Source organism: Streptomyces sp. NPDC007095, assembly GCF_040634475.1.
GTDB lineage: Bacteria > Actinomycetota > Actinomycetes > Streptomycetales > Streptomycetaceae > Streptomyces.
This window is the reverse complement of record NZ_JBEYFS010000001.1, coordinates 1-55,475: the sequence shown is the minus strand read 5'-3', so window position 1 is coordinate 55,475 and position 55,475 is coordinate 1. Positions and strand designations below refer to the sequence as shown.

58 protein-coding genes and 3 pseudogenes are annotated in these 55,475 nt (G+C 67.2%); 47 read left to right on the top strand and 14 right to left on the bottom strand.

Annotated features, from left to right (window positions below):
• Nucleotides 1–20: 20 nt before the first annotated feature.
• From ABZ656_RS00305 to ABZ656_RS00285, 5 genes are all read left to right on the top strand, one after another.
• Complete coding sequence (locus ABZ656_RS00305) at nt 21–872, top strand: LppX_LprAFG lipoprotein (RefSeq protein WP_360263281.1); 852 nt, start codon at nt 21–23, stop codon at nt 870–872.
• A gap of 360 nt (nt 873–1,232) precedes the next feature.
• Entirely contained in the window at nt 1,233–1,763 is a 531-nt protein-coding gene (gene rplJ / locus ABZ656_RS00300; RefSeq protein WP_060901499.1) for a 50S ribosomal protein L10, read from the top strand.
• A 124-nt stretch (nt 1,764–1,887) separates the two neighbouring features.
• Nucleotides 1,888–2,271: a 50S ribosomal protein L7/L12 gene (rplL, locus tag ABZ656_RS00295; protein ID WP_067367157.1), complete on the top strand. Its 384-nt coding sequence runs from the start codon at nt 1,888–1,890 to the stop codon at nt 2,269–2,271.
• Between the two features lie 638 nt (nt 2,272–2,909).
• Complete coding sequence (gene rpoB / locus ABZ656_RS00290) at nt 2,910–6,395, top strand: DNA-directed RNA polymerase subunit beta (RefSeq protein WP_101400099.1); 3,486 nt, start codon at nt 2,910–2,912, stop codon at nt 6,393–6,395.
• A gap of 113 nt (nt 6,396–6,508) precedes the next feature.
• Nucleotides 6,509–10,408 (top strand): DNA-directed RNA polymerase subunit beta', encoded by a 3,900-nt coding sequence (locus ABZ656_RS00285; protein ID WP_060901496.1) that lies wholly within the window; start codon nt 6,509–6,511, stop codon nt 10,406–10,408.
• Nucleotides 10,409–10,482: 74 nt separating this feature from the next.
• Here ABZ656_RS00285 and ABZ656_RS00280 read toward each other — a convergent pair whose 3' ends face one another.
• From ABZ656_RS00280 to ABZ656_RS00255, 6 genes are all read right to left on the bottom strand, one after another.
• Nucleotides 10,483–11,508: a M48 family metalloprotease gene (locus tag ABZ656_RS00280; RefSeq protein ID WP_360262969.1), complete on the bottom strand. Its 1,026-nt coding sequence runs from the start codon at nt 11,506–11,508 to the stop codon at nt 10,483–10,485.
• A gap of 503 nt (nt 11,509–12,011) precedes the next feature.
• Nucleotides 12,012–12,515, bottom strand: coding sequence for a Pycsar system effector family protein (locus ABZ656_RS00275; RefSeq protein ID WP_060901509.1), 504 nt, complete (start codon nt 12,513–12,515; stop codon nt 12,012–12,014).
• Nucleotides 12,512–13,888: a PE-PGRS family protein gene (locus tag ABZ656_RS00270; protein WP_360262966.1), complete on the bottom strand. Its 1,377-nt coding sequence runs from the start codon at nt 13,886–13,888 to the stop codon at nt 12,512–12,514. Before ABZ656_RS00270 ends, ABZ656_RS00275 begins: the two co-directional genes overlap by 4 nt.
• Before the next feature lie 24 nt (nt 13,889–13,912).
• A complete protein-coding gene (locus ABZ656_RS00265) occupies nt 13,913–16,069 on the bottom strand; it encodes a hypothetical protein (protein WP_180362020.1) in 2,157 nt (718 codons plus the stop codon).
• The gene (locus ABZ656_RS00260) at nt 16,066–16,926 is read right to left on the bottom strand and encodes a hypothetical protein (protein WP_101400102.1); all 861 of its coding nucleotides are present in this window, start codon (nt 16,924–16,926) and stop codon (nt 16,066–16,068) included. The genes ABZ656_RS00265 and ABZ656_RS00260 overlap by 4 nt, the downstream gene beginning before the upstream one ends.
• A 645-nt stretch (nt 16,927–17,571) precedes the next feature.
• Nucleotides 17,572–18,228 carry a Crp/Fnr family transcriptional regulator gene (locus ABZ656_RS00255; RefSeq protein ID WP_249938426.1) on the bottom strand — a complete coding sequence of 219 codons (657 nt, stop codon included), beginning with the start codon at nt 18,226–18,228 and terminating at the stop codon, nt 17,572–17,574.
• Nucleotides 18,229–18,820: 592 nt separating this feature from the next.
• On the opposite strand from ABZ656_RS00255, the gene rpsL reads away from it, so the two are divergent.
• The 5 genes and pseudogenes from rpsL to ABZ656_RS00230 form a co-directional block, all read left to right on the top strand.
• Complete coding sequence (rpsL, locus tag ABZ656_RS00250) at nt 18,821–19,192, top strand: 30S ribosomal protein S12 (protein ID WP_003948652.1); 372 nt, start codon at nt 18,821–18,823, stop codon at nt 19,190–19,192.
• A gap of 2 nt (nt 19,193–19,194) precedes the next feature.
• Complete coding sequence (gene rpsG, locus ABZ656_RS00245) at nt 19,195–19,665, top strand: 30S ribosomal protein S7 (RefSeq protein ID WP_003992340.1); 471 nt, start codon at nt 19,195–19,197, stop codon at nt 19,663–19,665.
• 39 nt (nt 19,666–19,704) lie between these two features.
• On the top strand, nt 19,705–21,831 hold the full coding sequence (gene fusA, locus ABZ656_RS00240; protein WP_101400104.1) for an elongation factor G: 2,127 nt from the start codon (nt 19,705–19,707) through the stop codon (nt 21,829–21,831).
• 168 nt (nt 21,832–21,999) lie between these two features.
• Nucleotides 22,000–23,193 (top strand): elongation factor Tu, encoded by a 1,194-nt coding sequence (gene tuf / locus ABZ656_RS00235; RefSeq protein WP_101400105.1) that lies wholly within the window; start codon nt 22,000–22,002, stop codon nt 23,191–23,193.
• Nucleotides 23,194–23,362: 169 nt separating this feature from the next.
• Nucleotides 23,363–24,449: pseudogene (locus tag ABZ656_RS00230) on the top strand (glycosyl hydrolase 115 family protein); the annotation flags it as partial.
• Between the two features lie 6 nt (nt 24,450–24,455).
• On the opposite strand, the gene ABZ656_RS00225 reads toward ABZ656_RS00230, so the two are convergent.
• From ABZ656_RS00225 to ABZ656_RS00205, 5 genes and pseudogenes are all read right to left on the bottom strand, one after another.
• Entirely contained in the window at nt 24,456–25,700 is a 1,245-nt protein-coding gene (locus ABZ656_RS00225; RefSeq protein ID WP_360262959.1) for a cytochrome P450, read from the bottom strand.
• 87 nt (nt 25,701–25,787) lie between these two features.
• Nucleotides 25,788–26,048 (bottom strand): annotated as a pseudogene (locus ABZ656_RS00220) (Uma2 family endonuclease); the annotation flags it as partial.
• 2 nt (nt 26,049–26,050) lie between these two features.
• Nucleotides 26,051–26,923: a hypothetical protein gene (locus ABZ656_RS00215; protein WP_360262956.1), complete on the bottom strand. Its 873-nt coding sequence runs from the start codon at nt 26,921–26,923 to the stop codon at nt 26,051–26,053.
• Nucleotides 26,924–26,937: 14 nt separating this feature from the next.
• Complete coding sequence (locus ABZ656_RS00210; RefSeq protein ID WP_101400108.1) at nt 26,938–27,816, bottom strand: helix-turn-helix domain-containing protein; 879 nt, start codon at nt 27,814–27,816, stop codon at nt 26,938–26,940.
• A gap of 183 nt (nt 27,817–27,999) precedes the next feature.
• Nucleotides 28,000–28,533 carry an ATP-binding protein gene (locus tag ABZ656_RS00205; protein WP_101400109.1) on the bottom strand — a complete coding sequence of 178 codons (534 nt, stop codon included), beginning with the start codon at nt 28,531–28,533 and terminating at the stop codon, nt 28,000–28,002.
• Nucleotides 28,534–28,689: 156 nt separating this feature from the next.
• Here ABZ656_RS00205 and ABZ656_RS00200 point away from each other — a divergent pair, with 156 nt between their 5' ends.
• From ABZ656_RS00200 to mycP, 5 genes are all read left to right on the top strand, one after another.
• Entirely contained in the window at nt 28,690–29,568 is an 879-nt protein-coding gene (locus ABZ656_RS00200; RefSeq protein ID WP_360262951.1) for a helix-turn-helix transcriptional regulator, read from the top strand.
• Nucleotides 29,565–29,774, top strand: a complete 210-nt coding sequence (locus tag ABZ656_RS00195) for a DUF397 domain-containing protein (protein ID WP_360262948.1) — start codon at nt 29,565–29,567, stop codon at nt 29,772–29,774. Before ABZ656_RS00200 ends, ABZ656_RS00195 begins: the two co-directional genes overlap by 4 nt.
• 204 nt (nt 29,775–29,978) lie before the next feature.
• The gene (locus tag ABZ656_RS00190) at nt 29,979–30,548 is read left to right on the top strand and encodes a hypothetical protein (RefSeq protein WP_360262945.1); all 570 of its coding nucleotides are present in this window, start codon (nt 29,979–29,981) and stop codon (nt 30,546–30,548) included.
• 22 nt (nt 30,549–30,570) lie between these two features.
• Nucleotides 30,571–32,220, top strand: coding sequence for a translation initiation factor IF-2 (locus ABZ656_RS00185; protein ID WP_360262942.1), 1,650 nt, complete (start codon nt 30,571–30,573; stop codon nt 32,218–32,220).
• Nucleotides 32,221–32,398: 178 nt separating this feature from the next.
• Nucleotides 32,399–33,628, top strand: coding sequence for a type VII secretion-associated serine protease mycosin (gene mycP, locus ABZ656_RS00180; protein ID WP_360262939.1), 1,230 nt, complete (start codon nt 32,399–32,401; stop codon nt 33,626–33,628).
• Between the two features lie 502 nt (nt 33,629–34,130).
• On the opposite strand, the gene ABZ656_RS00175 is transcribed toward mycP, so the two are convergent.
• From ABZ656_RS00175 to ABZ656_RS00165, 3 genes are read right to left on the bottom strand one after another with little or no spacing between them, the layout of a single operon-like run.
• Nucleotides 34,131–34,787: a hypothetical protein gene (locus ABZ656_RS00175; RefSeq protein ID WP_360262936.1), complete on the bottom strand. Its 657-nt coding sequence runs from the start codon at nt 34,785–34,787 to the stop codon at nt 34,131–34,133.
• The gene (locus ABZ656_RS00170; protein ID WP_101400114.1) at nt 34,780–36,960 is read right to left on the bottom strand and encodes a hypothetical protein; all 2,181 of its coding nucleotides are present in this window, start codon (nt 36,958–36,960) and stop codon (nt 34,780–34,782) included. The genes ABZ656_RS00175 and ABZ656_RS00170 overlap by 8 nt, the downstream gene beginning before the upstream one ends.
• 5 nt (nt 36,961–36,965) lie before the next feature.
• On the bottom strand, nt 36,966–37,415 hold the full coding sequence (locus tag ABZ656_RS00165) for a hypothetical protein (RefSeq protein ID WP_101400115.1): 450 nt from the start codon (nt 37,413–37,415) through the stop codon (nt 36,966–36,968).
• 218 nt (nt 37,416–37,633) lie between these two features.
• Here ABZ656_RS00165 and ABZ656_RS00160 point away from each other — a divergent pair, with 218 nt between their 5' ends.
• From ABZ656_RS00160 to ABZ656_RS00005, 32 genes and pseudogenes are all read left to right on the top strand, one after another.
• On the top strand, nt 37,634–37,942 hold the full coding sequence (locus ABZ656_RS00160) for a hypothetical protein (RefSeq protein ID WP_360262931.1): 309 nt from the start codon (nt 37,634–37,636) through the stop codon (nt 37,940–37,942).
• A gap of 810 nt (nt 37,943–38,752) precedes the next feature.
• A complete protein-coding gene (locus tag ABZ656_RS00155; protein ID WP_101400117.1) occupies nt 38,753–39,169 on the top strand; it encodes a hypothetical protein in 417 nt (138 codons plus the stop codon).
• Between the two features lie 9 nt (nt 39,170–39,178).
• The gene (locus tag ABZ656_RS00150; RefSeq protein WP_360262928.1) at nt 39,179–39,691 is read left to right on the top strand and encodes a hypothetical protein; all 513 of its coding nucleotides are present in this window, start codon (nt 39,179–39,181) and stop codon (nt 39,689–39,691) included.
• A 597-nt stretch (nt 39,692–40,288) separates the two neighbouring features.
• A complete protein-coding gene (rpsJ, locus tag ABZ656_RS00145) occupies nt 40,289–40,597 on the top strand; it encodes a 30S ribosomal protein S10 (RefSeq protein ID WP_003948644.1) in 309 nt (102 codons plus the stop codon).
• A gap of 17 nt (nt 40,598–40,614) precedes the next feature.
• Nucleotides 40,615–41,259, top strand: a complete 645-nt coding sequence (gene rplC, locus ABZ656_RS00140) for a 50S ribosomal protein L3 (protein ID WP_101400119.1) — start codon at nt 40,615–40,617, stop codon at nt 41,257–41,259.
• A gap of 5 nt (nt 41,260–41,264) precedes the next feature.
• A complete protein-coding gene (gene rplD, locus ABZ656_RS00135; protein ID WP_037747970.1) occupies nt 41,265–41,921 on the top strand; it encodes a 50S ribosomal protein L4 in 657 nt (218 codons plus the stop codon).
• Nucleotides 41,921–42,337 (top strand): 50S ribosomal protein L23, encoded by a 417-nt coding sequence (rplW, locus tag ABZ656_RS00130; protein ID WP_101400120.1) that lies wholly within the window; start codon nt 41,921–41,923, stop codon nt 42,335–42,337. Before rplD ends, rplW begins: the two co-directional genes overlap by 1 nt.
• 38 nt (nt 42,338–42,375) lie before the next feature.
• Complete coding sequence (rplB, locus tag ABZ656_RS00125; RefSeq protein ID WP_075028519.1) at nt 42,376–43,212, top strand: 50S ribosomal protein L2; 837 nt, start codon at nt 42,376–42,378, stop codon at nt 43,210–43,212.
• Between the two features lie 12 nt (nt 43,213–43,224).
• Entirely contained in the window at nt 43,225–43,506 is a 282-nt protein-coding gene (rpsS, locus tag ABZ656_RS00120; protein ID WP_015035577.1) for a 30S ribosomal protein S19, read from the top strand.
• Between the two features lie 41 nt (nt 43,507–43,547).
• Entirely contained in the window at nt 43,548–43,895 is a 348-nt protein-coding gene (gene rplV, locus ABZ656_RS00115; RefSeq protein WP_003974262.1) for a 50S ribosomal protein L22, read from the top strand.
• A complete protein-coding gene (gene rpsC / locus ABZ656_RS00110) occupies nt 43,895–44,731 on the top strand; it encodes a 30S ribosomal protein S3 (protein WP_067367107.1) in 837 nt (278 codons plus the stop codon). Before rplV ends, rpsC begins: the two co-directional genes overlap by 1 nt.
• 5 nt (nt 44,732–44,736) lie before the next feature.
• The gene (gene rplP, locus ABZ656_RS00105) at nt 44,737–45,156 is read left to right on the top strand and encodes a 50S ribosomal protein L16 (RefSeq protein WP_010986348.1); all 420 of its coding nucleotides are present in this window, start codon (nt 44,737–44,739) and stop codon (nt 45,154–45,156) included.
• Complete coding sequence (rpmC, locus tag ABZ656_RS00100) at nt 45,156–45,380, top strand: 50S ribosomal protein L29 (protein WP_003998824.1); 225 nt, start codon at nt 45,156–45,158, stop codon at nt 45,378–45,380. Before rplP ends, rpmC begins: the two co-directional genes overlap by 1 nt.
• Nucleotides 45,380–45,667 (top strand): 30S ribosomal protein S17, encoded by a 288-nt coding sequence (rpsQ, locus tag ABZ656_RS00095; protein WP_099921127.1) that lies wholly within the window; start codon nt 45,380–45,382, stop codon nt 45,665–45,667. The genes rpmC and rpsQ overlap by 1 nt, the downstream gene beginning before the upstream one ends.
• Nucleotides 45,668–45,867: 200 nt before the next feature.
• On the top strand, nt 45,868–46,236 hold the full coding sequence (gene rplN, locus ABZ656_RS00090; protein ID WP_003998823.1) for a 50S ribosomal protein L14: 369 nt from the start codon (nt 45,868–45,870) through the stop codon (nt 46,234–46,236).
• Nucleotides 46,237–46,238: 2 nt separating this feature from the next.
• Entirely contained in the window at nt 46,239–46,562 is a 324-nt protein-coding gene (gene rplX / locus ABZ656_RS00085; protein ID WP_067367101.1) for a 50S ribosomal protein L24, read from the top strand.
• The gene (gene rplE, locus ABZ656_RS00080; RefSeq protein WP_075028517.1) at nt 46,562–47,119 is read left to right on the top strand and encodes a 50S ribosomal protein L5; all 558 of its coding nucleotides are present in this window, start codon (nt 46,562–46,564) and stop codon (nt 47,117–47,119) included. The genes rplX and rplE overlap by 1 nt, the downstream gene beginning before the upstream one ends.
• A 5-nt stretch (nt 47,120–47,124) precedes the next feature.
• Nucleotides 47,125–47,310 carry a type Z 30S ribosomal protein S14 gene (locus tag ABZ656_RS00075; protein ID WP_003948630.1) on the top strand — a complete coding sequence of 62 codons (186 nt, stop codon included), beginning with the start codon at nt 47,125–47,127 and terminating at the stop codon, nt 47,308–47,310.
• Between the two features lie 210 nt (nt 47,311–47,520).
• Entirely contained in the window at nt 47,521–47,919 is a 399-nt protein-coding gene (rpsH, locus tag ABZ656_RS00070) for a 30S ribosomal protein S8 (RefSeq protein WP_055614920.1), read from the top strand.
• A 24-nt stretch (nt 47,920–47,943) separates the two neighbouring features.
• Nucleotides 47,944–48,483, top strand: a complete 540-nt coding sequence (gene rplF, locus ABZ656_RS00065; RefSeq protein ID WP_101400121.1) for a 50S ribosomal protein L6 — start codon at nt 47,944–47,946, stop codon at nt 48,481–48,483.
• 3 nt (nt 48,484–48,486) lie between these two features.
• Nucleotides 48,487–48,870, top strand: coding sequence for a 50S ribosomal protein L18 (rplR, locus tag ABZ656_RS00060; RefSeq protein WP_067367094.1), 384 nt, complete (start codon nt 48,487–48,489; stop codon nt 48,868–48,870).
• Nucleotides 48,871–48,911: 41 nt separating this feature from the next.
• Nucleotides 48,912–49,514 carry a 30S ribosomal protein S5 gene (gene rpsE, locus ABZ656_RS00055; protein WP_055513610.1) on the top strand — a complete coding sequence of 201 codons (603 nt, stop codon included), beginning with the start codon at nt 48,912–48,914 and terminating at the stop codon, nt 49,512–49,514.
• Between the two features lie 2 nt (nt 49,515–49,516).
• Nucleotides 49,517–49,699 (top strand): 50S ribosomal protein L30, encoded by a 183-nt coding sequence (gene rpmD / locus ABZ656_RS00050; RefSeq protein WP_060901490.1) that lies wholly within the window; start codon nt 49,517–49,519, stop codon nt 49,697–49,699.
• 2 nt (nt 49,700–49,701) lie between these two features.
• A complete protein-coding gene (rplO, locus tag ABZ656_RS00045; protein ID WP_060901489.1) occupies nt 49,702–50,157 on the top strand; it encodes a 50S ribosomal protein L15 in 456 nt (151 codons plus the stop codon).
• 228 nt (nt 50,158–50,385) lie between these two features.
• Nucleotides 50,386–51,699, top strand: a complete 1,314-nt coding sequence (gene secY / locus ABZ656_RS00040; protein WP_101400122.1) for a preprotein translocase subunit SecY — start codon at nt 50,386–50,388, stop codon at nt 51,697–51,699.
• Nucleotides 51,699–52,361 (top strand): adenylate kinase, encoded by a 663-nt coding sequence (locus tag ABZ656_RS00035; protein WP_101400123.1) that lies wholly within the window; start codon nt 51,699–51,701, stop codon nt 52,359–52,361. The genes secY and ABZ656_RS00035 overlap by 1 nt, the downstream gene beginning before the upstream one ends.
• Before the next feature lie 138 nt (nt 52,362–52,499).
• Nucleotides 52,500–53,336, top strand: coding sequence for a type I methionyl aminopeptidase (map, locus tag ABZ656_RS00030; RefSeq protein WP_101400124.1), 837 nt, complete (start codon nt 52,500–52,502; stop codon nt 53,334–53,336).
• Between the two features lie 335 nt (nt 53,337–53,671).
• Nucleotides 53,672–53,893 (top strand): translation initiation factor IF-1, encoded by a 222-nt coding sequence (infA, locus tag ABZ656_RS00025; protein WP_003948620.1) that lies wholly within the window; start codon nt 53,672–53,674, stop codon nt 53,891–53,893.
• 70 nt (nt 53,894–53,963) lie between these two features.
• Nucleotides 53,964–54,077, top strand: a complete 114-nt coding sequence (rpmJ, locus tag ABZ656_RS00020; RefSeq protein ID WP_003998809.1) for a 50S ribosomal protein L36 — start codon at nt 53,964–53,966, stop codon at nt 54,075–54,077.
• 209 nt (nt 54,078–54,286) lie between these two features.
• A complete protein-coding gene (gene rpsM, locus ABZ656_RS00015; protein ID WP_060901485.1) occupies nt 54,287–54,667 on the top strand; it encodes a 30S ribosomal protein S13 in 381 nt (126 codons plus the stop codon).
• A gap of 64 nt (nt 54,668–54,731) precedes the next feature.
• Nucleotides 54,732–55,136: a 30S ribosomal protein S11 gene (gene rpsK, locus ABZ656_RS00010; RefSeq protein ID WP_003956432.1), complete on the top strand. Its 405-nt coding sequence runs from the start codon at nt 54,732–54,734 to the stop codon at nt 55,134–55,136.
• A gap of 115 nt (nt 55,137–55,251) precedes the next feature.
• Nucleotides 55,252–55,475: pseudogene (locus tag ABZ656_RS00005) on the top strand (DNA-directed RNA polymerase subunit alpha); the annotation flags it as partial.

The window sequence follows — 55,475 nt, the reverse complement described above, 5'->3', positions numbered from 1 at the left end:
GGGGGATCCTGATGTTTTCTGTGCGTGACTCCGTACGACACGGAGCGGCGGGGGCCGCACTCGCGGCCCTGGTCCTCGGAGGGGGCGCCGTCGCCTGCGCGAAGGGCGACGAGGCGCCGAAGATGACGCCCGCGGCGGCCGTGGCCAAGGCGGCGAAGAACAGTGAGGCCATCACCTCGCTCAGCTACCGGATGACCGGCAAGGTCCCGGAGACCGGCCGCGTCGAGGCCCAGGCGTCGATGAGCATGAAGCCGCTGGCCATGAGCATGAAGATGACCGCTCTCGACCAGGGCGCCGACGGCAAGATGGAGATCCGGGTCGTCGACGGGGCGATGTACCTGGGCGGGGGCGCGGCCGCCGCCAAGGAGATGGACGGCAAGAGCTGGATGAAGTTCGACATCTCCGGGATGGCCAAGGGCGCCGACGGCTCCGCGGGCATCGACGCGAGCAAGCTCTCCGACCAGGCCGGCCAGGACCCGTCCCAGGAGTCCACCTACCTGACCGGCTCCAAGGACGTGAAGAAGGTCGGCACCGAGAAGATCGACGGCGTGCAGACCACCCACTACAACGGCACGGTCACCCTCGACGAACTCCGCGCCGAGCTCAAGAAGAAGGACAAGGCGACGCGGGACAAGCGCGTGAAGAGCCTGAAGCAGTACGAGGAGCTGGGCGCCGACAAGCTCACGATGGACATGTGGGTCGGGCCGGACGACCACACCAAGCAGGTCCGGGTGCGCGCCGCCTCCGACAAGGGCCCGCTCGACATGACCATGGTCTTCCTCGACTACAACAAGCCGGTGACGGTGAAGGCCCCGCCCGCCAAGGACACCGTCGACCTCGCGCAGCTGATGAAGGACGCCCAGAAGGGCTGATCCGGCACTGAACCGCCGCTGAGCCGAGGCGCCGTGGGGCGCCGGGCCGAGGCGCCGTCGAGTGCCGGGACGAGGCGCTGTCGAGCGGATTTGCTTGACAGCGACCGCGTCACGTACTGTTCCCCAGAAGCCAAAGACCGCTGGTCGTTGCCTTGCGCTCGCAAGAGGGCAGGGCGGCCGAAGGATCCGCTGAAACTGCGGACGACCCGCGTAGGTGACCGTGGATGTGCTCCCGGAGTTCGCTTGCCCAGCTTGCGGACGTACCGGTCGAGCTACGCCCCGTGCGCCTGCGCCGGGGCGTTTCGTTTTGCCCAGCCCCTTCTGAGCGGTCCTCATCACCCGGAAGGAGGCCGACGCTCTATGGCAAGGCCCGACAAGGCTGCCGCGGTAGCCGAGCTCGCGGACCAGTTCCGCAGCTCGAACGCCGCTGTGCTGACCGAGTACCGGGGTCTCACCGTGGCGCAGCTCAAGACGCTGCGCCGTTCGCTCGGTGAAGACGCCCAGTACGCCGTGGTGAAGAACACGCTGACCAAGATTGCGGCCAACGAGGCCGGGATCTCCACGCTCGACGACCTGTTCAACGGTCCGACGGCGGTCGCGTTCATCACCGGTGACCCGGTGGTGTCCGCGAAGGGTCTTCGTGACTTCGCCAAGGACAACCCCAACCTCGTCATCAAGGGCGGTGTCCTTGACGGCAAGGCGCTGTCCGCCGACGAGATCAAGAAGCTTGCGGACCTCGAGTCCCGCGAGGTTCTGCTCGCCAAGCTGGCGGGTGCCTTCAAGGGCAAGCAGACTCAGGCTGCCCAGCTCTTCCAGGCGCTCCCCTCGAAGCTCGTCCGCACCGTGGACGCTCTTCGTGCCAAGCAGGCCGAGCAGGGCGGTGCCGAGTAATTCGGCTCGCGCATTGACCGCCGCCTGAACAGTTCCGTCTAGGCAGTGGTCGCAGCGGGCCGAAAGTACGCCCGCCTCACATGTACATCCGGCACCAGCCGAATAAGTGGAAGGATCGCCCATCATGGCGAAGCTCAGCCAGGAAGACCTGCTCGCGCAGTTCGAGGACATGACCCTCATCGAGCTCTCCGAGTTCGTGAAGGCGTTCGAGGAGAAGTTCGACGTCACCGCCGCCGCTGCGGTCGCCGTCGCCGGTCCGGCCGGCCCCGCCGCCGCTGCCGAGGCCGTCGAGGAGCAGGACGAGTTCGACGTCATCCTCACGGGTGCCGGCGAGAAGAAGATCCAGGTCATCAAGGTCGTGCGTGAGCTGACCTCCCTGGGTCTGAAGGAGGCCAAGGACCTCGTGGACGGCGCCCCGAAGCCCGTTCTCGAGAAGGTCGCCAAGGAGGCCGCCGAGAAGGCTGCCGAGTCCCTCAAGGGCGCCGGCGCCTCCGTCGAGGTCAAGTAGTCCCACGGGCCCGCTGAGGGCCCCTCGCGAGCTGATACAGGGCCACTAGTGGGCCTGTAACGCTGACGCACCGAAGAGCGATCACCCAACTGGGTGGTCGCTCTTCGGGGTTCCTGGGGGTCCGGTGGCGGCTGCCTTGCACTGTCGGTGGCGACGAGTATGGTGATCTTCGTTGTGCCTCCGGCCGAGCCCGTGACGGGCTGCTAGACGGGCTGCAAGACAGGTTGCACGTGACGATCGCGGCACTTGCTTAGGGCATGGGGGGCCTTGACGAACCGCACGCAGCGCGCAATTCTCAGGACGCGTCGTCACAACGATCCGGATCCGAGGCATGGATCGGTGGCGAAGAGGGCAGTATCGATGTGCATTGAGGGCGTGGCTTGCCGCAGGTGTTGAGAACAACGATGGTCTCTAAAAACCGGGACTGGACATCAGTGGGCCTAGTGGCTACACTGACCCTTTGCGCTGCCTGTTAGCTGCCTCCTGCCCGTCACCAGGGGCATGCCCTCGCGTGAGCACCGATGACTAGATCATCCCTGACCTGGCCTTTTGGCTGAATCGGGAACGGACTGTCTCTGTGCCCACAGTGGGGGGCCGGTACGCGCGTAGTGAGTCCGAGCCCTCGGAAGGACCCCCTCTTGGCCGCCTCGCGCACTGCCTCGACCGCGAATACGAACAACGGCGCCAGCACCGCCCCGCTGCGCATCTCCTTTGCAAAGATCAAGGAGCCCCTCGAGGTTCCGAACCTTCTTGCGCTGCAAACCGAGAGCTTCGACTGGCTGCTCGGCAACGACGCGTGGAAGGCTCGTGTCGAGGCGGCTCTGGACAACGGACAGGACGTCCCCACGAAGTCCGGTCTGGAGGAGATCTTCGAGGAGATCTCTCCGATCGAGGACTTCTCCGGGTCGATGTCCCTGACGTTCCGGGACCACCGCTTCGAGCCCCCGAAGAACTCCATCGACGAGTGCAAGGACCGCGACTTCACGTACGCGGCCCCGCTCTTCGTCACCGCCGAGTTCACCAACAACGAGACCGGCGAGATCAAGTCCCAGACGGTCTTCATGGGCGACTTCCCGCTCATGACCAACAAGGGCACCTTCGTCATCAACGGCACCGAGCGTGTCGTGGTGTCGCAGCTGGTCCGCTCGCCGGGCGTCTACTTCGACTCCTCGATCGACAAGACGTCCGACAAGGACATCTTCTCCGCGAAGGTCATCCCGTCCCGGGGTGCCTGGCTGGAGATGGAGATCGACAAGCGCGACATGGTCGGTGTCCGCATCGACCGCAAGCGCAAGCAGTCCGTCACCGTTCTCCTGAAGGCTCTCGGTTGGACGACCGAGCAGATCCTCGAGGAGTTCGGCGAGTACGAGTCCATGCGCGCCACCCTGGAGAAGGACCACACCCAGGGCCAGGACGACGCGCTGCTCGACATCTACCGCAAGCTGCGTCCGGGCGAGCCCCCGACCCGCGAGGCCGCGCAGACGCTTCTTGAGAACCTCTACTTCAACCCGAAGCGCTACGACCTCGCGAAGGTCGGCCGCTACAAGGTCAACAAGAAGCTGGGCGGCGAGGCCCCGCTGGACGCCGGGATCCTGACCGTCGAGGACATCATCTCGACGATCAAGTACCTGGTGAAGCTGCACGCCGGTGAGACCGAGACCGTCGGTGACAACGGCACGCAGATCGTCGTCGAGACGGACGACATCGACCACTTCGGCAACCGTCGTCTGCGCAACGTCGGCGAGCTCATCCAGAACCAGGTCCGCACGGGTCTGGCTCGTATGGAGCGCGTCGTCCGCGAGCGCATGACGACTCAGGACGTCGAGGCGATCACGCCGCAGACCCTGATCAACATCCGGCCGGTCGTCGCCTCCATCAAGGAGTTCTTCGGCACCAGCCAGCTGTCGCAGTTCATGGACCAGAACAACCCGCTGTCGGGTCTCACCCACAAGCGCCGTCTGTCGGCTCTTGGCCCGGGTGGTCTCTCCCGTGAGCGGGCCGGCTTCGAGGTCCGTGACGTGCACCCCTCGCACTACGGCCGCATGTGCCCGATCGAGACCCCTGAAGGCCCGAACATCGGTCTGATCGGCTCGCTCGCCTCCTACGGCCGCGTCAACGCGTTCGGTTTCGTCGAGACGCCGTACCGCAAGGTCACCGGCGGTGTCGTCACCGACGAGGTCGACTACCTCACGGCCGACGAAGAGGACCGATTCGTCATCGCGCAGGCCAACGCGCCGCTGACGGACGAGCTCCGCTTCGAGGAGTCCCGCGTCCTGGTCCGCCGTCGTGGTGGAGAGGTCGACTACGTCCCCGGTGAGGACGTCGACTACATGGACGTCTCGCCGCGCCAGATGGTGTCGGTCGCGACCGCCATGATCCCGTTCCTCGAGCACGACGACGCCAACCGTGCCCTCATGGGCGCGAACATGATGCGCCAGGCCGTGCCGCTCATCAAGTCCGAGGCGCCGCTGGTCGGCACCGGCATGGAGTACCGCTGTGCGGTCGACGCCGGTGACGTACTGAAGTCGGAGAAGGACGGTGTGGTCCAGGAGGTCTCCGCGGACTACGTCACCACCGCCAACGACGACGGCACGTACACCACGTACCGCCTGCACAAGTTCTCCCGCTCGAACCAGGGCACCTCCGTCAACCAGAAGGTTGTCGTGGACGAGGGCGCCCGGGTCATCGCCGGTCAGGTTCTGGCCGACGGCCCGGCGACCGAGAACGGCGAGATGGCGCTCGGCAAGAACCTGCTCGTGGCGTTCATGCCGTGGGAGGGTCACAACTACGAGGACGCGATCATCCTGTCGCAGCGCCTCGTGCAGGACGACGTCCTCTCCTCGATCCACATCGAGGAGCACGAGGTCGACGCCCGTGACACCAAGCTCGGCCCCGAGGAGATCACCCGGGACATCCCGAACGTCTCCGAGGAGGTCCTCGCCGACCTCGACGAGCGCGGCATCATCCGCATCGGTGCCGAGGTCGTCGCCGGCGACATCCTGGTCGGCAAGGTCACGCCCAAGGGTGAGACCGAGCTGACCCCGGAGGAGCGCCTGCTCCGCGCGATCTTCGGTGAGAAGGCGCGCGAGGTGCGCGACACCTCGCTGAAGGTGCCGCACGGCGAGATCGGCAAGGTCATCGGCGTCCGCGTCTTCGACCGTGAAGAGGGCGACGAGCTGCCGCCGGGCGTGAACCAGCTGGTTCGTGTCTACGTGGCGCAGAAGCGCAAGATCACGGATGGTGACAAGCTCGCCGGCCGTCACGGCAACAAGGGTGTCATCTCCAAGATCCTGCCGATCGAGGACATGCCGTTCCTGGAGGACGGCACCCCGGTCGACATCATCCTCAACCCGCTCGGTGTCCCGTCCCGAATGAACCCGGGACAGGTGCTGGAGATCCACCTCGGCTGGCTCGCCAGCCGCGGCTGGGACGTCTCCGGTCTCGCGGACGACTGGGCGCAGCGCCTGCAGGCCATCGAGGCCGACGTGGTCGCCCCCGGCACCAACGTCGCCACCCCCGTCTTCGACGGTGCGCGTGAGGACGAGCTGGCCGGTCTGCTGAACCACACGATCCCGAACCGTGACGGCGAGCGCATGGTGCTTCCGTCCGGCAAGGCGCCGCTGTTCGACGGCCGCTCCGGCGAGCCGTTCCCGGAGCCGATCTCGGTCGGCTACATGTACATCCTCAAGCTCCACCACCTGGTCGACGACAAGCTGCACGCCCGCTCGACCGGTCCGTACTCGATGATCACCCAGCAGCCGCTGGGTGGTAAGGCTCAGTTCGGTGGCCAGCGCTTCGGTGAGATGGAGGTGTGGGCGCTGGAGGCGTACGGCGCCGCTTACGCCCTCCAGGAGCTGCTGACCATCAAGTCCGACGACGTGACCGGCCGCGTGAAGGTCTACGAGGCCATCGTCAAGGGCGAGAACATCCCCGAGCCCGGCATCCCCGAGTCCTTCAAGGTGCTCATCAAGGAGATGCAGTCTCTCTGCCTCAACGTGGAGGTGCTGTCCAGCGACGGTATGTCCATCGAAATGCGTGACACCGACGAGGACGTCTTCCGCGCGGCGGAGGAGCTCGGCATCGACCTGTCCCGGCGCGAGCCGAGCAGCGTCGAAGAGGTCTGACGGGAGTTCGGCGGGCCTTTGACCACCTGTGGAAAAGGTGACAAAGGCCTGCCGGCCCCAGGACCCCCGTTTCAGACCCCAAGACTTACAACCCTGAGAGGGATTGACGCATAGTGCTCGACGTCAACTTCTTCGATGAGCTCCGGATCGGTCTGGCCACCGCTGACGACATCCGTCAGTGGAGCCACGGCGAGGTCAAGAAGCCCGAGACCATCAACTACCGCACCCTCAAGCCCGAAAAGGACGGACTCTTCTGCGAGAAGATCTTCGGTCCGACCCGGGACTGGGAGTGCTACTGCGGTAAGTACAAGCGTGTCCGCTTCAAGGGCATCATCTGTGAGCGCTGCGGCGTCGAGGTCACTCGCGCCAAGGTGCGTCGTGAGCGGATGGGCCACATCGAGCTGGCCGCTCCCGTCACCCACATCTGGTACTTCAAGGGCGTTCCGTCGCGTCTGGGCTACCTGCTCGACCTCGCCCCGAAGGACCTCGAGAAGGTCATCTACTTCGCCGCGTACATGATCACGTTCGTCGACGAGGAGCGCCGCACCCGCGACCTGCCCTCGCTGGAGGCGCATGTCTCCGTCGAGCGTCAGCAGATCGAGAACCGTCGCGACGCCGACCTCGAGGCCCGCGCCAAGAAGCTCGAGACCGACCTGGCCGAGCTCGAGGCCGAGGGTGCCAAGGCCGACGTGCGCCGCAAGGTGCGCGAGGGTGCCGAGCGTGAGATGAAGCAGCTGCGTGACCGTTCGCAGCGCGAGATCGACCGTCTCGACGAGGTGTGGACCCGCTTCAAGAACCTGAAGGTCCAGGACCTCGAGGGCGACGAGCTCCTCTACCGCGAGCTGCGTGACCGCTTCGGCACGTACTTCGACGGTTCGATGGGTGCCGCGGCGCTGCAGAAGCGCCTGGAGTCCTTCGACCTCGACGAGGAGGCCGAGCGCCTTCGCGAGATCATCCGCACCGGCAAGGGCCAGAAGAAGACCCGTGCGCTCAAGCGCCTCAAGGTCGTCTCCGCGTTCCTGCAGACCAGCAACAGCCCCAAGGGCATGGTGCTCGACTGCGTGCCGGTCATCCCGCCGGACCTGCGTCCGATGGTGCAGCTGGACGGTGGCCGCTTCGCGACCTCCGACCTGAACGACCTGTACCGCCGCGTGATCAACCGCAACAACCGTCTGAAGCGACTCCTTGACCTCGGTGCCCCCGAGATCATCGTGAACAACGAGAAGCGCATGCTTCAGGAGGCCGTCGACGCGCTCTTCGACAACGGCCGTCGTGGTCGCCCGGTCACGGGCCCCGGCAACCGTCCGCTGAAGTCCCTCAGCGACATGCTGAAGGGCAAGCAGGGTCGATTCCGTCAGAACCTGCTCGGCAAGCGTGTGGACTACTCCGCGCGTTCCGTGATCGTCGTCGGTCCGCAGCTGAAGCTGCACCAGTGTGGTCTGCCCAAGGCCATGGCGCTGGAGCTCTTCAAGCCGTTCGTGATGAAGCGCCTGGTCGACCTGAACCACGCGCAGAACATCAAGAGCGCCAAGCGGATGGTCGAGCGCGGCCGCACGGTCGTGTACGACGTCCTGGAAGAGGTCATCGCCGAGCACCCGGTTCTGCTGAACCGTGCGCCCACGCTGCACCGCCTCGGCATCCAGGCCTTCGAGCCGCAGCTGGTCGAGGGCAAGGCCATCCAGATCCACCCGCTCGTCTGCACCGCGTTCAACGCGGACTTCGACGGTGACCAGATGGCCGTCCACCTGCCGCTCTCCGCGGAGGCGCAGGCCGAGGCCCGCATCCTGATGCTGTCCTCGAACAACATCCTCAAGCCCGCCGACGGCCGCCCGGTCACGATGCCGACCCAGGACATGGTCCTCGGTCTGTTCTTCCTGACCACGGACGGCGAGCTGCGCGACGTCAAGGGCGAGGGCCGTGCCTTCGGCTCCACCGCCGAGGCGACGATGGCGTTCGACGCCGGGGAGCTCGCGCTCCAGTCGGCCGTCGACATCCGCTTCCCGGTGGGCACCATCCCGCCGCGCGGCTGGACCCCGCCGGCGCAGGAGGAGGGCGAGCCCGAGTGGCAGCAGGGTGACACCTTCCGCCTCCGTACGACTCTGGGCCGTGCGCTCTTCAACGAGCTGCTGCCCGAGGACTACCCGTTCGTCGACTACTCGGTGGGCAAGAAGCAGCTCTCCGAGATCGTCAACGACCTGGCCGAGCGCTACCCCAAGGTCATCGTGGCGGCGACGCTCGACAACCTGAAGGCGGCGGGCTTCTACTGGGCGACCCGTTCCGGCGTCACCGTGGCCATCTCCGACGTCGTCGTTCCCGAGGCGAAGAAGGAGATCGTCAAGGGCTACGAGGCGCAGGACGAGAAGGTCCAGAAGCAGTACGAGCGCGGTCTGATCACCAAGGAAGAGCGCACTCAGGAGCTCATCGCGATCTGGACCAAGGCGACCAACGAGGTTGCCGAGGCGATGAACGCGAACTTCCCGAAGACGAACCCCATCTTCATGATGGTCGACTCGGGTGCCCGAGGAAACATGATGCAGATGCGTCAGATCGCCGGTATGCGTGGTCTGGTGTCGAACGCCAAGAACGAGACGATCCCGCGTCCGATCAAGGCCTCCTTCCGTGAGGGCCTGTCGGTGCTGGAGTACTTCATCTCGACGCACGGTGCTCGTAAGGGTCTGGCGGACACGGCTCTGCGTACCGCCGACTCGGGTTACCTCACCCGTCGTCTGGTCGACGTCTCCCAGGACGTCATCATCCGCGAGGAGGACTGCGGCACCGACCGTGGCCTCAAGCTGCACATCGCGGAGCGCGGCGCGGACGGTGTCCTGCGCAAGGCTGAGAACGTCGAGACCAGCGTGTACGCACGTGCGCTGGCCGAGGACATCACCGTCGACGGCAGGGTGCTGGCCCCGGCCAACACCGACCTCGGCGACGTCCTCATCGACGAGCTGGTCAAGCACGGCATCGAGGAGGTCAAGACCCGTTCGGTCCTGACCTGCGAGTCCGCCGTCGGCACCTGCGCCATGTGCTACGGCCGTTCGCTGGCCACCGGCAAGCTGGTCGACATCGGTGAGGCGGTCGGCATCATCGCCGCCCAGTCCATCGGTGAGCCCGGTACCCAGCTGACGATGCGTACCTTCCACACCGGTGGTGTGGCCGGTGACGACATCACCCAGGGTCTGCCCCGTGTCGTCGAGCTCTTCGAGGCTCGTACGCCGAAGGGTGTCGCCCCGATCTCCGAGGCCTCCGGCCGCGTGCGGATCGAGGAGACCGAGAAGACCAAGAAGCTCGTCGTCACCCCGGACGACGGCAGCGACGAGACGGCGTTCCCGATCTCGAAGCGTGCCCGGCTCCTGGTGTCCGAGGGCGAGCACGTCGAGGTGGGCCAGAAGCTCACCGTGGGTGCCACCAACCCGCACGACGTGCTGCGCATCCTGGGTCAGCGTGCCGTCCAGGTCCACCTGGTCGGCGAGGTCCAGAAGGTCTACAACTCGCAGGGTGTGTCGATCCACGACAAGCACATCGAGATCATCATCCGGCAGATGCTGCGCCGGGTGACGATCATCGAGTCGGGCGACGCGGAGCTGCTGCCCGGCGAGCTGGTCGAGCGCTCGAAGTTCGAGACCGAGAACCGTCGTGTGGTCCAGGAAGGCGGCCACCCGGCCTCCGGCCGTCCGCAGCTGATGGGTATCACCAAGGCCTCGCTGGCGACCGAGTCGTGGCTGTCGGCGGCGTCCTTCCAGGAGACGACCAGGGTTCTGACGGACGCGGCGATCAACGCCAAGTCCGACTCCCTGATCGGCCTCAAGGAGAACGTCATCATCGGTAAGCTCATCCCGGCCGGTACGGGTCTGTCCCGCTACCGCAACATCCGGGTCGAGCCGACCGAGGAGGCCAAGGCCGCGATGTACTCGGCCGTCGGCTACGACGACATCGACTACTCGCCGTTCGGCACCGGCTCCGGCCAGGCCGTTCCGCTGGAGGACTACGACTACGGTCCGTACAACCAGTAAGGCGTACGTCTGAAGTACTGAAGGGCGGCCACTCCGTTTCGTACGGGGTGGCCGCCCTTCGGCGTTGTCAGGGGTCAGCGGCTGAGCTGGAGGTAGGGCTCCAGGGCCTGGAGCCGGGTGTAGTTGTCCGGGTGTGTGGTCAGCAGCTTGGCCAGGCCGCCCGGTTCCTTGAGCTGCCTTCCCTGCGCCGCGGCTTGCGCCTTCACGGCGTCCTCCTGGGCCTGGAAGTGGTACAGGACCTGCGCCAGCTGGGGTGCGAAGCCGAGGTCGGCCGCCTGCCGGTCGGCACGCAGCTCGCCCTGGCGACCCACGTAGGCGAGCAGATAGGGGGCGACGACGAGCGGCACGGTGATGTACCAGGCGGCTACGAACCCGCCGATCACGAACATCCCGATGAAGAGGTAGACCATCCCGGTCGCGGCGAGTGAGAAGACGCTCGCGACCCGGATCGCGACCCGGGCGATGCCCCGCATGAAGGCCCAGGCGATCCGGCCGGGCAGCGAGTACCAGTAGCCGAGCAGGCCCGTCCAGGCGTGACCGCCGGTGTGGTGGCCGAGTTCATGGGCGAGTACGGCGGCGAGGTTGCTGCTGGGGATCTCGTTCAGCGCGTACGTCGTGACGCCGACGACATGGCCGGCGGCCGCCACGGCGTTCAGGTCCGTGCTGTTCTCCACCATCAGCTCGTACGTGTGTGCCTCGACGCCCGCGCGGGCGGTGACCTCGCGCCAGATGGGCTCCAGACGGGCCCGCTCCTGGGCGAGCGGCACCCTGAGCTTCATCACGTGCCGGGCGAAGGCCAGCTCGGTGGGCCGGTGGAAGACGAGCGCCCCGGAGGCCAGCCAGGCGAGGATGACCAGCCAGCCCATGGCCGTGCCGAGGATTCCCACGGCGAAGGAGGCGACCACGGCGAGGCTCACCAGGAAACCCGGCACCTGGACCGCCAGCTGTCCGATCGCGGTGGCGTCGGCACCGCGCTGGTGTGCGGCCACGTGGACGCGGGAGCCCGCGTGCCGGTAGTCGAGGTCGTCGGGTGCGGGGGCCTCCGGCGGTGCTGGAGGTACTGGCGGTGCCGCGGGTGAGGCGGCGGGGGGCGTTTGCACGGGGGGCGTCTGTGGCGGGATGTAGAGCGGTGCGGTGGCGGTGGGGGGCTGCGGGCCGCTCGGGTACGTGGGCGTGGCCCCCGGATGGGCGGGCGGCGCCGCGGGGTACGAAGGTGCGGCCCCGGCCCCCGGGTACCGGGGTGCGCCGCCCGGATAGGACGGGGGCGCGGGGGCCTCCGGGTACAGGGGCGGAGTGGCGGCGCCGGGATAGGAGGGCGGGGGCGCGGGGGCCTCCGGGTACAGGGGCGGAGTGGCGGCCCCGGGATACGGGGGCGGGGGAGTGGCGGCCCCGGGATAAGAGGGCGGGGGAGCGGCGGCCTCGGGATACGGCGGCGGAGTAGAGGCTGCCCCGGGGTACGGCGGCGGAGTAGAGGCGGACCCGGGGTACGGCGGCGGGGGTGCGGGTGTGCCCGGGTACGGGGGGTCCGGGTAGACGGGGCCGGGCTCCGGGGCGGCCGGGTCTGGCGGGTAGGACAAGGTGGGGCTCCTTCAGGATGGGGACGTCAGCCGATGAGCAGCCCGGCGGGAAGCAGCACCGTGCCCGCGCAGAAGGCGATCAGGCCGGTGCGGATCCACTGGTGCTTGCGGGCGGCGATACGGCTGGTCTCGGTGAGCGCCGCGGTGAGTCCGGCGGCGGGGTCGCGGTCGGTGTCGGCGAGAGCGGTCGCCAACTGACCTTCACGTACGGCTTGTTGGATGTCGCCGAAGAAGCAGAGGGGCCGGCCCGGGGCCCATGAGCTGGCGCGGTACCGGGGGAGCACCGCGAGCAGCAGCGCGAACAGGGCGAAGGCGAGGGCCAGGGCGCCGGTCCACCAGACGGCCGTACCGGGCGCGGAGAGCGAACTCGGTGACCAGTTCCGTCCGGCCAGCAGCCCGCTGAACACCCCCGCCGTCATCCCGAGCGCCGCCACGAGCACGGACGCCTTGCTGTCGGCCCGGGCGATCTCGCCCCGCAGCTCCTCCAGCAGCCGTTCGGCGGTTCTGGTGCCGGGAGCGGTGGTGGTCACTCCGGTCCCGCCCCGGGGGACTCCGGAGCCGTGGGCTGGGGAGAGGGCGGCGGATACGCGGAGGGCGCGGGCGGAATGACGGGCGTGGGAGCCACGGCCGGGGGCGGCGGGGCCTGGTCGTAGGGGCTGCCGGCGGCGGGCGCGGGCGGGGCCGGGGGCTCGGCCTGGTACGGCCCCGACGGTACGGTTCCGGGCGCGGCCGGGACGTACGGCTGGTGGGACACGGGCGGCCCCGGCGGGGTGTAGGGGGCGCCCGGTAACCCTCCGGGGGCCGGAGCGCCGACATAGGGCTGGGCGGCGGCTCCGTACGGCTGTGAGGGCTCGTACGGCTGTGCGGCGGCGTACGGCTGCGAGGGGTCGTAAGGCGGCTGCGGTACGCCCCCGGGCGGCGGCGCCGGTCGGCCGGGAACCGGCGGCTGCGGCGGGGGCTCCTGGCGGCTGTTCAGTTCCTTGACGACGCGCAGGGTGGAGCGGGCCGACTCGGCCTTCTGGTAGTCCTCCAGGGTGTCTCCGGCGATCAGCTCCAGCTGGCTCTCGATGGCGGAGAGCTGGTCCTTCTGGAGGGCGTTGATGACCATCCGGGTGTCCTGGGGGTGCGCGGCGAGGTGGAAGGCCCACTGGGCGACGCCTCCGTGTTGCAGGTGGTATTGGTAGAAGGCGATCTTCTGGGCCATCAGCTCCTGGGACTGGTGCTGGCGCAGCACCTCCAGCTCGTGCAGCTGCTGGGCCTGGCGCAGCCGGTACTCGTGCTCGGGGTCGAGCATGTCGGCCTCGTAGCGCAGCGCCCGTTTGCGCCGTCTGTGCGCGATCGCGTCGTCGTCCAGACGCAGCCGCACCGCGCATGTGACCGCGAGCCCGATGCCGTCGGCGAAGACGCCGCTCTCGATCGCGTACTGGACCTCGGCCTCGGCCTCCCGGCTGTCCTCGATGGAGAACCGCCGGCTGACCGGCCGCGCGAACTGGTGGATTTCACGGGTCAGTCGCGTGGGCACATCGCGTTCGCGGCCGGCCACGTACGCGATCGGGTCCGAGACGCGCCAGGTCAGATCGGCGGTCGCGCTGAACGAGAACGCGTCGTCGTCGCTGGGCAGTTCGAGTTCCAGCTGGACCGGGTGGCTGCCCATGTCGACCTCGTAGACCGAGGTGTAGCGGCGGGTCGCGGCGTCCGTGCGGCTCGGCCGGTGCGGGGGCATGTACGCGTCGTAGGCGCCGCCCACGGTGGCGAACACCAGCGCGTGGTCGATCGCGGAGACCGGCCGCCGGGCCGTGTAGTCGAAACGGGAGATCGGCCGCACGGTGAGCACCGGGTCGATCAGCATGGTGTGCCGGTCGGCCTGTTGCTGCCACTCCGGCGGGCGGCGGAATTCCGCCATGGGTCAACTCCTCGTAACTCTGTGTCAGGGGGTCGGGACGGTGGGACGCAGCGCGGCGAGCAGGCGGTCGGCGAGCGGCGGGCGCGGGCCGCCGTCCCGGCCGCGCAGGGTGCGCAGTTCGTGGCCGAGGCGTTTGTGGTCGTCCGCCGTGACGACCAGCGCGGGCAGCAGCAGCTCCAGCGCCTGGGCCGCGTCCGGGCGGCGCTCGGCCACGTACACCCAGGTGTGCAGGGCGTTCAGGGCGCCCCGGGTGTGGGCGCGGTCGCCGAGGGCGGTGCGCCAGAGTGTGGAGAGGTCACGGGCCGAGTCCGCCTCGTACATACCTGTGTCGGCGTACCACTCGACGAGCGCGCCCTCCTCGGCGTTGTCGCACGCCAGTACGAAGGCGCCCAGCGCCAGCGCGCGGACCGCGGGGGTGTCGTGGTGGAGCAGCCGCACCAGCTCGGAGAGCATCTCGCCGCGCCTGAGGCCCACGGAGAGCAACAGGGCCGTGGACTCGATCAGGTTGGCCGCCTCGGCCGGGCTGCTGTTGTCGGCGCGGGCCCGGGCCGCGAGCGCGCTGAGAGCCGGGCCCACGAGTTCCGGCCGCAACGGCGTGAGCAGTCCGAAGGCGCGGATCGCGGTCCAGCGGCGACCCCAGTGGGCGTCCGTGCACCACTGGGTGAGCAGGCGCAGGACGACGGGCGCGTCGAGGAGCTGGGCGAGCGTGAGGGTGTTCGCGGCGGTGACGCGGGGGCCGAACGTCTTCGACACCGCCCAGCCGTCGATCAGCAGCGCGACCGCGGAGGGCAGATCGGCGAGCGCGAGCATGGCGGTGGCCGCGGCGGCCCGGGTCCGTACGACGGGACGCCCGTCGCGCGCCAGCTCCTTCAGCCAGGCGATCAGCGCGGGCCGGGCCGAGGGATGGCCCGTCCACACCTCCGTGAGCAGGGCGCGCGGAGTGTTCTCCTTCCGGAAGAACGCGGTGAACTGCGGCACCGGGCCCCATTCGGTCGCCTCGTTCCGCACTTCCCCCTCGGCGCGGGCCCGCGCGAGCCGGGTCTCGGCACCGAGCCCGAACACCGGGATCTCCGGCGGCTCTTCGGGGTGCTGCAGGCGCTGGAAGTGCACGAACAGCTTGTCCGCGAGCTCGGCGGCGAGGACGTACGGCGACCGGTCGAAGACGGCGAGCGAGATGAGGAAGGCCTTGTCGCGCAGCGTGGACTCGGGGTCGCTCAGCCACTCCCGGCACTGCTGCTCCACGGCCGCCTGCCCGAACTCCGCGAGCCGGGCCGCAGCAGCCTCGCCACCGTCGTAACCCGCCACCTCCTTCGCGAACTCGGCTGCCTCGGCGGGCTGATGGTGCCCCCGGGCGAGGAAGTCCCGCACCGGGGCGAGGGCGAGGAGGCGGTCGGTGTCCTGCGCGCGGTGATTGCTCACATACGCGCGGACGACGGCCGACGCCTCCGGCGGCTGCCAGACGGAGGCGGTGACGCCCAGCAGGAAGGGCGAGTTCTCGACGGTCACCACCAGATACCCGTCGACCTTCTTCAGCTGGTCGCGGGCCGCGTAGAGATGGGTGTCGCGCAGCGGCCGGTTGCGGCTGAGCGGCAGATCGCGCAGGACGTGCCCGCCGGGCGCGGTGAGCGGGGAGCTCAGGGTCGCCGGGCTCGTCTCCGGCGAGAGGGCGTGCACGACGGGCACGCCCAGACGGTGCAGGAGCATCAGCGCGGCGGCGTGGCGGCCGGTGGCGTGGGCGCCGGCGAGGACGAGGACGCGTTCTTCGCGGAGCCGGTCCAGGGCGGCGGCGAAGGCGGGGCTCTCGACGAAGACGGCGTCCAGGTCTTCGAGGTGGCGCCGCGGGATCTCTCCGGAGGCGTACGCAGCCGAAGCCGCCGGGCCGTGGTGGTGGATCTCCGTCTTGCCGCCCATGAACACGTCACCGGCGACCTCGCCGCCGGACACGCCGTGCTGGGCGCCGCCGACCAGACTCCCGCCGAAGGACGCGGCCGAGCCGAGGATGAACCCCGGGGTGTGCGCGAAGAGCTCGCGCTGAGCCGCGCGCGCCTCCTGCGTCCGCTCCTGTTCCCCCTCTCCTTCCCCCTCACCGTCCTGGCGCCGGGTGTCCGGTTCGGGGGCCGGGTGTACGTCCTTCGGGGGTACGTCGTCGGGGGCCGGCGCCGTGGGTGGAGGCACCGTCACGCCGACTCACCCCCGGACCCGCCGAGGTGGACGTCTCCGGTGACCTGGCCGCCGGACACGCCGTGCTGGTCGCCGCCGACGAGGCTGCCGCCGAAGGTGGGGGCGCCTCCGTCGAAGTGGAAGACGGCGCCCGCGGGAGGGGCGGAGGGCCGGGGAGCGCGGGCCTCGGGGGCCGGGAGCCCGGACGCCTGGGCCCCTGGCTGGTCCCGCCTCGGTGCCGGACGCTCCCCCGAGCTGGCGCCCGGCACCGAGGTTCCCCCCTTCTCACTGTGGTCGTCGCCGTCTCCCGGCACCGGGCCGTGCAGCCAGGCGCGCAGCGGGCCGTTCTTGCTGTCCACGGTCACCGCGTGGAAGTCCTCCGCGGGGATGCCCGCGTGGCCGTGCCGCACGATCCCCGTGTGCACGCTCTCCGAGACGCACAGGGCGAAGTCGTCTCTCCGCTCCCGCAGGGCCGCGCGCAGCAGCTGGGCGTCGAGGAGGCGGCAGGCGTGGTTGAGGTCGGAGCCGACCCAGCCGTCGTGCTCGTCCACGGCGACGTAGCCCGTGGCGACGACGCCGCGCAGCCGGATCTGCGCAGAGCTGGACGCCATCCGGTTGACCGCGTGCAGCTGGGTGGGGACCTCGGTGAGCAGGGCGCGCAGCAGTGCGGTGACGGAGGCGTTGGCGTCGATCAGCTCCATCACGGAGTCGCCCCGGTCGGCGCGCAGGCGCAGACGTTCGTCGATGCCGGCGCGCTCCAGGGTGCGGTCGGCGACGTCGTACAGCATGCGCCGCAGGTACGCCTGCTCGATGTCGTCCCGGTCGCTGTACTTCTCGATGTCGAGCAACAGGATCGTCCGGCTCACGGGGTCGGTCATGGTCGCCTTTCGCTGGTGGTGCGGCAGTGGCAGAAGAGTGGCGGGCGGGGTTGTGGTGGCGTGAGGGCGGATGACGCAGTCGGAGTGTGACGGTGTACACAGAACCGCCGGTCCCTCGCCCCCACCGCCCCTACCCGACCCGTCCCCAGGGGCTCCGCCCCTTCGACCCCGACCCCCGGCGGGCACCCCGCCAAGGGCTGCGCCCCCGGACCCCGCTTCGGCCCGAACGGCCTCGTCCTCGAACGCCGGACAGGCTGAGAACGCGGGCGGGGTGGGTGGGGGAGACCCCTGACCTCGTGCCCGACCGGCGGACGGGCTGGAGGTGAGGGGTGGGGTGGGGTGGGGTGGGGTGGGGTGGGAACCGGCCCATGGCCTCGTCCTCGGCGGCAGGTGCGGTCGCAGCGGCTGGCGTCCGGCCTCCGACCTCGAACGCCGGACATCCCGAGGCTCTTGGGGGCGCGGGGAACTGCGCGACCGACCCCCACCGGCCGGCAGCCGGAGAACTGCGGGCGGCCGGGGGACCCGGGGCGCAGCCCCGGCCCCTCAGGGGCGCGGGGAACCGCGTGACCAGCCCCCACCGGCCCGCGGTGATCCACCGGACCCGACCCCCGCCCGCCCGCAGCGGCCAGCCCGTCCAGCCCCACCTCACCCCCGCGCAATCTGCCGCAGCACATCCGGCCGCACGATCACCAGCGCCCGGCGCCCCGTCATCACGACCCCCCGTTCCCGCAGGTCCTTCAGCAGGCGTTGGACCATTTCCCGGGAGGCCCCCACCGACCCGGCGAGTTCCTGCTTGCTCAGGGGGACGGAGAGTTCGATGCCCTGGTCCGTGCGGCGCCCATGGGTGCGGGCGAGGTCCAGCAGCAGGATCGCGAAGCGCTCCCGCACGCTGAGGGAGGCGAATTCCAGGCGGCGCCGATCGGCCGCCCGGGTGCGATCGGAGGTGAGGCCGAGGAGGGCGAAGGAGACGGCGGGGGAGCGGGCGAGGAACTCGGTGAAGCGGCCGCGTTCGACGGCGACCGTACGGACCGGCTCCAGGGCCGTCACGGTGGCCGACCGCGGGCGCCCGGTGAGCGCCGCGGACTCCCCGATGATGTCGCCGGGGCCGCGCAGCGCGAGCAGCGCCTCGTAGCCGTTGGAGGCGGCCGCGGTCACCTTCGTCCAGCCGTGCGTGACGAACAGGACGTGCGAGGACGGCTCGCTCTGGTGCAGGAGCACCATCCGGGGCGCGTACGAGAGCTCGTGCCCGAGACCGAGCAGCGCCGAGCGGTCCTCGCTCTCCAGCCGGGCCAGGAACGGCACCCGGTCGTCGAGCCCCCCGTCGCCGGGTAAGCCCGACGAATCCCACGAACCCGGTAAGTCCGATGAGCCCGATGACCCGGATGTGTCCGGTGCGTGTGCTGCCGTCATGTTGCCCCCCGATCGCCGCAGCCGACCGATCAAAGTACTGAAGGGCATGCGATGGTGGACAGAGATTGCGCGGTACCGTCCAGGATCGGAAACTTTTGGGGACGAGGGCCCGGAGAATGCGCTAAGGCCGGCCCGGCGACCGTCCCGCGGTCGCCCCCGACCGCGCCGTCTCCCACTGGCGCTCCCACTCGCGTCCGACCTGCGGGAGCACCGCGGTGACGTGGCAAGAAGTCCGGCGTGTCGCCCTGGACAGCATTTGTTTTGACCGAAGTCCTTGAGGTAGGTACGCTCAGACCTTGTGCCTGGGGTGTGCCCTGGCTCGCGTGCGTGCCTTCAAACCGCAAGGCGAGCCGTAACCGGCCACCGTAATCTGCGCCCTTTTCGCCTCGCGGCGGGAGTCTGCAGCATTCGACACACCCGACCGCGTGGGTCGGAGATGTTCCAGGTTAGCTTCACCATTCGGCACACAGAAACCGGAGAAGTAGTGCCTACGATCCAGCAGCTGGTCCGGAAGGGCCGGCAGGACAAGGTCGAGAAGAACAAGACGCCCGCACTCGAGGGTTCGCCCCAGCGTCGCGGCGTCTGCACGCGTGTGTTCACGACCACCCCGAAGAAGCCGAACTCGGCCCTGCGTAAGGTCGCGCGTGTGCGTCTGACCAGCGGGATCGAGGTCACCGCTTACATTCCGGGTGAGGGACACAACCTGCAGGAGCACTCCATCGTGCTCGTGCGCGGCGGCCGTGTGAAGGACCTGCCGGGTGTTCGCTACAAGATCATCCGTGGTTCGCTCGACACCCAGGGTGTCAAGAACCGCAAGCAGGCCCGCAGCCGCTACGGCGCCAAGAAGGAGAAGTAGAAATGCCTCGTAAGGGCCCCGCCCCGAAGCGCCCGGTCATCATCGACCCGGTCTACGGTTCCCCTCTGGTGACCTCCCTCATCAACAAGGTGCTGCTGAACGGCAAGCGCTCCACCGCCGAGCGCATCGTCTACGGCGCCATGGAGGGTCTGCGTGAGAAGACGGGCAACGACCCGATCATCACGCTGAAGCGCGCGCTGGAGAACATCAAGCCGACCCTCGAGGTCAAGTCCCGCCGTGTCGGTGGTGCGACGTACCAGGTTCCGATCGAGGTCAAGCCCGGTCGTGCCAACACGCTCGCGCTGCGCTGGCTCGTCGGTTACTCCCGCGCCCGTCGCGAGAAGACCATGACCGAGCGTCTGCTCAACGAGCTTCTCGACGCCTCCAACGGCCTCGGTGCCGCTGTGAAGAAGCGCGAGGACACCCACAAGATGGCCGAGTCCAACAAGGCCTTCGCGCACTACCGCTGGTAGTCGCTACCCCCATCGAGACCGAGAGAAGACCGAAGCCTTATGGCTACCACTTCACTTGACCTGGCCAGGGTCCGCAACATCGGGATCATGGCCCACATCGACGCGGGCAAGACGACCACCACCGAGCGGATCCTCTTCTACACCGGCGTCAGCTACAAGATCGGTGAGGTCCACGACGGCGCTGCCACCATGGACTGGATGGAGCAGGAGCAGGAGCGTGGCATCACGATCACCTCTGCTGCCACCACCTGTCACTGGCCGCTCGAGGACAACGACTACACGATCAACATCATCGACACCCCGGGGCACGTCGACTTCACGGTCGAGGTGGAGCGTTCGCTCCGCGTCCTCGACGGTGCCGTCACGGTGTTCGACGGTGTCGCCGGTGTCGAGCCGCAGTCCGAGACGGTGTGGCGTCAGGCCGACCGTTACGGCGTGCCGCGCATCTGCTTCGTGAACAAGCTGGACCGTACCGGCGCCGAGTTCCACCGCTGTGTGGACATGATCTCGGACCGCCTGGGCGCCCAGCCGCTCGTCATGCAGCTTCCGATCGGCGCCGAGATGGACTTCAAGGGCGTTGTGGACCTGGTCCGCATGAAGGCGCTCGTGTGGTCCGCCGAGGCCGCCAAGGGCGAGATGTACGACGTCGTCGACATCCCGGCCACGCACACCGAGGCTGCCGAGGAGTACCGCGGCAAGCTCATCGAGGGCGTCGCCGAGAACGACGAAGAGATCATGGAGCTGTACCTGGAGGGCGTCGAGCCCACCGAGGAGCAGCTGTACGCCGCGATCCGTCGCATCACCATCGCGTCCGGCAAGTCCAACGACACCACGGTCACCCCGGTGTTCTGTGGCACCGCGTTCAAGAACAAGGGCGTTCAGCCCCTGCTCGACGCGGTCGTGCGCTACCTGCCGACTCCGCTTGACGTCGAGGCCATCGAGGGCCACGACGTGAAGGACCCGGAGCTGGTCGTCAAGCGCAAGCCGTCCGACGACGAGCCGCTCTCCGCCCTCGCGTTCAAGATCATGAGCGACCCGCACCTGGGCAAGCTCACCTTCGTCCGGGTCTACTCGGGCCGCCTGGAGTCCGGCACCGCCGTGCTGAACTCCGTCAAGGGCAAGAAGGAGCGCATCGGCAAGATCTACCGCATGCACGCGAACAAGCGTGAGGAGATCGAGTCGGTGGGCGCCGGCGACATCGTCGCCGTCATGGGCCTGAAGCAGACCACCACCGGTGAGACGCTGTCCGACGACAAGAACCCGGTCATCCTGGAGTCCATGGACTTCCCGGCGCCGGTCATTCAGGTCGCCATCGAGCCCAAGTCCAAGGGTGACCAGGAGAAGCTGGGTGTCGCCATCCAGCGTCTCGCGGAGGAGGACCCCTCCTTCCAGGTTCACTCGGACGAGGAGACCGGCCAGACCATCATCGGTGGTATGGGCGAGCTGCACCTCGAGGTGCTGGTCGACCGTATGCGCCGTGAGTTCAAGGTCGAGGCCAACGTCGGCAAGCCGCAGGTCGCGTACCGCGAGACGATCCGCAAGGCCGTCGAGCGTCACGACTACACGCACAAGAAGCAGACCGGTGGTACCGGTCAGTTCGCCAAGGTGCAGATCGCGATCGAGCCGATCGAGGGCGGCGACGCCTCGTACGAGTTCGTGAACAAGGTCACCGGTGGCCGCATCCCGAAGGAGTACATCCCTTCGGTCGACGCGGGTGCGCAGGAGGCCATGCAGTTCGGCATCCTGGCCGGCTACGAGATGACGGGCGTCCGCGTCATTCTTCTCGACGGTGGCTACCACGAGGTCGACTCCTCCGAGCTCGCGTTCAAGATCGCCGGTTCGCAGGCCTTCAAGGAGGCCGCGCGCAAGGCCAGCCCCGTGCTGCTCGAGCCGATGATGGCCGTCGAGGTCACCACGCCCGAGGACTACATGGGTGAGGTCATCGGCGACATCAACTCCCGCCGTGGTCAGATCCAGGCCATGGAGGAGCGGATGGGTGCCCGGATCGTCAAGGGTCTGGTGCCGCTCTCGGAGATGTTCGGCTACGTCGGCGACCTCCGCAGCAAGACCTCGGGTCGCGCAAGCTACTCGATGCAGTTCGACTCCTACGCCGAGGTTCCCCGGAACGTCGCCGAGGAGATCATCGCGAAGGCCAAGGGCGAGTAACACACCCCGTTTACACGCTTTAGGCTTGACACCGACCGCCGGGGCTTCGAACCGGCAAGGGGACGAGAGATCGTCCCCCGGGGGAGAACCCCGGCGGGCGGCATCCCAGCAAAGATCACCTGGCGCCGATGAGTAAGGCGTACCAGAACCACTCCACAGGAGGACCCAGTGGCGAAGGCGAAGTTCGAGCGGACTAAGCCGCACGTCAACATCGGCACCATCGGTCACATCGACCACGGTAAGACGACCCTCACGGCCGCCATTACCAAGGTGCTGCACGACGCGTACCCGGACCTGAACGAGGCCTCGGCCTTCGACCAGATCGACAAGGCTCCTGAGGAGCGCCAGCGCGGTATCACCATCTCCATCGCGCACGTCGAGTACCAGACCGAGACGCGTCACTACGCCCACGTCGACTGCCCCGGTCACGCGGACTACATCAAGAACATGATCACGGGTGCGGCGCAGATGGACGGCGCCATCCTCGTGGTTGCCGCCACCGACGGCCCGATGCCGCAGACCAAGGAGCACGTGCTCCTGGCCCGCCAGGTCGGCGTTCCCTACATCGTCGTCGCCCTGAACAAGGCCGACATGGTGGACGACGAGGAGATCCTGGAGCTCGTCGAGCTCGAGGTTCGCGAGCTGCTCTCCGAGTACGAGTTCCCGGGCGACGACCTGCCGGTCGTCAAGGTCTCGGCGCTCAAGGCCCTTGAGGGCGACAAGGAGTGGGGCCAGACCGTCCTCGACCTGATGCAGGCCGTCGACGAGAACATCCCGCAGCCCGAGCGTGACGTCGACAAGCCGTTCCTGATGCCGATCGAGGACGTCTTCACGATCACCGGTCGTGGCACCGTCGTCACCGGTCGTATCGAGCGTGGTGTCCTCAAGGTCAACGAGACCGTCGACATCGTGGGCATCAAGCAGGACAAGACCACCACCACGGTCACCGGCATCGAGATGTTCCGCAAGCTGCTCGACGAGGGCCAGGCCGGTGAGAACGTCGGTCTGCTCCTCCGTGGCATCAAGCGCGAGGACGTCGAGCGCGGCCAGGTCATCATCAAGCCCGGTTCGGTCACGCCGCACACCGAGTTCGAGGCCCAGGCCTACATCCTGTCCAAGGACGAGGGTGGCCGCCACACGCCGTTCTTCAACAACTACCGTCCGCAGTTCTACTTCCGCACGACGGACGTGACCGGCGTTGTGACCCTCCCCGAGGGCACCGAGATGGTCATGCCGGGCGACAACACCGAGATGACCGTTTCGCTCATCCAGCCCGTCGCCATGGAGGAGGGCCTGAAGTTCGCCATCCGTGAGGGTGGCCGGACCGTGGGCGCCGGCCAGGTCATCAAGATCAACAAGTAAGTCCTTGTTGGCTTGACAGCCTGGTAGCTCCTCGCGAGCTCCTTGAAGGGGCCCGTACGACTTCGGTCGTACGGGCCCCTTTACCGTGCCCATCGCACACACTGCGTGCGTGGATTCCCATGACCTGGGCGCGGTGGGACGTCGGCGGCTGCCGGCGAAGCCGGATCGGAACCACGCCCGCGCCAAGGAGAACGGGATTGTCATGATCATGGGCGCGTCCCATGAGGCGCCCATGATGCGGGGCATCGAGGAGTGGAACCGGCACGCGGTATCCGCCGTGCGCGACAGCGCCGGAACCGTCGTCCCGCCCGGCCATGACCCGTACGGCGGTACGGGGGAGTGGTCGTTCCGCCGCAACGCCGACGCGCTCAAGGCGTACTGGCGCGACGGCATCCGCCGGATGGCCGACCAGGACTTCGAGGGCGTCGTCACCCTCGGGATGCGCGGAAACGGCGACACCAGCCTGCCGGACGGCGACGGCGTCGAGCTGATGCGGGAGATCATCGACGCACAGCGGACGATCATCGCCGAGGTGCCGGGACGCGACCCGGCCTCGGTCCCCCAGGTGTGGACGCTCTACAAGGAGGTCCAGCGGTACTGGGACCGGGGGCTGCGGGCCCCGGACGACGTAACCGTCGTACCGACGGACGACAACTGGGGCAACATCCGCAAGCACCCCGACCCGGCCGAGCCCGCGCGGCCCGGTGGCTACGGCCTCTACCACCACTTCGACTACGTGGGCGCGGGCCGTAACTACAAGTGGGTCGACACGGCCGGCCTGCCCAACCTCTGGGACCAGCTCCACCAGGCGCACGCGTACGGCAACCACGGGCTGTGGGTGACGAACGTCGGCGACCTCAAGGGCAACGAGCTGCCGACCGAGTTCTTCCTCGACTACGCCTGGAATCCAGGCCGTTGGGACGGCCCTGGCGCGCTCGGCGAGTGGGAGAGGCGGTACGCGCGGCAGAACTTCGGCACGCGGCACGCGGCACGCGACGGCGATCGCGGACGTACTGGCGACGTACGGACAACGCCAGTCGCGCCGCAAGCCGGAACTCCTCAACCGCCGGATCACCCTCGACCCGGCATCGGGCGCGGTGGTGTACGACGACCAGGCAACCCCCTTCTACGGCCGCGAACTCGAGCAGGTCACGCAGGAGTGGCGGACGCTCGCGGCACGGGCCGGGCGGATCGCGCGACGGCTGCCGGACTCGGCGCAGGACGCATGGTTCGAGCTGATCGGCTACGAGGCCGCCGGGGTGTCACCAGGTGACCGGCAAGGCCACCGGACCGCGGATCATCGTGCGCTGCCGGAAGGGGACCTGATCGGCGGGCACGGCGAGACGTAGCCCGGGCAGGCGTTCGAGCAGGGTGTCGATCAGCAGCTCGATCTGCATACGGGAGAGGACGGCACCCGTGCAGAAGTGCGGTCCGTTGCCGAACGACACATGGGCGCCCGCGTCCCGGTCGAGGTCGATCCGGTCGGGGTCGGGGAAGACGCCCGGGTCGCGGTTGGCGGCCAGGTAGGAGACATGGACGGCGTCGCCGGTCCTGACGAGGGTGCCGTGGATGTCGACGTCCTCCGTGGCGATGCGGGGCAGGCCTACGGCGGCGCGGTGCGGGATGTAGCGCAGGAGTTCCTCGATGGCCGCCGGGCGGGAGACGGGGTCGTTGTGGAAGCGTTCCAGCAGGGCGGGCCGGGTGAGGAGGAGGTAGAACATCTGGCCGCTGTTGTTGGTGATGGCCTCGCCGCCGATCTGGAGCGGCCCGGCGACACTGATCGCCTCCTCCAGGCCGAGCTCGCCCCGCCGCACGGCATCACCGAGCAGGGACAACACGTCCTCGCCGGCACCGTCGCCTTCGCTGTCGCGGCGCTCGCGGACGGCCTCCCCGATCCACCCGAAGAGCCCCTTCTTGGCGTGCTCGGAGGCATCGGCGCCGCCCGCCGTGGAGATGATCTCCCGTGTCCAGTCGTGCAACTTCTGTCGCTCGTCGACGGGTACGCCCATGACCTCGCAGACGACGTTGATCGGGAAGGGTTCGAGAACCCGCTCGATCAGGTCAGCCGGGGGGCCGTCCGCCATCATCCCGTCCACCAGGACGTCGAGCATCTCCTGGGCACGGGGGCGCAGGCGCTTCACGGCGCTCACGGTGTAGGCGTTCGAGACGGCGTGCCGGAGCCGGTTGTGGTCGGGCTGATCGGCCCAGGCCAGGGCCCCGGGCCGGGGCGCGAAGTGCGGCGCCAGTCGCGTGACCTGCCGGACGGAGGCCTCCCGTCGGCTGAACCGGGGGTCGTTCGTGATCATCTTCACGTCGTCGTAGCGCGTCGCCAGCCACGCCCAGCCCTCCCCGTACGGAAGCCGGATCCGCGTCAGCGGCCCCTCCCGCATCAGCTCCGCGAGCACCGGCTCGAACTCGGTGGCGTTCAGCTCACCGGCGGGCCAGTCCCGAACCGGGGGAAGGGGCCGCTCGGGCCGCTCGGGGAGTGTGCTGGTCTCTTCTGCCATGCGTTCAGCGTCGTCGGGCGGGGGTGGGGTGTCGCGGGGGAGTGCTCCAGGCGGAGCATAGGAATGCCGTCGTTGCCGCGGTTCGGCCTACTGGTTCGGGTACCTGGGCAGGTCCGCGGTCGAGACCGTCCACTCGGCGATGGTCACGTCTTCGCCGTACATGAAGTCCTTGCGGGTGGCGTAGCGGGGGCCGCTGGGGGTGGGGTGGATGTCGCAGAGGACGGCACCCTCTCCCACGCGCGGGTCGAAGATCACATACAACGGAATGCCCAGCAACGGATAGTCTCGCACCTTGCTCACCCAGTCGTTGTCCGGGTTCGAGCGGGAAACGATCTCGATGGCGGCGATGGTTACTCGTCTTCGAAGATCGCGGCAGCGGACGAGGCGGTGGCGGCGCGGGCGAGCCACGTGTGGAGGGTCTCGGGGTCGTGGCAATCCGTGATCCGTCGGCGCGCGTCGGCAGGCACATCGATGCCGCGCTGTTCCAGGACGGTCAGTATGGCCTTGGCATAGGCGCTGACGCGGCCTTCGTCCCGGATCTCCTCCGCGATGTACGACTTGTAGAAAGAGAGGTCCACGGCCACCAGGTTCCTCCAGAGCTCCTTGGCCGGACGGTTGCCCAGACCCTGTGCGGTGAATTCGATGATGGGGTCGGCGATGTCTTCGTGCTCATCCCGCAGAGCGGTGGACAGGGCTTTCAGTATGGCACCGATGTCCGGATCGCCCGCGTGCGTGATGGCGGAGAGGGCGGCCAGCACGAGGTCCGCGTGTGCCTCGGCCGGGTCGGTGATCAGCGGCATGTTGTGCGGGCCCGCCACGAGGGGCCTGAGAGTGAGTGTGGGCAGCTGGGGTGGCCCGCTGGCCACCGGTCGCTGGGCCCACTCGGCGGTGGCGTGGTCCTGGCATACGACCATGAGGGCCGTCGGTAGCCGGTACTTGGTCCACAGGAACGCGGTGTAGTACGCCCAGCTCGCCGGTTTGGCAGTGTCCTTCTTGCCCTGGGCCTCGATGGCGAGGATGAAGCCGCCGTGTTCCGCGCTGTCGAGGCGCAGGAGGGTGTCCACCCGTCGTTCGACGGGGCCGGTTTCGGTGAGGTCGGTGGGCAGGATCGTGACGCTGTCGGGGGCGGGGAGGTCGAATCCGAGGACCTTCGAGACACGGCTGAAGAGCTGGGTGTCGTGCTGGAAGATGCGGTGCATCGCTTCGTGGGGTGAGCTGACCATGCGGTTCCTTGGTCTCAGCGGTGCGTGAGCGTCCGGCAGTCGCCGCATTTGCCCGGCTCCGGGGACCTGAAGGCGCGGTCGCAGCCCTCGCAGTTCTGGAGCGGATGCCGTACGTCCGGGGGCGGCGCGGGCACGCGGAACGGTGGCGGAGGCGGCAGCTGCGCGGCGAGTCGGTGGGCGAGGAGGGCGGCTGGGCGGCGTAGATCCTCCGGTGGCAGGTCCGCGGTCAGCGCGCGTTGTACGGCTGTGGGGTTGAGGTCGCGTTCGAGCCAGGCGGCGACTCCGGGGGCCAGGTGCTCCGTGTCGGTGACGGAGAGGAGCAGGCGGGGGTCGTGGCGGCGGAGGCCGGCGAGGAGGTCGGTGGCGGTCCGGAGGAGGGTGGGGGAGGGGTGCGCGGGCTGGGGCACGGTGGGGAGGAGCTTGCGGGGCGGGCGTTTCTCCGGGGTGGCCCGCCGGACGGCCGGCTTCCTGGGGGTGTCGGCTGCCGTCCCGTGGTGTCCGGGCTGGTTGCAGGAGACGGTGCGGGTGACGATGCGGCCGCCGGGGGTGCGTTCACGGGTGCGGCGGAGGTAGCCGTGGGTTTCGAGTTCGCGCAGGGCGGCGGCGATACGGGTCGGGCCTTCGGGGAAGCGGGCGGCGAGGGTCTTGATGTCGACGCGGGCGCCGGTTGGGAGCGACTGGATGTAGACGGCCAGCCCGATCGCGAGTCCTGAGAGCTCCGGGTGCTGGGCGAGGTGGTTGCCGATCACCGTGAAGCGGGTGGTGTGGCGGGTGTTGTCGTGGATGACGCCGCCGGGACGGGCGTGTGGCTGCCGCCCGTGTTGGTGGGGGTGGTTTTTGCCCGCGATACGGGACTGGGCGCGCGGGGGCGCGCTAGGGTTTTGGGTATCCATCAGGAAGGGCCTCTTCCTTGGTGGTCAGGCCCTCGCATTGGGATGCCAGTCCCGGCGGGGGCCGTCGCATATCTGCCGCATGTCTGCGGTTGTGTTCTGTCGCGCTGAGCGTAAGGCAGGCAACCGGTCCCGAATCCACCCGAGTTGGGCACATTCACTCGCGGGAGTGAGTTTGCGCGGCGGTCACGGTTTTGGCGGGCGGGAGGGGTGGGGCTTGGTGGGGTTCTTTCCCTCTCGTGTTTCTTGGGGAAGATCGCCGGGCGCACCGGAGTACGGCCCGCTGTGCTCCGGTGGGAGGAGGTCGATCTCGGCCCATACGGTCTTGCGCGGGGGCGGCCCTGACACGACACCCCAGCGGTCGGCGAGGATGTCGACGAGGACGAGACCGCGGCCGGACTCGGCGTCAGGAGTGAGGGATTGGGGCCGGGGCAGGCGGTCGCCGCATGTGTCGGTGATTTCGACGCGGATGGTGCCGGCGACCACGTAGAGCGTGAGCCGGAAGTCACGGCCCGGGACCCGGCCATGCGTAGCCGCGTTCGCTGCCAGCTCGGCCACCACGTGCTCCGCCGGATTCAGCGGAAGTCCCCAGGAGCGGAGTTGCTCGGTCGCGAGCAGCCGGGCGAGGCGAGCACCGCGCGGCGTGGGGGAGAGGAGCGCGCTGAAGTTGCGGATGGAGTTGTCGAGTTGGGCCGTGAAGGCAGCGGTTTCTTGATTCATGTCACTCAGCGTGGCGGCGGATGCCTACCGTGAACCAGTGACTGCATCGATACGTATGGTCACTGTCCGGAGCTTGTCCGGTCGTGTCCGGGCTGTCGGGGCGGGGTGTACGGGTAGCGGGCGTTGTGGCACGGCGGTACGACGGAGGGGCACGGGATGTACGACACGGACGGTGACGCGGGCCGGCTCAAGAGCGAGGCGGACGAGCCGGGTTGGGAGGTGGACCCGGAGGACGACTGGGGTGTGGCGGTGGTCGCGACCGTCGGGCGACAGCTGAAGCTGCGGCGGGAGGCCGTGGGGATGCGGGCCGCCGAGTTCGGGGTGGTGGTCGGGTACGGGGAGGACATGGTCTACAAGATCGAGGGCGGTAAGCGGATTCCCCGGCCTGAGTATCTGGATCAGGCGGACGAGGTCCTCGGGGCGGGTGGGCTGCTTTCGGCGATGAAGGAGGACGTGGCGAGGGTTCGGTATCCGAAGAAGGTTCGGGAGATCGCGAAGCTGGAGGCGCAGGCGGTCGAGATCGGCGTCTACGTCGGGCTTAGCATCCACGGCCTGTTGCAGACGCCGGAGCATGCGCGGGCCTTGTTCGACGCACGGCAACCGCCGTACTCGGAAGAGGAGGTGGAGCGCTTGGCGGCCGCCCGCATGGAGCGGAAGTCCGTCTTCGAGCGGTCGCCCGCTCCCGTGCTCAGCTTTGTTCAGGAAGAGGCGGCGCTGCGTCGTCGTATCGGAGGGACAATGGTGCGACGCCGACAGCTCGAACACCTGCTGGAGGTAGCGCAGTTGCGCAACGTGACGTTTCAGGTGATGCCGACGGAGACTGATGCCCACCCTGGGGTGGACGGCAAGATCGAGGTGCTGAAGTTCGCGGACGGTACGGCGGTGGGGCGCTCCGACGGTGCGTTCGGAGGTCGCCCAACCTCGGACCCGAAGCAGCTCCGGATCCTTGAAATGCGGTATGGCATCATCCGGGCCCAGGCTCTCACGCCGGGGGAGTCACTCGCTTTCGTCGAGCAAGTGCTGGGAGAAACATGATCCGCAAGGCCACTGTCGGGGACGCCTCTGAGCTGAATTGGTTCAAGAGCAGCTTCAGCGACGGCACTGAGGGAGACAGTTGCGTCGAGATCGCCACCGCCCACGGTGCTATCCACGTCCGCGACTCCAAGAACATCGGCGGCCCCCAGCTCGCGCTCGCGCCGGAAGCGTGGGCGGACTTCGTGACGTACGCCTCCGAGGGCTGACCCACCGGGGCACCCGGATACTCCCGCTCCCTCATATGAGTACGGACACTCATGTGCCGTCTCCTGCAGCCGGGTTGAGTGGAGTCACGCTCCTCCTCACCGGCCTCGGCGATTGGCCGAGCCGCCCCTCAGAATGGCCCGATTCCGGTCATTCTCTGCCCGAGGCTGCCTGTGGACTGTCACAGCCGATAGCTAGAGTTGCAGGTGAAGCTTCGGCTGTTTTGGCTGTACGGGGGAGAGATTGTGTTGCCGAGCGATAGTGGGGCGGCGCCTGGACCGTCGTCGTGGGCGTCAGGCGTGTTCGACGCGGCGCAGAACGCGATCGGTGATGTGGTCACCGAACTGTCGTCGTTCACGAAGTTCCAGAAGCGTGTGGACGACTTGATCCGCGACCTGAAGGGTTCGGCGGCGGGTCCGGGCGAGGTGGGGCAGGAGCAGCTGGCGCGCCACCAGTTCGGCGGCGGAGCGGGCGAGTGGGCGGAGGCATCCGGACTGTTCACCTCGTACGAGACGGTGATCACGGAGCTGGAAAGCCTGTCGAAGCTGCTGTCCGACTCGATGGAGGGCATGTGTATCGCCGTGCTGGCCTCGCACAAGGGCTACCAGAACATCGATCTGGACGTGCGCGACCGCATGAAGGCGATCAGCGTGGAGACCGCGAAGCACTACGGCGGGGAATACGACCCCGGCCTCCCGAAGAAGAGCCACGAAGGCGGCAGTGACGCGAAGCCGGACCAGGCGTCGGTTGGCGGCGACTCGGGTGGCAGCATCTGATGGATCCGATGGAGGAGTTCTGATGTCCGGCAAGGGGACCGGCAGCACGTCCTTCGAGGACATGGGCCACGAGCAGATGCTGGCGTGGCTCGACCAGGCGAGCGCCGGCACGGTGCAGGCCGCCGCCACCCGGCTGACCGCGGCGGCCAAGGAGATTCGCAAGATCGCCGAAGAGCTCAAGGTCCGCCCGCAGTACGTGGAGTGGAAGGGCGAGGGCGCGGACGCGTTCCGCACGTGGAGCGGCGACCTGGCCAACTCGACCTTGCGCCTGGGCGATTTCAGCGAGGGCGCCGCGAAGTGGCTGGGCGAGGCCTCGGGGGCGATCGCCACGGCGCAGGCGTCCATCCCGCGCGACAAGGCCGGCGCACAGGCGAACCTGGACGCGGCGCAAGCGGCGCACAACGACCCGGACGCAGCGGCGGTGAGCAGCAAGTCCGCGAGCGAACTCGCGGCGCTGGCGGCGGACAAGGAGAAGGTGCGGCAGGAGGCGGCCGCGCAGATGCGGAAGCTGGGGCAGACGTACTCGCTGTCGGCCACGCAGCTGGACGGGCTGGAGAGGCCCAAGTTTCCGCCGCCGCCGGAGGCGATTCAGCCGACACCAGGCCATTTCACCAACAACGAGGCCGTGTCTACCGGGGATGGCGGCGTTCGCTCATCATCTGGCACCGGAGCGGCTGGAATCTCGTCCTCCAACGGATCGCATCGATCCTTGGCCGAGGCGACCGGGGGCAACGGAGCAGCCGACGGCGGATACGAATCGCGCGGGCCGGCCAGACGGTCGTTGCCCGACGCCTCAAACCATGTGGGCGTCCACATCGACGGGACGGGCGTGCTCCCGCAAACGCCGTCGGTACTTTCGACAAGCCCGGTCGGGCCGCCGAACGGAGGCAAGGTTGACGGCGGCGGGGCACTGCCCACGGGACCGATCCCGCCGATGGCAAGCGGCACACCAAGCCCATCCGCGAATCCCCCGAGGCTGGGCCGCACGGCGATCGGCGGCCGCCCTTCGACCCAACCCGGGCGCGGACTGGTAGGCCCGGTCTCCAGAGGTGTGCCGGGTATCGGTGGTACGACCGGGCCGGAGGGCCCGACAGGCACGGCGCGGCCAGTGGTCGGCGGTCGCCCCGTAGTGCCTCCGGGCCGAGGAATCACGGGCGCAACTCCCGGGCGTGCGCCGGGCGGCAGCTCCGGCATCGTCGGTGGCCGCCCCACGCCATCGGCCGCTGGATCGCCCGCTGGTCGGCCCGCCAGCGGATTGCCGCGAGGTAATGTCGTCGGCGGTGAAACGCACAGGTCGGCTGGTGGCCGTGGCTCGACTACTCAGAGGACCCCCGCCAGTACAGGGCGAGCGGGCGTCGGGCAGAGTGCGACACTGGCCGACCGTCGGGCCATGGGCACGGGCGCAGGCGCGGACCGTGGAGTCGTCGGCGGCCGTCCGCAGCCGCAGAGACGTTCGGGAACCCGGCCGTTCACCCCTGGTGGCTCGGGCTTGGTACGGAATCAGGACTCTGGTGACGGCACGCCCGCATCAAGCGCAGCCGGACGTACGAGTGCGCCGCCGAACGGCACTCGGCCATCGAATTCGCGACAGAACAACAAGCAGGGCAGAAGGGCCGGCGAGCGAAGCGAGGAGCAGGAGACCGAGCAGCAGAACGGCCGCTCGACCACCTAGTCACCAGCTATCGACTGAACCTGCATACACCAAGAGGAAGCAGATGCCTGCCACCACGATGAGGAATTCCCACTACGGGAGCGTTGTCTCCGGAGCCGTGGGCCTGCTGTTGGTCGGTATCGCGGCCACTCCCGCCCACGCGGAGTCCATCCGTGAGAGGGAGTGGCACCTCACGGCCATGAAGGCCGAACAGATGTGGCAGACCAGCACGGGCAAAGGCGTTACCGTGGCCGTCATCGACTCGGGCGTGAACGCCAAGCTGACCGACCTGGAGGGGCAAGTACTCTCTGGCAAGGACGAAGCACCAGACGCCCCCGGTGACGAACGCACGGATCCCAACGGCCATGGCACCCTGATGGCCGTTCAGATTGCTGGTACTGGCAGAGCCAACGGAGGCGCTGGCACCTTCGGCCTCGCGCCAGGAGTCAAGATCCTCCCTGTGCGGACACCCGATAGAGGGTTGGACAGCGGCCGGTACATCAAGGAGTTCAGCGAGACCGTGAGTCGCGGGATTCGCTACGCCGTTGATTCTGGTTCACGGGTGATCAACATCTCGATGGGGGTGCCCGAAGGAACGGAGCAGCTCACTGCCGCTGTGAAGTACGCGCTGGACAAGGGATCGTTGATCTTTGCGGCTGTCGGAAACGGCGGTAGCGAAGACGAAGGAAACCCAGTGGAGTACCCCGCCGCCACTCCGGGTGTGGTCGGCGTGGGTGCAGTAGGCAAGAACCTTCGCAAGACCACCGAATCCGAGCACGGCCCCCAGGTAGACATTGCCGCCCCCGGCGACGAGATGTACCACGTATGCCCGAACGGCACGGGCCTCTGCCGCTCCCACGGCACCAGCGACGCCACTGCCCTGGCCTCAGCCAGCGCCGCCTTGATCTGGTCCAAACACCCGACGTGGACCAACAACCAGGTCCTGAGGGTCATGCTCAACACCGCCGGCGGGCCCACAGACGGCTCGAAGCGCAACGACTCCATCGGCTACGGCATCGTCCGCCCCCGCATCGCCTTGCAGACCCCGGGTGACCCGGGCCCGGCCGACGTCTACCCGCTCGCGGACTTCCCTGGCGGGACCTCGGCGTCACCGTCGCCTGAAGCTGCTGCTGGCAAGGACCCCGCTGCTCCAGCAAAGGACGCGGCAGCCGAAGCCTCCTCGAAGGACCACGGCAGCAACACCCTCTGGATCACGCTGGGCATCGGCGCCGTTGCACTCCTCGGCGCGGCGGTCGGGGCTTTCCTGGTCATCCGCAAACGCCGGGCCACTGTGAGCCTGAGTTCGGCAACAGCGACCACACCAGGGCAACTCTCCTACACGACACCGGGGTTCGCGCCTCCGCCGTATTCGCCTCCCAGCGCTCCGGACGGCAATGCCTCTTCCGGCCGAGGCCCTGGCGCCGTCTGAGTACGGATACTCAAGCGCCGTGGTGGCCGATACGGATGGGGCATGTAATGAGGCGGCGCTAACGTACTTCTCGATCATCAAAGCGTCGCGGTCTATCGCCGCTGTGGCATCCCGTCTCTGGCGGTGTCGGCGCTGCGACGGGTGCGGAAGGAATTGACGCGGCGTGGATGGAAAGTCACCAGGTACGAGATCAGCGACCACTGGACCGTACTGAGCGTGCAGCCCCCGGGGACCGACGACGTCGTCCAGGTTGAGGCTTTCCCCCATGACCGTCTGGGTGTCGTCGCCTACTCCGAGTGCGCCCGATATCCGTGATGATTCAGCGGGCGTCACATGGTGTGTGGATGCGTACTCACCGTGTGTGTCCATCCCGGTCGATCACCCCAAGGTCGGTGAGAACGACCTCCGGAGGGGCGCGCACGCGCCAGGGACGCGCCGATGCTGCAGGTACGCAGCTCGACCCGACTGCGGCGATCGAAGTACGCGAGGATCTCCTCGTCCTTCATCGGGCGTGCTCGTAGCGGGGCAGTTCCTCGGGAAAGCCGCGGTGATTCTTGCACCCGGCCAGTTTGTAGGCGTGCTTGGTGAGTTGATAGGCGAAGTCGGTCAGGGCTTGGCGCAGCTCCGTACCGGTGGCCCTGCTCTTGCCGATCACACTGGCATTCGCTACCAAGGCGTAGGTGTGTGACGCATCACTTTCTTTTATGCTCGTCGGTACACAAGGGACATAGACGGAAGCGGATTCAGTGTCGCTATCCATCTGTGCCAGTGCTTCGACGCCGTCCTTAGAGACCCGTATGACATGGTTGCCAGCAAGACTCCCGTAGGAATCTATCCATGCGACTTTGGATGATTCTCGAAGATCCACCTGCCCCGACATGATCGAGTCACCGCTGGTGGAAACGCGGCAACCGAAAGAAAAGCTACGTCCCGTACCTCCTTGACCCGCCCATTCTTCTGCTGCTCGCGCACGTGGGAGAGTCCGGATCGCAATGTCTCGCTGCACGGCACCGTCGCACACCTTGTCCGGGAGCAGGTATAGACCCTTTATAAAATATAGGAAGAAAGCGCCACTTATGAGTCCGACGATCGTCAGGCCAACGAAAAAGCCTTTTGCGGTATATTGTGGCGCGACCCTTTCTGGAATCTCTTTACTCATAGTGCTCCTTTGAGCGATTCAAGTAGTAATCGCTATCTTCCCAGCCATCATTAACGGCCTGTCGCACGGTGTCTTTTATTCCGTCCTCTGGCAGGTCTACGTGGTGCCGCGCCAGGGCGTCTTCCACCGACCACTGCGTCTGTTGACTGACCGAATCCCGCATCCTGAACAGGTCTTGGCTGGAGTGGTACAACGCCTCGTCCTTGGCGCCCTCAAGTTGCTGACCTTCGAGCAGGCGATCAACGGCCGCTGAGGCGACGGCTCCGGCGCCTCCGCCAACCACGGCCCCCATTGCCGGTCCTCCAAGCCTTTCGGGTACCTGGGCGAAGGTCAAACCGACTGCAACCCAGGTTTTGGCGAAATCACCCTTCGCCTTCAAGGCGTCGTTGTAGTCCTTCTCGCCATTGACTGCACCGCTAACCTCTGCATTTGCAGCAGAATGTCCGACGATCCCCTCGATGATTCCTGCATTCCTGCCGATATCGCCAAAGAGTTGATCGCGGTCTCCGTGGAACAAGGAAGGATTCGAAAGGTGTACCTCGAGGAGATTGCCAGTGTAGATGCTTTCTCCGTAGATGATCCCAGCTCTTCCTGCGGGATCTGCCGACGTCGCCGAAAGAAACCGGGTGACATCCGGAAGGCCAAGCTCTTTAGGGGCATCACTGTTCGTAATAAAGACAGCTCCCGGGTCAGCGCCTGCGAACGCCTGGCTGATCTCCGGCATATAAGCAGCCGCCATGTCCCCGAAGCTCTCACCCATGCCTTTGGCCACCAGGTCCGCGCCTCCGCCTGGCTGGGCCACCGCATGCATGATGTTGGCCATGATCTCGACCTGGGCCGCGCTGTGCGGCGGGGCCATCGAGGTGGTGTCGCCGGCGGCGACTCCGGTGACGGCACTCTCCAGGGCGCGCCCGAGAGACTCTCCCCGGTCCGTGTACATGGTGGTGCCGAGCATGTGGTTCAGGTCCGACTTGGACTCGAAGGCGTGGGTCGCAGCCTCGGGGTTGTGGGAGAGGGCGTCGAAGAGCCCCTCCAGCGGATCGCGACCGTTCTCCTTGCCGAAGACCAGGTCGATGTGGTCGTAGCCCTTCACCCAGAGCGAGTCGGTGTTCGAGTCGCCCGCGCCCTTGTCCTGCTTGAAGAGCTTGGTCCGATAGTCGTCAAGGAACTCGGTGTCGAACTCGCCCTGCCGCATGAGGCTGCTGAGTACCTGGGAACCGAGCGCGCCGACGGGATTCTGGAACGGGGTCTTGGAGTCGGACAGGAAACTTGTGTTCGTCTCCTTGAGGAGGTCCGTCTTCCAGGCCCTCATGTCGTCCGAATCGGAGAACGAAGCCGTGGCCAGCGTCATGCTCAGGTTTGCCTGCAGGTTCTTCAAGCTTTCGAGTTCCGTGCCCCTGGCGCCGGCATGGGCGTTCACCATGTCTGTCCAGAACTGCAGCGTGCCCTTGCCACCCAGACCCTTTGCGAACCGCTCCGAGAACAGAGGGTCGTTGTGGTACTTCCCCAGGTACCGGTTGAACTCGGCGATGTCCTTGGAGGACATCCTGTCCGGGTGCTTGGCCATCTTCGCCAGCTTGTCGGCGGCCTCGACGGCGTCGGCTGCGCTGTCGCGGTCCGTGTAGCGGCCATCGGAGAAGCCGTACTTGGCTTGGTCCACAAGGAGCTTGAGGACCTTTGCTGCACTGTTGTCGCTCTCGGTGGCCTTGCTGAGGATGCGCTGGATCTCGTTGCGGAGGTCGTCGGCGTCCTTCTGGCTGTTGGCGCTCTGCTTGCCGCTGGGGTCGGAGGACCAGTCGGGGCGGGTGTTGCCGGTGACGGTGAAGGTGCCGTGGCGGGTGTCTATGACGGTGAGGTTCTTCTTCTCGCCCCGTCCGATGGCCTCGGTCAGCTGGGTCCGGTAGTCGACGAGTTCACCGTGGGTGTCCTTGAGAATCTTCGTGATGGAGTCCGCCTGCGTGTGGGCGTCCGTAAACTCCCGCGCGGTCTTGTCGATGAACTCGCGGCTCACCTGGGCGTTGACGCCGGCCCAGCTTGCTTTGTCTGCCTTGGCCTTGAGGTTGTTCTGGGCGTCCTCTTTCAGCGTCGCGAGCTTCTTGGTCATCTCTTCCCAATCGGTGATGGCCTCACCGAGCTGCGAGAAGTTGCCGTGGCGCAGTGCGTCGAGATCCATCGCCGTCAGCGGTCCTTCCGCTCGTCGAAGCCCTGGTCCAGCTGGGAGATGCTGCTGAGGGTGCCTGCGATGTAGGACTCGTCTGCCGCGTGCTGGTTCTTGGTGAAGCGCAGGTGGTTGGAGATGTGGGCGCAGGCGTCGAGCAGTGTCTGCACCTGGTCGACCCAGTGCTCGGCGACGTGATCGAGGGCTGCCCCGAGGGCGAAGCCCTCGCTCTTCAGCCCGCCGGCCGCCTTCATGGAGGAGAGCCGGGCATGGTCGCTGTACCGGTCGAAGTCCTCGAACAGTTCGTGAGCCGCTGAGCCGATCGCGGCGAGGTCCTTCTGTCGGACGGTGAGGTCACCGCGCGAGCTTCCACCGCCTCCGCTGTCGGCAGGCAATTGATTGAGCCGCATGTGGGTCGACTGCCCCTTCGCGGCCTCTGCCTTCAACTGCTCCCACTCGTCCCACGCCATGCGCGTGCCCCCTCCCGTGACCCGCCCGGAGGCAGGTTGATCGCCAAGCTACCAGCCACTGACAGGGCCTCAGTACTCCACATCCACCGCCCCTGTCTGGCTGAAACCACCCCCGGGTACTCGCACGAGGACGGCACATCCATGGGCTGATTCGATGGACCTTCGGCAAACTGGCCGACACGAGGTACCTCGACAGCGGTGTTGTACTGCTGCCGGCCATGGAAGTCCGGGCCGCGCTGCTCGCGCCCAACGGGCCGGACGTGCCGTTCTGCGTGCGCAACGCCTTCCCCGCCGAGCAGCGGCAGATGACCTTGATCGGGGACCCGCCCAGGCGGGGCTTGTCGCGCGAGTACGGCCGCGGGCCGTCGACCACGGTTTCCCGTCAGTGGACGTACGCGCGGGGGACCGACGGCCGCCGACGCAAGGTCGAGACGTTTCGTTTCGACACGCGGGAGATGAAGAACCTCCTCCAGCAAGTCGGTCTTGACGCGGGTTGGATCTGGCGCGGAATGCTCTTCAAGGTGTGACCGGCCGGTGGGACTCGGGGCGGGGCGAGGGACTCCGTGGCGGGTATTCCACACACGGCAATCGAGTACGGGGGCTCATGACCTCCTCGCCGTGGCCGCCGCACGATCTCTGCATGAGACAGCTACGCCGTCCCCTCGGACCGCACCGGAAAATCCTTCTCGCCACGGCCGCTGCGTTGGCCATGGCAGTGACGGCAGCCGGAGGGGTGTGGCTTGCTCGCGGGGCTGGGCGGCTCCGGAACGGCGACCCCTACCCCGTCGCGGATCCAGCCGTTACCTCGCAGCGCCTCGACGGCCTCACACAACAGGTCTACGACACACTTGACGTGCCACAGGCCACGCTGGACCCCAAATGGCCCGGCGGCGGCCAGGAGGCCGACGGCTCCAGGTGCTACTACACCGGGCTCAAGGACCTGACCAAGCAGGTGAGCGACTCACCGCCCAGTGTGCCGGGTGTGGTCGCGGTGAGCAGTGATGGGACTGAAGGGTGTCACCCCGTCTCAGGCGGTGTCAGCGCTGCGACGGGCGCGGAAGGAATTGACGCGGCGTGGATGGAAAGTCACCAGGTACGAGATCAGCGACCACTGGACCGTACTGAGCGTGCAGCCCCCGGGCACCGACGACGTCGTCCAGGTTGAGGCTTTCCCCCATGACCGTCTGGGTGTCGTCGCCTACTCCGAGTGCGCCCGATATCCGTCGGGTACGCCCATGACCGAGTGGGGCGATCCGGAACTCCCGGCTCAACAGGCGCCAGACCCACTACGAGGCTGAGCTTCCTCGGCGTGGGGTGTCGGCGAAGTCGTCGTCGACGTGCAGGACGGTCAGGCCGTGGTGTTCGGCCGTGAGCACGATCAGGGTGTCCATGGGGGAGGGCCCTCGGCGGAGCCCGATCTTCACCGGTTCCCGCCGCACGGCGACGACCCTGCGCCAGAGCATCTGCGTCAGACCACCACATCGGTCGAGGTCACCGGACGCCGCGAGATCGGCTCCGCGGAGGCGCCCGGCCTCACGCAGACGCTCGCCGTCTCGGCCGTCGTCGGCGGCGTGCCCCGCAGCCTCATCCAATCGCAGGACCACCTGTCCATGCTGGACGTCGCCCATCCCCGCAAGCTGTCGGTGATCCGCCTGGTCCTGACCGATACCGCGCCCCAACACCCCGCCGTCCTGGACGACTTACGGGACTTCGCGCACACGGACCGCCCGGACATCGGCGCGGCTACGGCATAGGTTGACTTCATGGGCCTTTTCGACAAGCTGACCGGAACCAAGCGCCCGGCCGACGGTGTCGCCCCGCGACCAGCCGCCGAGGTCCGCGCGGTGCTGCTCGGCCTCAACCGCTCCGACGTCCCGTACGTCATCCGGGACGGTCGCGCGGAGGGCGCCGAGCTGGTGGCGGAGTGGCGGATGCTGGAGCCGGCCTGGCAGACCTTCTTCGCCCGCAACCAGGTGAGCCGGGTGCTCCAGGTCCGTATGCGCCTGGTCCCGGAGAAGAACGAGGTGCGCTCCCTCGACCAGCAGTACGAGGTCACCTGGGTCGGCGGCATCCCTAGCCTGTCCATCTCGGCCCAGGTCCAACGTGGTCAGGTGCAGACGGTCTCGAAGCAGTGGACGCTGGGCGGGGGGAATGACGGCGGCCTCGAAGCGACCGAGACGTTCAGCTTCGACAGCTCTGCACTCGAGAACCCCCTACAGGACGCCGTCCTCAGCGCGGGGTGGACCTGGCGTGGAGTCGTCACCGGCAAACTGTGAGGTCGGCGGGACCCCGAGCAAGGGGTACTTCCTTGAGGTGTGCCGTACGCGTGTTCGTCGTCCTGTGGCCCTAGAGAAGGTCACGTACTGTGATTGGACCGCCACTCGGCGTCACAGTGCACCCGGGCCGGCATCCTGAGGCGGACCAGAGCGACCTCGGCCAGGGAGCGCGGGCGCCCAGGGTTTGACCTGCGTCACCTTAGGGGTACGATCCTCGGCTCGATTGGCCAGCCCCCCGCCCCGTATGGCAGACTGTCGGAGTTGCTCGGTCGAGTGCCGATGCTGCGCGCCTCCCGTCGGGAGGACCGGAAGCGAGTCCCACAGTACTCGTCGCCTCAACTGCCGTAAGGCAGCGCTGGGGCGGACGTACGGGAATCTTTCGGGAAGTGTCAGCGGGGTGCGGGCCAGGCGCCCGGTGGGTGTTCCAGCCTCCGGTCCTGCGGTTGCTTTCGGGCGGGCCGCGTCCCTCGTAGGGAAATCCGTTACGGATATTTCTGCGGCAGGAGCGCGACACACCCGACCGCGTGGGTCGGAGATACGGGACGCGAACCTCCGGGTTCCAGAGCGTTTCACGAGACAAAGGACTACTGAGTAGCCATGGCGGGACAGAAGATCCGCATCCGGCTCAAGGCCTACGACCACGAGGTCATCGACAGCTCGGCGAAGAAGATCGTCGAGACGGTGACCCGCACTGGTGCGTCGGTCGCGGGCCCGGTGCCGCTGCCCACTGAGAAGAACGTGTACTGCGTCATCAAGTCGCCGCACAAGTACAAGGACTCGCGCGAGCACTTCGAGATGCGCACGCACAAGCGCCTGATCGACATCCTCGACCCGACGCCCAAGACCGTTGACTCTCTGATGCGACTCGACCTCCCGGCCGGTGTCGACATCGAGATCAAGCTCTAGGGATCGGTGATCTGAGAATGGCTAAGCAGATCAAGGGCATCCTGGGCGAGAAGCTCGGCATGACGCAGGTGTGGGACGAGAACAACCGTGTTGTTCCGGTCACCGTCGTCAAGGCCGGCCCCAACGTCGTCACCCAGGTGCGTACCAACGACATCGACGGCTACGAGTCGGTCCAGATCGCCTTCGGCGAGATCGACCCGCGCAAGGTGAACAAGCCCCTCAAGGGTCACTTCGCCAAGGCCGACGTCACCCCCCGTCGTCACCTCGTCGAGATCCGCACCGCGGATGCCTCCGAGTACACCCTCGGCCAGGAGATCTCCGCCGAGGTCTTCGAGGCGGGCGTGAAGGTCGACGTCACCGGCAAGAGCAAGGGCAAGGGCTTCGCCGGTGTCATGAAGCGTCACAACTTCAAGGGCCTCGGCGCCGGTCACGGCACCCAGCGCAAGCACCGCTCCCCCGGCTCCATCGGTGGCTGCGCCACCCCGGGTCGTGTGTTCAAGGGCCTCCGCATGGCGGGTCGCATGGGCAACGAGCGGGTCACCACCCAGAACCTGACCGTTCACGCCGTTGACGCGGAGAAGGGCCTGCTCCTTATCAAGGGCGCGGTTCCTGGTCCGAACGGCGGCCTCGTCCTGGTCCGCACCGCGGCCAAGGGGGCCTGAGGACTATGAGCACCATTGACATTCTGTCGCCCTCCGGCGACACCGCCGGGACCGTTGAGCTCCCGGCCGAGATCTTCGACGTAGAGAAGATCAGCATTCCGCTGCTTCACCAGGTCGTCGTCGCACAGCTGGCCGCCGCCCGTCAGGGCACGCACAAGGTCAAGCGTCGTGGCGAGGTCCGCGGTGGCGGTAAGAAGCCTTACCGCCAGAAGGGCACCGGCCGCGCGCGCCAGGGTTCGACCCGTGCGCCGCAGTTCGCCGGCGGTGGCGTCGTCCACGGCCCCACGCCGCGTGACTACTCGCAGCGGACCCCGAAGAAGATGAAGGCCGCGGCCCTGCGCCACGCCCTCACCGACCGGGCCCGCAACGCTCGCATCCACGTCATCACCGGCGTGATCGAGGGCGAGACCCCCTCCACCAAGGCCGCGAAGAGCTTCCTCGGCAAGGTCAGCGAGCGCAAGAACGTGCTCCTGGTCATCGAGCGCTCCGACGAGGCCGCGCTGCTCTCCGCGCGCAACCTGCCCCAGGTCCACATCCTGGAGCCGGGCCAGCTGAACACGTACGACGTTCTCGTCTCGGACGACGTGGTCTTCACCCAGGCCGCTTTCGAGTCCTTCGTGTCTGGCCCCCAGGCCGCTGACACCGAAGGGAGCGAAGCCTGATGGCTACGCGTCACCCGAGCATTGCCTCGAAGGCCGCCAAGGCCAAGAAGGTCGCGCGCGTCGCCAAGGCGAAGCGTCACGAGGCCGAGGGCAAGAACACCGTCGAGACGCCGCTGAGCAAGAGCTTCACGGACCCCCGTGACGTCCTTCTCAAGCCGGTCGTCTCCGAGAAGAGCTACGCGCTGCTCGACGAGGGCAAGTACACCTTCGTCGTGGCGCCGGGCGCCAACAAGACCCAGATCAAGCAGGCCGTCCAGGCGGTCTTCTCGGTCAAGGTCACCGGGGTCAACACGATCAACCGCCAGGGCAAGCGCAAGCGGACCAAGAGTGGCTTCGGTAAGCGTGCTGACACCAAGCGCGCCATCGTGACCCTCGCTGAGGGCGACCGTATCGACATCTTCGGCCAGGCCTCCTAACGGAGCGCCCTGGTCCGATATCGGACGAGGACTGAGAAATGGGAATCCGCAAGTACAAGCCGACTACGCCGGGCCGTCGTGGCTCCAGCGTCGCCGACTTCGTCGAGGTCACGCGGTCCACGCCGGAGAAGTCGCTGGTCCGCCCGCTGCACAGCAAGGGCGGCCGTAACAATTCCGGTCGTGTGACCGTTCGCCACCAGGGTGGCGGACACAAGCGCGCCTTCCGAGTGATCGACTTCCGTCGTCACGACAAGGACGGCGTGCCGGCGAAGGTCGCGCACATCGAGTACGACCCCAACCGCACCGCGCGCATCGCGCTGCTGCACTACGCGGACGGCGAGAAGCGCTACATCCTCGCCCCGCGCAACCTGCAGCAGGGTGACCGCGTCGAGAACGGTCCCGGGGCCGACATCAAGCCGGGCAACAACCTGGCGCTCCGCAACATCCCGGTCGGTACCACGATCCACGCGATCGAGATCCGTCCCGGTGGCGGTGCCAAGTTCGCCCGCTCCGCCGGTGCCTCGGTGCAGCTGCTCGCGAAGGAGGGCACGATGGCCCACCTTCGTATGCCTTCCGGTGAGATCCGCCTGGTCGACCAGCGCTGCCGCGCCACGGTCGGCGAGGTCGGCAACGCCGAGCAGAGCAACATCAACTGGGGTAAGGCCGGCCGTAAGCGCTGGCTGGGCGTCCGCCCGACCGTCCGCGGTGTGGCGATGAACCCGGTTGACCACCCGCACGGTGGTGGTGAGGGCAAGACCTCCGGTGGTCGCCACCCGGTCTCGCCGTGGGGTCAGAAGGAGGGTCGTACTCGTTCGCCGAAGAAGGCTTCGAACAAGTACATCGTCCGCCGCCGCAAGACGAACAAGAAGCGCTAGGAGCGGGTTTAGATGCCGCGCAGTCTCAAGAAGGGACCCTTCGTTGACGGCCACCTCGTAAAGAAGGTGGACGCTCAGAACGAAGCCGGTACCAAGAACGTCATCAAGACCTGGTCCCGTCGCTCGATGATCATCCCGGCCATGCTCGGCCACACGATCGCGGTGCACAACGGCAAGACCCACATTCCGGTGTTTGTCACCGAGTCGATGGTCGGCCACAAGCTCGGCGAGTTCTCGCCGACGCGCACCTTCCGGGGTCACGTCAAGGACGACCGGAAGTCGAAGCGCCGCTAACGCGGGGTGGAATGACCATGACAGACACTGGAAGGACAACCATGGAAGCCAGGGCCCAGGCGCGGTACATCCGCGTTACGCCCATGAAGGCCCGCCGCGTGGTGGACCTTATCCGTGGCATGGATGCCACGGAGGCTCAGGCGGTCCTGCGTTTCGCCCCGCAGGCCGCGAGCGTGCCGGTCGGCAAGGTGCTTGACAGCGCCATTGCCAACGCCGCGCACAACTACGACCACACCGACGCCGACAGCCTCTTCATCTCCGAGGCGTACGTCGACGAGGGTCCGACCCTGAAGCGGTTCCGTCCGCGCGCCCAGGGCCGTGCCTACCGGATCCGCAAGCGGACCAGCCACATCACCGTGGTCGTCAGCAGCAAGGAAGGAACCCGGTAATGGGCCAGAAGGTTAACCCGCATGGGTTCCGGCTCGGCATCACCACGGACTTCAAGTCCCGTTGGTACGCCGACAAGCTGTACAAGGACTACGTCAAGGAAGACGTCGCCATCCGTCGGATGATGACGTCCGGCATGGAGCGCGCCGGCATCTCGAAGGTTGAGATCGAGCGCACCCGTGACCGCGTGCGGGTGGACATCCACACCGCGCGTCCCGGCATCGTCATCGGCCGCCGTGGCGCCGAGGCCGACCGCATCCGCGGCGACCTCGAGAAGCTCACGGGCAAGCAGGTCCAGCTGAACATCCTCGAGGTCAAGAACCCCGAGACCGACGCTCAGCTGGTTGCTCAGGCCGTCGCCGAGCAGCTGTCCTCCCGCGTCTCCTTCCGCCGTGCCATGCGTAAGAGCATGCAGGGCACGATGAAGGCCGGCGCCAAGGGCATCAAGATCCAGTGTGGTGGCCGTCTCGGCGGCGCCGAGATGTCCCGCTCGGAGTTCTACCGCGAGGGCCGTGTGCCCCTGCACACGCTCCGTGCGAACGTCGACTACGGCTTCTTCGAGGCCAAGACGACCTTCGGCCGTATCGGTGTGAAGGTCTGGATCTACAAGGGCGACGTCAAGAACATCGCCGAGGTCCGCGCCGAGAACGCCGCTGCCCGCGCCGGCAACCGCCCGGCCCGTGGTGGCGGCAACGACCGCCCGGCCGGCCGTGGTGGCCGTGGTGGCGAGCGTGGCGGCCGCGGCCGCAAGCCGCAGCAGGCTCCCGCTGCCGAGGCCCCCAAGGCCGAGGCTCCGGCGGCTGCCGCTCCGGCTGAGAGCACCGGAACGGAGGCCTGACCGACATGCTGATCCCCCGTAGGGTCAAGCACCGCAAGCAGCACCACCCCAAGCGCCGTGGTCAGGCCAAGGGCGGTACGCAGGTTTCGTTCGGCGAGTACGGCATTCAGGCCCTCACGCCGGCGTACGTGACGAACCGCCAGATCGAGGCCGCCCGTATCGCGATGACCCGCCACATCAAGCGTGGCGGCAAGGTCTGGATCAACATCTACCCGGACCGCCCGCTCACGAAGAAGCCTGCCGAGACCCGCATGGGTTCCGGTAAGGGTTCGCCGGAGTGGTGGATCGCGAACGTGCACCCGGGCCGGGTCATGTTCGAACTGTCCTACCCCAACGAGAAGATCGCCCGTGAGGCCCTCACTCGCGCAGCCCACAAGCTGCCGATGAAGTGCCGGATCGTCAAGCGCGAGGCAGGTGAAGCGTGATGTCGGCCGGTACCAAGGCGTCCGAGCTGCGCGAACTGGGTGACGAGGAGCTTCTCGCGAAGCTTCGCGAAGCCAAGGAAGAGCTGTTCAACCTCCGCTTCCAGGCGGCGACCGGTCAGCTCGAGAACCACGGTCGGCTCAAGGCCGTCCGCAAGGACATCGCGCGGATCTACACCCTGATGCGTGAGCGCGAGCTGGGCATCGAAACGGTGGAGAGCGCCTGATGAGCGAGAGCAACGTGACCGAGAACACCACTGAGGCGCGCGGATTCCGCAAGACCCGTGAGGGTCTCGTCGTCAGCGACAAGATGGACAAGACCGTCGTCGTCGCCGTCGAGGACCGCGTCAAGCACGCCCTGTACGGCAAGGTCATCCGCCGTACGAGCAAGCTGAAGGCCCACGACGAGCAGAACGCCGCGGGTATCGGCGACCGCGTCCTCCTCATGGAGACGCGTCCGCTGTCCACGACGAAGCGCTGGCGCATCGTGGAGATCCTCGAGAAGGCGAAGTAATCAAACGGGGGACTCAGTTCCCCCGTTGCCCCCCGCCGGGGGCCTGCCGCACCGTCAGGTGCCCGGCCCCCGGCGGAGGTTTTCTCCCTCAACAGGCCAAGTAATTCCTGCGGGGCTTACCCGCAGGACGGTTCCGCCAGGCTCGCGGGGCGACCCGAAAGGGATCCCCGCGGGAACCGGCAGACAATCAGGAGATAGACGTGATCCAGCAGGAGTCGCGACTGCGTGTCGCCGACAACACGGGGGCGAAGGAAATCCTTTGCATCCGTGTGCTCGGTGGCTCCGGTCGCCGCTACGCGGGCATCGGTGACGTCATCGTCGCCACCGTCAAGGACGCGATCCCCGGCGGCAACGTGAAGAAGGGTGACGTCGTCAAGGCGGTCATCGTTCGCACCGTCAAGGAGCGCCGCCGTCCGGACGGCTCGTACATCCGCTTCGACGAGAACGCCGCCGTCATTCTGAAGAACGACGGCGACCCTCGCGGCACCCGTATCTTCGGCCCCGTCGGCCGTGAGCTGCGCGAGAAGAAGTTCATGAAGATCATCTCGCTCGCGCCGGAGGTGCTGTAAGCATGAAGATCAAGAAGGGTGACACGGTTCAGGTCATCACCGGCAAGGACAAGGGCAAGCAGGGCAAGGTCATTGCCGCTTACCCGCGCGACGAGCGCGTCCTGGTCGAGGGTGTCAACCGGGTCAAGAAGCACACCAAGGCCGGCCCGACCGCCAGCGGTTCCCAGGCCGGCGGCATCGTCACGACCGAGGCCCCGATTCACGTGAGCAACGTTCAGCTCGTCGTGGAGAAGGACGGCAACAAGGTCGTCACGCGTGTCGGTTACCGCTTCGACGATGAGGGCAACAAGGTTCGCGTTGCCAAGCGGACGGGTGAGGACATCTGATGGCTACCACCACGACTCCGCGTCTCAAGACGAAGTACCGCGAGGAGATCGCGGGCAAGCTGCGTGAGGAGTTCTCCTACGAGAACGTCATGCAGGTTCCCGGCCTCGTCAAGATTGTGGTCAACATGGGTGTCGGTGACGCCGCCCGTGACTCGAAGCTCATGGACGGTGCCGTCCGTGACCTGACCACGATCACCGGTCAGAAGCCGGCCGTCACCAAGGCCCGCAAGTCCATCGCGCAGTTCAAGCTGCGTGAGGGTCAGCCGATCGGTGCCCACGTCACGCTCCGTGGCGACCGCATGTGGGAGTTCCTGGACCGCACCCTGTCGCTCGCGCTGCCGCGCATCCGCGACTTCCGTGGTCTGTCCCCCAAGCAGTTCGACGGCCGTGGCAACTACACCTTCGGTCTCACGGAGCAGGTCATGTTCCACGAGATCGACCAGGACAAGATCGACCGTACCCGGGGCATGGACATCACCGTGGTGACCACGGCGACCAACGACGCTGAGGGCCGTGCCCTTCTCCGTCACCTCGGCTTCCCCTTCAAGGAGGCGTAAGCGAGATGGCGAAGAAGGCTCTGATTGCCAAGGCTGCTCGTAAGCCCAAGTTCGGCGTACGTGGCTACACGCGCTGCCAGCGCTGCGGCCGTCCGCACTCCGTGTACCGCAAGTTCGGCCTGTGCCGCGTCTGCCTTCGTGAGATGGCTCACCGTGGCGAGCTGCCGGGCGTGACCAAGAGCTCCTGGTAGTCCCCCTAATAAGGGATTCCAGGGCTCTCGGTAAGTAAAGGGTTCGGTCAGGTGCCCTGCCCTCCATGGCTTAGGCTGGGAGGGTTGGGCGCCTGACGCCCGTACGACTTACTACGCCGTAGGTCCCCGCACCGCACCCGTCCCGCCACTGAGTGGGGAGAGGGATGGCGCATACAGGAAACCCCGGCGAGAGAGGCCGAAGGCCAATTCATGACCATGACTGATCCCATCGCAGACATGCTTACTCGTCTGCGTAACGCGAACTCGGCGTACCACGACGATGTCGCGATGCCGCACAGCAAGATCAAGTCGCACATCGCGGAGATCCTCCAGCAGGAGGGCTTCATCACCGGCTGGAAGGTCGAGGACGCCGAGGTCGGCAAGAAGCTCGTCCTCGAGCTGAAGTTCGGCCCGAACCGTGAGCGCTCCATCGCGGGCATCAAGCGGATTTCGAAGCCGGGTCTGCGTGTGTACGCGAAGTCCACCTCCCTGCCCAAGGTGCTCGGTGGCCTCGGCGTGGCGATCATCTCCACGTCGCACGGTCTCCTCACCGACAAGCAGGCCGGCAAGAAGGGCGTAGGCGGAGAAGTTCTCGCCTACGTCTGGTAACGGAAGGGAACGGAGGAAACAGCTATGTCGCGTATTGGCAAGCTCCCCATCACGGTTCCCGCCGGCGTGGACGTCACCATCGACGGCCGTACGGTCCAGGTGAAGGGCCCCAAGGGCACCCTCTCCCACACCGTCGCGGCGCCGATCGAGGTCGCCAAGGGTGAGGACGGCATTCTCAATGTCACCCGCCCGAACGACGAGCGTCAGAACAAGGCCCTGCACGGCCTGTCCCGCACGCTGGTGGCGAACATGATCACCGGCGTGACCCAGGGTTACGTGAAGAAGCTCGAAATCAGCGGTGTCGGTTACCGCGTCCTGGCGAAGGGCTCCAACCTGGAGTTCTCGCTCGGCTACAGCCACTCGATCACCGTCGAGGCCCCCGAAGGCATCACCTTCAAGGTCGAGAACCCGACGCGGTTCTCGGTCGAGGGCATCGACAAGCAGAAGGTCGGAGAGGTTGCGGCCAACATCCGCAAGCTGCGCAAGCCCGACCCGTACAAGGCCAAGGGCGTCAAGTACGAAGGCGAAGTCATCCGCCGCAAGGTCGGAAAGGCGGGTAAGTAAGCCATGGCATACGGTGTCAAGATTGCTAAGGGCGACGCTTACAAGCGTGCTGCCATCAAGCGTCGTCACATCCGCATCCGGAAGCACATCTCCGGTACGGCTGAGCGTCCGCGCCTGGTCGTGACGCGCTCCAACCGCCACATCGTGGCCCAGGTCATCGACGACGTTAAGGGTCACACCCTCGCGTCGGCGTCGACCCTGGACACCACGGTCCGTGGTGGCGAGGGCGACAAGTCCGCGCAGGCCAAGTCGGTCGGCGCCCTTGTCGCCGAGCGCGCCAAGGCCGCCGGTGTCGAGGCTGTCGTATTCGACCGTGGTGGTAACCAGTACGCCGGGCGCATTGCCGCTCTGGCGGACGCCGCCCGCGAAGCCGGACTCAAGTTCTGAGTCGGTTCCGTAGCTAGCGGAAACAGAGAGAGGTAATTCCAATGGCTGGACCCCAGCGCCGCGGAAGCGGTGCCGGTGGCGGCGAGCGGCGGGACCGGAAGGGCCGTGACGGCGGCGCTGCTGCCGAGAAGACCGCGTACGTTGAGCGCGTCGTCGCGATCAACCGCGTCGCCAAGGTTGTGAAGGGTGGTCGTCGCTTCAGCTTCACCGCGCTGGTCGTGGTGGGCGATGGTGACGGCACCGTCGGTGTTGGCTACGGCAAGGCCAAGGAGGTGCCGGCCGCCATCGCCAAGGGTGTTGAGGAGGCCAAGAAGCACTTCTTCAAGGTCCCCCGTATCCAGGGCACCATCCCGCACCCGATCACGGGCGAGAAGGCCGCGGGCGTCGTCCTGCTCAAGCCTGCTTCCCCCGGTACCGGCGTTATCGCCGGTGGCCCGGTGCGTGCGGTGCTCGAGTGCGCCGGCGTTCACGACATCCTGTCGAAGTCGCTCGGCTCGTCCAACGCGATCAACATCGTGCACGCGACCGTGGCGGCCCTCAAGGGCCTGCAGCGTCCCGAGGAGATCGCGGCCCGCCGCGGTCTGCCCCTCGAGGACGTCGCCCCCGCGGCTCTGCTTCGTGCACGTGCGGGAGCGGGTGCGTAATCATGGCTCAGCTCAGGATCACGCAGACGAAGTCGTACATCGGCAGCAAGCAGAACCACCGCGACACCCTGCGTTCGCTCGGGCTCAAGCGCCTGAACGACGTGGTCGTCAAGGAGGACCGCCCCGAGTTCCGCGGAATGGTGCACACCGTCCGCCACCTCGTGACGGTTGAGGAGGTCGACTGATCATGGCGGAGAACAACCCGCTCAAGATCCACAACCTCCGTCCCGCCCCGGGCGCCAAGACCGCCAAGACCCGTGTGGGTCGTGGTGAGGCGTCGAAGGGTAAGACGGCCGGTCGTGGTACCAAGGGCACGAAGGCCCGCTACCAGGTTCCGGAGCGCTTCGAGGGCGGGCAGATGCCCCTCCACATGCGCCTCCCGAAGCTGAAGGGCTTCAAGAACCCGTTCAAGACCGAGTTCCAGGTCGTGAACCTCGACAAGCTGGCCGCGCTGTACCCGGAGGGTGGCGAGGTCACCGTCGAGGGTCTCGTCGCCAAGGGTGCCGTTCGCAAGAACAGCCTCGTCAAGGTCCTCGGCCAGGGCGAGATCTCCGTCGCGCTGCAGGTTTCGGTTGACGCCGTCTCCGGCTCCGCCAAGGAGAAGATCACCGCCGCCGGCGGTACCGTCACCGAGCTCGTCTGAGCCATTCAGGCGTCTCGATGACATGAGCGATCCCGACCGGGGGTGCCCCTACAAAAGGGGTATCCCCGGTTGGTCGTTCCTAGGGGGGCAGTCTCGCCGGTAAGGTGGCCTGCACTGCCGACTTTCGTCCGGCGTTCCATCGGGCGGCAGTCGACCGATACCTACCTATTCGTCGAACCTCAAGACCGTCACCTCTGACGCAGTTGCGCGGGGGTCGCAGGAGGCACCGTGCTCACCGCGTTCGCCCGGGCGTTCAAGACGCCCGACCTGCGCAAGAAGCTGCTCTTCACGCTCGGCATCATCGTGGTCTACCGGGTCGGTACCCACATCCCGATCCCTGGTGTCGACTACAAGAACGTCCAGACCTGTATCGAGGTGGCCAAGGGCAACCAGGGTCTGTTCGGTCTGGTCAACATGTTCAGTGGTGGCGCGCTGCTGCAGATCACGATCTTCGCGCTCGGCATCATGCCGTACATCACGGCGAGCATCATCCTGCAGCTGCTGACGGTGGTGATCCCGCGCCTCGAAGCCCTCAAGAAGGAGGGCTCGGCCGGCACGGCGAAGATCACGCAGTACACCCGTTACCTGACGGTGGCGCTGGCGATCCTGCAGGGCACCGGCCTTGTCGCGACCGCCCGCAGCGGCGCCCTGTTCAGCAGCTGCCAGGTGGCCAACCAGATCGTTCCTGACCAGTCGATCTTCCAGACCATCGTGATGGTCGTCACCATGACCGCCGGTACGGGCGTCGTCATGTGGCTGGGCGAGCTCATCACCGACCGCGGCATCGGCAACGGCATGTCGATCCTCATGTTCATCTCGATCGCCGCAACCTTCCCGTCCGCGCTGTGGGCGATCAAGACTCAGGGCACGCTGGCCGGCGGCTGGATCGAGTTCGGCACCGTGATCGCGGTCGGACTGGTCATGGTCGCGCTGGTCGTCTTCGTCGAACAGGCCCAGCGGCGCATCCCGGTCCAGTACGCGAAGCGCATGATCGGGCGCCGGTCGTACGGCGGTACGTCCACTTACATCCCGCTGAAGGTGAATCAGGCGGGTGTGATTCCCGTCATCTTCGCGTCGTCGCTGCTCTACATCCCGGCCCTCATCGCTCAGTTCTCGAAGGGCAACTCGGGCTGGAAGACCTGGGTCACGCAGAACCTGACCAAGGGCGATCACCCCATCTACCTGGTCTCTTACTTCCTCCTGATCGTTTTCTTCGCGTTCTTCTACGTGGCGATCTCGTTCAACCCCGAGGAAGTCGCGGACAACATGAAGAAGTATGGTGGCTTCATCCCGGGCATCCGGGCTGGCCGGCCGACCGCTGAGTACCTGAGTTACGTACTCAACCGGATCACCTGGCCGGGGTCGCTGTATCTGGGTCTGATCGCTCTCGTACCGACAATGGCGTTGGTGGGTTTCGGGGCAACCGGCAACTTCCCGTTCGGTGGTACCAGCATCCTGATCATCGTGGGTGTCGGTCTTGAGACGGTGAAGCAGATCGAGAGCCAGCTTCAGCAGCGCAATTACGAAGGGTTCCTCCGCTGATGCGAATCGTCCTCGTCGGCCCGCCCGGTGCCGGGAAGGGAACGCAGGCCGCGTTCCTTGCCAAGAACCTGGGGATTCCGCACATCTCCACGGGCGACCTCTTCCGCGCCAACATCAGTCAGGGCACGGAGCTGGGCAAGCAGGCCAAGGCGTACATGGACGCCGGCAAGCTGGTACCGGACGAGGTCACCATCGGGATGGCCAAGGACCGCATGGAGCAGCCCGACGCCGCGAACGGCTTCCTGCTGGACGGCTTCCCTCGTAACGTCTCGCAGGCCGAGGCGCTCGACGAGATGCTCAAGGCCGAGGGCATGAAGCTGGACGCGGTGCTGGACCTGGAGGTCCCCGAGGACGAGGTGGTCAAGCGCATCGCGGGCCGCCGCATCTGCCGCAACGACTCTTCGCACGTCTTCCACGTGACGTACAAGCAGCCGAAGACGGATGGCGTATGTGACGTCTGCGGCGGCGAGCTGTACCAGCGGGACGACGACTCCGAGGAGACCGTCCGTACGCGTCTCGAGGTCTACCACACGCAGACCGAGCCGATCATCGACTACTACGCCGCTCAGGGCCTGGTCGTGACGATCTCGGCGCTCGGCAAGGTGGAAGAGGTCACGGGGCGCGCCATGGAGGCGCTCAAGAGCAAGGTCGGCGACAAGTAGTCGTCACGCACTACGGCCGCGGTGCCCTCCGGGGGTGCCGCGGCCGTAGTGTTGTGTAGGTAGTCGTGTACGTAGTGGTGCACGACTAGGTTGTGTACGTCGTCGGAATGACGGAGAAGACGGAGAGCGCGGGCCGCCATGGTGCAGATCAAGACCCCCGAGCAGATCGCCAAGATGCGTGAGGCGGGGTTGGTCGTCGCGGCCATTCACGCGGCCACACGTGAGGCGGCTGTGCCGGGTGCGACGACGAAGGACCTGGACGAGGTCGCGCGCAAGGTGCTGGCCGAGCACGGGGCGAAGTCGAACTTCCTCGGGTACGGCGGTTTCCCCGCGACCATCTGCACCTCGGCCAACGAGGTCGTCGTCCACGGCATCCCGTCCGACGAGGTGGTCCTGAAGGACGGCGACATCATCTCGATCGACTGCGGCGCGATCGTGGACGGCTGGCACGGGGACGCGGCGTACACCGCGTTCGTGGGCTCCGGTCACGCCCCGGAGCTGCTCGAGCTCTCCCGGGTGACCGAGGAGTCGATGTGGGCGGGAATCGCGGCGATGAAGCAGGGCAACCGGCTCGTCGACGTCTCGCGTGCGATCGAGACGTACATCCGCCGCCAGCCGAAGCCCGGCGGCGGCCGGTACGGGATCATCGAGGACTACGGCGGTCACGGCATCGGCACCGAGATGCACATGGACCCGCACCTGCTGAACTACGTCGAGAAGCGGCGCGGCAAGGGTCCGAAGCTGGTCCCCGGCTTCTGCCTGGCCATCGAGCCGATGGTGTCCCTGGGCACGCCGAGGACCGAGGTGCTGGAGGACGACTGGACCGTCATCACGACGGACGGCACGTGGTCCTCGCACTGGGAGCACTCGGTGGCGCTGACGGAGCAGGGTCCGTTGGTGCTGACGGCTCCTGATGGTGGCAGGGCGAAGCTGGCGGAGTACGGGGTCACGGCGGCGCCGGACCCGCTGGCCTGACGGCGTCGGGCGAGGGTGGCGGAGCGCGGGGTCGTTGCGCCGGAATCCGTCCTGCGGGCCTGACGGCGTAACCGGGCGGTGGCCGGGCCGTGGGTGCCGGGCGGCTACGGCAGGTGGTGGCGCGATCGCCGTACGTCTCCCCGGTGCCGGTGTGAAAGGTCCGCGGTGGTGTGTCGGCGACCCCCGTTGCTTAACGATCTCCGTAGTGGGGCATTCTTTCTCGATTCGTCTTTCCGAGGGCCCTGACGTAGACTGACTCGTCGGCTCTCGTGCACCCGCATGTCTGCATGCGCTCGTGCGAAGTCGATCAAGGTAGTCGATTCGAAGGGCGAAGCGTGGCCAAGAAGCAAGGTGCCATCGAGATCGAGGGCACTGTCGTCGAGTCTCTTCCGAACGCCATGTTCAAGGTCGAGCTCCAGAACGGCCACCAGGTCCTGGCACACATCAGCGGCAAGATGCGTATGCACTACATCCGCATCCTCCCTGACGACCGGGTCGTGGTGGAGCTGTCTCCGTACGACCTCACGCGTGGCCGGATCGTCTACCGCTACAAGTAGATCTTGCCTTTACTCCGTGTTCCCGGTTCCGGGACGCGGGGGGTGGCACTGACCCGGAGAACCTCACCCAATGAAGGTCAAGCCGAGCGTCAAGAAGATCTGCGACAAGTGCAGGGTGATCCGCCGTCACGGTCGGGTCATGGTCATCTGCGAAAACCCGCGCCACAAGCAGCGCCAGGGCTGACGCACGACCGCACCTTCTGCACCCGCAGATACTTCGCGCGACGCAAGCAGTACATGTTCATACGCAGAATCCAGGGCTGAGTCTCATCAGGCCTGACACCCCCGGTCGGAGGCCGGGGACCCGGTTCGTACCGAATCTTCAGCGTGAAGAGGACGGCGGGCGGGATCCGGTTCTGCGGAAGACCTCCGAACGACAACTGGAGCCATTGAATGGCACGCGTTTCCGGTGTTGACATCCCGCGCGAAAAGCGTGTGGAGGTCGCCCTGACCTACGTGTTCGGCATCGGCCGGACCCTTTCCCAGCAGACGCTGGCCGAGACCGGCGTGAACCCGAACACCCGCGTTCGTGACCTCTCCGAAGAAGAGCTGGTCAAGATCCGCGAGTACGTGGACGCCAACATCAAGACCGAGGGTGACCTCCGTCGCGAGATTCAGGCCGACATCCGCCGCAAGGTCGAGATCGGCTGCTACCAGGGTCTGCGCCACCGTCGTGGCCTGCCCGTCCACGGTCAGCGCACCAGCACGAACGCTCGTACCCGCAAGGGCCCGCGTCGCGCCATCGCCGGTAAGAAGAAGCCGGGCAAGAAGTAGTCCTCAGCGGACGCTTATCAGCGGTCTTCGCTGTAGGACCGACCACCTCCCGTAGGAGTAATAGATGCCCCCCAAGGGTCGTCAGGGCGCTGCCAAGAAGGTGCGCCGCAAGGAAAAGAAGAACGTCGCTCACGGGCACGCTCACATCAAGAGCACGTTCAACAACACGATCGTCTCGATCACGGACCCCTCGGGCAACGTGATCTCCTGGGCCTCCGCCGGCCACGTCGGCTTCAAGGGCTCGCGCAAGTCCACCCCCTTCGCCGCGCAGATGGCCGCCGAGTCGGCCGCCCGTCGCGCGCAGGAGCACGGCATGCGCAAGGTTGACGTCTTCGTGAAGGGCCCGGGCTCCGGTCGCGAGACCGCGATCCGCTCCCTCCAGGCCACTGGCCTCGAGGTCGGCTCCATCCAGGACGTCACCCCCACCCCGCACAACGGCTGCCGTCCGCCCAAGCGCCGCCGCGTCTGAGGCTCGGTTGTCTTGAGGTTGCGGGCGGTACGTCTCTTCGGAGGCGTGCCGCCCGTACCCTTGCAGTAGCAGCAGGGCGTCAAATAGCGGGCGCCCATGACTGAAGGATCGCAACATGCTGATTGCTCAGCGTCCCTCGTTGACCGAAGAGGTCGTCGACGAATTCCGCTCCCGGTTCGTGATCGAGCCGCTGGAGCCGGGCTTCGGCTACACCCTCGGCAACTCCCTGCGTCGTACGCTCCTCTCCTCGATCCCGGGTGCGGCGGTCACGTCCATCCGTATCGACGGCGTTCTGCACGAGTTCACCACCGTGCCGGGCGTCAAGGAGGACGTCACCGA

Bases quoted from the DNA above. Each gene is read 5' to 3' on its own strand.
- rpsK (WP_003956432.1), top strand. From the start codon at position 54,732: ATGCCCCCCAAGGGTCGTCAGGGCGCTGCCAAGAAGGTGCGCCGCAAG.
- ABZ656_RS00270 (WP_360262966.1), bottom strand. From the start codon at position 13,888: ATGGCGGAATTCCGCCGCCCGCCGGAGTGGCAGCAACAGGCCGACCGG.
- ABZ656_RS00225 (WP_360262959.1), bottom strand. From the start codon at position 25,700: ATGGCAGAAGAGACCAGCACACTCCCCGAGCGGCCCGAGCGGCCCCTT.
- rpsG (WP_003992340.1), top strand. From the start codon at position 19,195: ATGCCTCGTAAGGGCCCCGCCCCGAAGCGCCCGGTCATCATCGACCCG.
- rplO (WP_060901489.1), top strand. From the start codon at position 49,702: ATGGCGGAGAACAACCCGCTCAAGATCCACAACCTCCGTCCCGCCCCG.
- map (WP_101400124.1), top strand. From the start codon at position 52,500: ATGGTGCAGATCAAGACCCCCGAGCAGATCGCCAAGATGCGTGAGGCG.
- rplW (WP_101400120.1), top strand. From the start codon at position 41,921: ATGGCTACGCGTCACCCGAGCATTGCCTCGAAGGCCGCCAAGGCCAAG.
- rplV (WP_003974262.1), top strand. From the start codon at position 43,548: ATGGAAGCCAGGGCCCAGGCGCGGTACATCCGCGTTACGCCCATGAAG.
- ABZ656_RS00160 (WP_360262931.1), top strand. From the start codon at position 37,634: ATGGAAGTCCGGGCCGCGCTGCTCGCGCCCAACGGGCCGGACGTGCCG.
- rplB (WP_075028519.1), top strand. From the start codon at position 42,376: ATGGGAATCCGCAAGTACAAGCCGACTACGCCGGGCCGTCGTGGCTCC.
- rplJ (WP_060901499.1), top strand. From the start codon at position 1,233: ATGGCAAGGCCCGACAAGGCTGCCGCGGTAGCCGAGCTCGCGGACCAG.
- fusA (WP_101400104.1), top strand. From the start codon at position 19,705: ATGGCTACCACTTCACTTGACCTGGCCAGGGTCCGCAACATCGGGATC.
- ABZ656_RS00035 (WP_101400123.1), top strand. From the start codon at position 51,699: ATGCGAATCGTCCTCGTCGGCCCGCCCGGTGCCGGGAAGGGAACGCAG.
- rpmJ (WP_003998809.1), top strand. From the start codon at position 53,964: ATGAAGGTCAAGCCGAGCGTCAAGAAGATCTGCGACAAGTGCAGGGTG.
- rpsJ (WP_003948644.1), top strand. From the start codon at position 40,289: ATGGCGGGACAGAAGATCCGCATCCGGCTCAAGGCCTACGACCACGAG.
- rpsC (WP_067367107.1), top strand. From the start codon at position 43,895: ATGGGCCAGAAGGTTAACCCGCATGGGTTCCGGCTCGGCATCACCACG.
- rpsE (WP_055513610.1), top strand. From the start codon at position 48,912: ATGGCTGGACCCCAGCGCCGCGGAAGCGGTGCCGGTGGCGGCGAGCGG.
- ABZ656_RS00260 (WP_101400102.1), bottom strand. From the start codon at position 16,926: ATGACCGACCCCGTGAGCCGGACGATCCTGTTGCTCGACATCGAGAAG.
- rplR (WP_067367094.1), top strand. From the start codon at position 48,487: ATGGCATACGGTGTCAAGATTGCTAAGGGCGACGCTTACAAGCGTGCT.
- rplX (WP_067367101.1), top strand. From the start codon at position 46,239: ATGAAGATCAAGAAGGGTGACACGGTTCAGGTCATCACCGGCAAGGAC.
- rplC (WP_101400119.1), top strand. From the start codon at position 40,615: ATGGCTAAGCAGATCAAGGGCATCCTGGGCGAGAAGCTCGGCATGACG.
- ABZ656_RS00195 (WP_360262948.1), top strand. From the start codon at position 29,565: ATGATCCGCAAGGCCACTGTCGGGGACGCCTCTGAGCTGAATTGGTTC.
- rpsQ (WP_099921127.1), top strand. From the start codon at position 45,380: ATGAGCGAGAGCAACGTGACCGAGAACACCACTGAGGCGCGCGGATTC.
- rplF (WP_101400121.1), top strand. From the start codon at position 47,944: ATGTCGCGTATTGGCAAGCTCCCCATCACGGTTCCCGCCGGCGTGGAC.
- ABZ656_RS00185 (WP_360262942.1), top strand. From the start codon at position 30,571: ATGTCCGGCAAGGGGACCGGCAGCACGTCCTTCGAGGACATGGGCCAC.
- rpsS (WP_015035577.1), top strand. From the start codon at position 43,225: ATGCCGCGCAGTCTCAAGAAGGGACCCTTCGTTGACGGCCACCTCGTA.
- ABZ656_RS00170 (WP_101400114.1), bottom strand. From the start codon at position 36,960: ATGGATCTCGACGCACTGCGCCACGGCAACTTCTCGCAGCTCGGTGAG.
- ABZ656_RS00165 (WP_101400115.1), bottom strand. From the start codon at position 37,415: ATGGCGTGGGACGAGTGGGAGCAGTTGAAGGCAGAGGCCGCGAAGGGG.
- ABZ656_RS00200 (WP_360262951.1), top strand. From the start codon at position 28,690: ATGTACGACACGGACGGTGACGCGGGCCGGCTCAAGAGCGAGGCGGAC.
- rplE (WP_075028517.1), top strand. From the start codon at position 46,562: ATGGCTACCACCACGACTCCGCGTCTCAAGACGAAGTACCGCGAGGAG.
- ABZ656_RS00210 (WP_101400108.1), bottom strand. From the start codon at position 27,816: ATGGATACCCAAAACCCTAGCGCGCCCCCGCGCGCCCAGTCCCGTATC.
- rpmC (WP_003998824.1), top strand. From the start codon at position 45,156: ATGTCGGCCGGTACCAAGGCGTCCGAGCTGCGCGAACTGGGTGACGAG.
- rpmD (WP_060901490.1), top strand. From the start codon at position 49,517: ATGGCTCAGCTCAGGATCACGCAGACGAAGTCGTACATCGGCAGCAAG.
- mycP (WP_360262939.1), top strand. From the start codon at position 32,399: ATGAAGGCCGAACAGATGTGGCAGACCAGCACGGGCAAAGGCGTTACC.
- ABZ656_RS00205 (WP_101400109.1), bottom strand. From the start codon at position 28,533: ATGAATCAAGAAACCGCTGCCTTCACGGCCCAACTCGACAACTCCATC.
- ABZ656_RS00075 (WP_003948630.1), top strand. From the start codon at position 47,125: ATGGCGAAGAAGGCTCTGATTGCCAAGGCTGCTCGTAAGCCCAAGTTC.
- ABZ656_RS00215 (WP_360262956.1), bottom strand. From the start codon at position 26,923: ATGGTCAGCTCACCCCACGAAGCGATGCACCGCATCTTCCAGCACGAC.
- rpsH (WP_055614920.1), top strand. From the start codon at position 47,521: ATGACCATGACTGATCCCATCGCAGACATGCTTACTCGTCTGCGTAAC.
- rpsM (WP_060901485.1), top strand. From the start codon at position 54,287: ATGGCACGCGTTTCCGGTGTTGACATCCCGCGCGAAAAGCGTGTGGAG.
- rplP (WP_010986348.1), top strand. From the start codon at position 44,737: ATGCTGATCCCCCGTAGGGTCAAGCACCGCAAGCAGCACCACCCCAAG.
- rplD (WP_037747970.1), top strand. From the start codon at position 41,265: ATGAGCACCATTGACATTCTGTCGCCCTCCGGCGACACCGCCGGGACC.
- ABZ656_RS00150 (WP_360262928.1), top strand. From the start codon at position 39,179: ATGGGCCTTTTCGACAAGCTGACCGGAACCAAGCGCCCGGCCGACGGT.
- ABZ656_RS00175 (WP_360262936.1), bottom strand. From the start codon at position 34,787: ATGAGTAAAGAGATTCCAGAAAGGGTCGCGCCACAATATACCGCAAAA.
- rplL (WP_067367157.1), top strand. From the start codon at position 1,888: ATGGCGAAGCTCAGCCAGGAAGACCTGCTCGCGCAGTTCGAGGACATG.